At 67.8% G+C, this 49,713-nt stretch carries 48 protein-coding genes and 1 pseudogene; 18 read left to right on the plus strand and 31 right to left on the minus strand.

Annotated features, from left to right (window positions below; genetic code table 11):
• Positions 1–224 (minus strand): annotated as a pseudogene (locus FFS09_RS22480) (hypothetical protein); the annotation flags it as partial.
• Between the two features lie 23 nt (positions 225–247).
• The gene (locus tag FFS09_RS22485; RefSeq protein ID WP_171020140.1) at positions 248–1,567 is read right to left on the minus strand and encodes a DUF1800 domain-containing protein; all 1,320 of its coding nucleotides are present in this window, start codon (positions 1,565–1,567) and stop codon (positions 248–250) included.
• A gap of 195 nt (positions 1,568–1,762) precedes the next feature.
• Between FFS09_RS22485 and FFS09_RS22490 the strand changes: the two genes are divergently transcribed.
• A complete protein-coding gene (locus FFS09_RS22490; RefSeq protein WP_137921170.1) occupies positions 1,763–2,104 on the plus strand; it encodes a hypothetical protein in 342 nt (113 codons plus the stop codon).
• Between the two features lie 6 nt (positions 2,105–2,110).
• Here the strand turns inward: FFS09_RS22490 and FFS09_RS22495 are convergent, their stop codons facing one another.
• Both FFS09_RS22495 and FFS09_RS22500 read right to left on the minus strand, forming a co-directional pair.
• On the minus strand, positions 2,111–2,458 hold the full coding sequence (locus tag FFS09_RS22495) for a DUF1428 domain-containing protein (RefSeq protein WP_137921171.1): 348 nt from the start codon (positions 2,456–2,458) through the stop codon (positions 2,111–2,113).
• A 626-nt stretch (positions 2,459–3,084) separates the two neighbouring features.
• Positions 3,085–3,882, minus strand: coding sequence for an IclR family transcriptional regulator (locus FFS09_RS22500; RefSeq protein ID WP_137921172.1), 798 nt, complete (start codon positions 3,880–3,882; stop codon positions 3,085–3,087).
• A 174-nt stretch (positions 3,883–4,056) separates the two neighbouring features.
• On the opposite strand from FFS09_RS22500, the gene FFS09_RS22505 reads away from it, so the two are divergent.
• The 4 genes from FFS09_RS22505 to FFS09_RS22520 all read left to right on the plus strand — a co-directional run bounded on the left by FFS09_RS22505 (position 4,057) and on the right by FFS09_RS22520 (position 7,481).
• A complete protein-coding gene (locus FFS09_RS22505; protein ID WP_137921173.1) occupies positions 4,057–4,506 on the plus strand; it encodes a type II 3-dehydroquinate dehydratase in 450 nt (149 codons plus the stop codon).
• A gap of 52 nt (positions 4,507–4,558) precedes the next feature.
• A complete protein-coding gene (dctP, locus tag FFS09_RS22510; RefSeq protein WP_137921174.1) occupies positions 4,559–5,548 on the plus strand; it encodes a TRAP transporter substrate-binding protein DctP in 990 nt (329 codons plus the stop codon).
• Positions 5,549–5,670: 122 nt separating this feature from the next.
• A complete protein-coding gene (locus tag FFS09_RS22515) occupies positions 5,671–6,183 on the plus strand; it encodes a TRAP transporter small permease (protein WP_137921175.1) in 513 nt (170 codons plus the stop codon).
• The gene (locus FFS09_RS22520) at positions 6,180–7,481 is read left to right on the plus strand and encodes a TRAP transporter large permease (RefSeq protein ID WP_137921176.1); all 1,302 of its coding nucleotides are present in this window, start codon (positions 6,180–6,182) and stop codon (positions 7,479–7,481) included. Before FFS09_RS22515 ends, FFS09_RS22520 begins: the two co-directional genes overlap by 4 nt.
• Positions 7,482–7,484: 3 nt before the next feature.
• On the opposite strand, the gene FFS09_RS22525 is transcribed toward FFS09_RS22520, so the two are convergent.
• The 5 genes from FFS09_RS22525 to FFS09_RS22545 all read right to left on the minus strand — a co-directional run bounded on the left by FFS09_RS22525 (position 7,485) and on the right by FFS09_RS22545 (position 11,734).
• Positions 7,485–8,687 (minus strand): hypothetical protein, encoded by a 1,203-nt coding sequence (locus FFS09_RS22525; protein ID WP_137921177.1) that lies wholly within the window; start codon positions 8,685–8,687, stop codon positions 7,485–7,487.
• A gap of 21 nt (positions 8,688–8,708) precedes the next feature.
• The gene (locus tag FFS09_RS22530) at positions 8,709–9,218 is read right to left on the minus strand and encodes a hypothetical protein (protein WP_137921178.1); all 510 of its coding nucleotides are present in this window, start codon (positions 9,216–9,218) and stop codon (positions 8,709–8,711) included.
• A gap of 79 nt (positions 9,219–9,297) precedes the next feature.
• On the minus strand, positions 9,298–9,756 hold the full coding sequence (locus FFS09_RS22535; RefSeq protein WP_137921179.1) for an SRPBCC family protein: 459 nt from the start codon (positions 9,754–9,756) through the stop codon (positions 9,298–9,300).
• Positions 9,757–9,783: 27 nt separating this feature from the next.
• Positions 9,784–10,455, minus strand: coding sequence for a Vgb family protein (locus tag FFS09_RS22540; protein WP_137921180.1), 672 nt, complete (start codon positions 10,453–10,455; stop codon positions 9,784–9,786).
• Positions 10,456–10,504: 49 nt separating this feature from the next.
• Entirely contained in the window at positions 10,505–11,734 is a 1,230-nt protein-coding gene (locus tag FFS09_RS22545) for a helix-turn-helix domain-containing protein (RefSeq protein WP_137921181.1), read from the minus strand.
• A gap of 129 nt (positions 11,735–11,863) precedes the next feature.
• Between FFS09_RS22545 and FFS09_RS22550 the strand changes: the two genes are divergently transcribed.
• Together FFS09_RS22550 and FFS09_RS22555 are read left to right on the plus strand one after the other, a co-directional pair.
• Complete coding sequence (locus FFS09_RS22550) at positions 11,864–13,039, plus strand: ATP-binding protein (RefSeq protein ID WP_137921182.1); 1,176 nt, start codon at positions 11,864–11,866, stop codon at positions 13,037–13,039.
• On the plus strand, positions 13,036–14,151 hold the full coding sequence (locus FFS09_RS22555; protein ID WP_137921183.1) for an acyltransferase family protein: 1,116 nt from the start codon (positions 13,036–13,038) through the stop codon (positions 14,149–14,151). Before FFS09_RS22550 ends, FFS09_RS22555 begins: the two co-directional genes overlap by 4 nt.
• A 21-nt stretch (positions 14,152–14,172) precedes the next feature.
• Here FFS09_RS22555 and FFS09_RS22560 read toward each other — a convergent pair whose 3' ends face one another.
• The gene (locus tag FFS09_RS22560) at positions 14,173–15,240 is read right to left on the minus strand and encodes a YeiH family protein (RefSeq protein WP_137921184.1); all 1,068 of its coding nucleotides are present in this window, start codon (positions 15,238–15,240) and stop codon (positions 14,173–14,175) included.
• 90 nt (positions 15,241–15,330) lie between these two features.
• Between FFS09_RS22560 and FFS09_RS22565 the strand changes: the two genes are divergently transcribed.
• Entirely contained in the window at positions 15,331–16,263 is a 933-nt protein-coding gene (locus FFS09_RS22565; protein WP_137921185.1) for a LysR substrate-binding domain-containing protein, read from the plus strand.
• 26 nt (positions 16,264–16,289) lie between these two features.
• Positions 16,290–16,517 (plus strand): cysteine-rich CWC family protein, encoded by a 228-nt coding sequence (locus FFS09_RS22570; protein WP_137921186.1) that lies wholly within the window; start codon positions 16,290–16,292, stop codon positions 16,515–16,517.
• On the opposite strand, the gene FFS09_RS22575 is transcribed toward FFS09_RS22570, so the two are convergent.
• Positions 16,514–17,614: an AI-2E family transporter gene (locus FFS09_RS22575; protein WP_137921187.1), complete on the minus strand. Its 1,101-nt coding sequence runs from the start codon at positions 17,612–17,614 to the stop codon at positions 16,514–16,516. The two genes, FFS09_RS22570 and FFS09_RS22575, sit on opposite strands and share 4 nt — an antisense overlap.
• A gap of 112 nt (positions 17,615–17,726) precedes the next feature.
• On the opposite strand from FFS09_RS22575, the gene FFS09_RS22580 reads away from it, so the two are divergent.
• From FFS09_RS22580 to FFS09_RS22600, 5 genes are all read left to right on the plus strand, one after another.
• Positions 17,727–19,235, plus strand: coding sequence for an MFS transporter (locus FFS09_RS22580; protein ID WP_137921188.1), 1,509 nt, complete (start codon positions 17,727–17,729; stop codon positions 19,233–19,235).
• A gap of 19 nt (positions 19,236–19,254) precedes the next feature.
• Complete coding sequence (locus tag FFS09_RS22585) at positions 19,255–20,016, plus strand: class II glutamine amidotransferase (RefSeq protein ID WP_137921189.1); 762 nt, start codon at positions 19,255–19,257, stop codon at positions 20,014–20,016.
• A 99-nt stretch (positions 20,017–20,115) separates the two neighbouring features.
• Positions 20,116–21,141, plus strand: a complete 1,026-nt coding sequence (locus FFS09_RS22590; protein WP_137921190.1) for an ABC transporter substrate-binding protein — start codon at positions 20,116–20,118, stop codon at positions 21,139–21,141.
• Position 21,142: 1 nt separating this feature from the next.
• Positions 21,143–21,955 (plus strand): ABC transporter ATP-binding protein, encoded by an 813-nt coding sequence (locus tag FFS09_RS22595; protein ID WP_137921191.1) that lies wholly within the window; start codon positions 21,143–21,145, stop codon positions 21,953–21,955.
• Positions 21,956–21,957: 2 nt separating this feature from the next.
• Positions 21,958–22,785 carry an ABC transporter permease gene (locus tag FFS09_RS22600; RefSeq protein ID WP_137921192.1) on the plus strand — a complete coding sequence of 276 codons (828 nt, stop codon included), beginning with the start codon at positions 21,958–21,960 and terminating at the stop codon, positions 22,783–22,785.
• Between the two features lie 13 nt (positions 22,786–22,798).
• Here FFS09_RS22600 and FFS09_RS22605 read toward each other — a convergent pair whose 3' ends face one another.
• Positions 22,799–23,140 carry a hypothetical protein gene (locus tag FFS09_RS22605; protein WP_137921193.1) on the minus strand — a complete coding sequence of 114 codons (342 nt, stop codon included), beginning with the start codon at positions 23,138–23,140 and terminating at the stop codon, positions 22,799–22,801.
• A 62-nt stretch (positions 23,141–23,202) separates the two neighbouring features.
• Between FFS09_RS22605 and FFS09_RS22610 the strand changes: the two genes are divergently transcribed.
• Entirely contained in the window at positions 23,203–23,511 is a 309-nt protein-coding gene (locus FFS09_RS22610) for a hypothetical protein (protein ID WP_137921194.1), read from the plus strand.
• A gap of 18 nt (positions 23,512–23,529) precedes the next feature.
• Here FFS09_RS22610 and FFS09_RS22615 read toward each other — a convergent pair whose 3' ends face one another.
• The 8 genes from FFS09_RS22615 to FFS09_RS22650 all read right to left on the minus strand — a co-directional run bounded on the left by FFS09_RS22615 (position 23,530) and on the right by FFS09_RS22650 (position 32,586).
• Positions 23,530–25,011, minus strand: a complete 1,482-nt coding sequence (locus tag FFS09_RS22615; RefSeq protein WP_137921195.1) for a rhodanese-like domain-containing protein — start codon at positions 25,009–25,011, stop codon at positions 23,530–23,532.
• Positions 25,012–25,231: 220 nt separating this feature from the next.
• The gene (locus FFS09_RS22620) at positions 25,232–26,875 is read right to left on the minus strand and encodes a 3-(methylthio)propionyl-CoA ligase (protein ID WP_137921196.1); all 1,644 of its coding nucleotides are present in this window, start codon (positions 26,873–26,875) and stop codon (positions 25,232–25,234) included.
• Between the two features lie 23 nt (positions 26,876–26,898).
• A complete protein-coding gene (locus tag FFS09_RS22625; RefSeq protein ID WP_137921197.1) occupies positions 26,899–27,870 on the minus strand; it encodes a quinone oxidoreductase family protein in 972 nt (323 codons plus the stop codon).
• A 24-nt stretch (positions 27,871–27,894) separates the two neighbouring features.
• Complete coding sequence (locus FFS09_RS22630) at positions 27,895–28,962, minus strand: beta-keto acid cleavage family enzyme (protein WP_137921198.1); 1,068 nt, start codon at positions 28,960–28,962, stop codon at positions 27,895–27,897.
• 39 nt (positions 28,963–29,001) lie between these two features.
• A complete protein-coding gene (locus FFS09_RS22635; protein WP_171020142.1) occupies positions 29,002–29,910 on the minus strand; it encodes a TauD/TfdA dioxygenase family protein in 909 nt (302 codons plus the stop codon).
• 90 nt (positions 29,911–30,000) lie between these two features.
• Entirely contained in the window at positions 30,001–30,837 is an 837-nt protein-coding gene (locus FFS09_RS22640) for an SDR family NAD(P)-dependent oxidoreductase (RefSeq protein ID WP_137921199.1), read from the minus strand.
• On the minus strand, positions 30,834–31,799 hold the full coding sequence (locus tag FFS09_RS22645) for a Bug family tripartite tricarboxylate transporter substrate binding protein (protein ID WP_137921200.1): 966 nt from the start codon (positions 31,797–31,799) through the stop codon (positions 30,834–30,836). Before FFS09_RS22645 ends, FFS09_RS22640 begins: the two co-directional genes overlap by 4 nt.
• Positions 31,800–31,830: 31 nt before the next feature.
• Positions 31,831–32,586: an SDR family NAD(P)-dependent oxidoreductase gene (locus FFS09_RS22650; RefSeq protein ID WP_137921201.1), complete on the minus strand. Its 756-nt coding sequence runs from the start codon at positions 32,584–32,586 to the stop codon at positions 31,831–31,833.
• Between the two features lie 112 nt (positions 32,587–32,698).
• Between FFS09_RS22650 and FFS09_RS22655 the strand changes: the two genes are divergently transcribed.
• Positions 32,699–33,481 (plus strand): SDR family NAD(P)-dependent oxidoreductase, encoded by a 783-nt coding sequence (locus FFS09_RS22655; RefSeq protein WP_137921202.1) that lies wholly within the window; start codon positions 32,699–32,701, stop codon positions 33,479–33,481.
• A gap of 22 nt (positions 33,482–33,503) precedes the next feature.
• On the opposite strand, the gene FFS09_RS22660 is transcribed toward FFS09_RS22655, so the two are convergent.
• A complete protein-coding gene (locus tag FFS09_RS22660; RefSeq protein ID WP_212745146.1) occupies positions 33,504–34,064 on the minus strand; it encodes an RBBP9/YdeN family alpha/beta hydrolase in 561 nt (186 codons plus the stop codon).
• A 143-nt stretch (positions 34,065–34,207) separates the two neighbouring features.
• On the opposite strand from FFS09_RS22660, the gene FFS09_RS22665 reads away from it, so the two are divergent.
• A complete protein-coding gene (locus FFS09_RS22665) occupies positions 34,208–35,308 on the plus strand; it encodes a porin (RefSeq protein ID WP_137921204.1) in 1,101 nt (366 codons plus the stop codon).
• Between the two features lie 62 nt (positions 35,309–35,370).
• Here the strand turns inward: FFS09_RS22665 and FFS09_RS22670 are convergent, their stop codons facing one another.
• From FFS09_RS22670 to FFS09_RS22685, 4 genes are all read right to left on the minus strand, one after another.
• Positions 35,371–36,171 (minus strand): SDR family NAD(P)-dependent oxidoreductase, encoded by an 801-nt coding sequence (locus FFS09_RS22670; RefSeq protein WP_137921205.1) that lies wholly within the window; start codon positions 36,169–36,171, stop codon positions 35,371–35,373.
• Positions 36,168–37,187 carry an NADP-dependent oxidoreductase gene (locus FFS09_RS22675; RefSeq protein WP_137921206.1) on the minus strand — a complete coding sequence of 340 codons (1,020 nt, stop codon included), beginning with the start codon at positions 37,185–37,187 and terminating at the stop codon, positions 36,168–36,170. The genes FFS09_RS22670 and FFS09_RS22675 overlap by 4 nt, the downstream gene beginning before the upstream one ends.
• A gap of 15 nt (positions 37,188–37,202) precedes the next feature.
• Positions 37,203–38,411: a serine hydrolase domain-containing protein gene (locus FFS09_RS22680; protein WP_137921207.1), complete on the minus strand. Its 1,209-nt coding sequence runs from the start codon at positions 38,409–38,411 to the stop codon at positions 37,203–37,205.
• A 69-nt stretch (positions 38,412–38,480) separates the two neighbouring features.
• Entirely contained in the window at positions 38,481–41,138 is a 2,658-nt protein-coding gene (locus FFS09_RS22685) for a winged helix-turn-helix domain-containing protein (protein WP_137921208.1), read from the minus strand.
• 199 nt (positions 41,139–41,337) lie between these two features.
• On the opposite strand from FFS09_RS22685, the gene FFS09_RS22690 reads away from it, so the two are divergent.
• Positions 41,338–41,997 carry a peroxiredoxin gene (locus FFS09_RS22690; protein ID WP_137921209.1) on the plus strand — a complete coding sequence of 220 codons (660 nt, stop codon included), beginning with the start codon at positions 41,338–41,340 and terminating at the stop codon, positions 41,995–41,997.
• 18 nt (positions 41,998–42,015) lie between these two features.
• Here the strand turns inward: FFS09_RS22690 and FFS09_RS22695 are convergent, their stop codons facing one another.
• The 6 genes from FFS09_RS22695 to gshA form a co-directional block, all read right to left on the minus strand.
• Complete coding sequence (locus FFS09_RS22695) at positions 42,016–42,273, minus strand: VF530 family protein (RefSeq protein ID WP_137921210.1); 258 nt, start codon at positions 42,271–42,273, stop codon at positions 42,016–42,018.
• Positions 42,270–43,217 carry a glutathione synthase gene (gene gshB, locus FFS09_RS22700; protein ID WP_137921211.1) on the minus strand — a complete coding sequence of 316 codons (948 nt, stop codon included), beginning with the start codon at positions 43,215–43,217 and terminating at the stop codon, positions 42,270–42,272. Before gshB ends, FFS09_RS22695 begins: the two co-directional genes overlap by 4 nt.
• A 12-nt stretch (positions 43,218–43,229) precedes the next feature.
• Positions 43,230–44,417, minus strand: a complete 1,188-nt coding sequence (locus tag FFS09_RS22705) for a benzoate/H(+) symporter BenE family transporter (RefSeq protein ID WP_137921212.1) — start codon at positions 44,415–44,417, stop codon at positions 43,230–43,232.
• Positions 44,418–44,486: 69 nt separating this feature from the next.
• Positions 44,487–46,253 carry a ShlB/FhaC/HecB family hemolysin secretion/activation protein gene (locus FFS09_RS22710; protein WP_137921213.1) on the minus strand — a complete coding sequence of 589 codons (1,767 nt, stop codon included), beginning with the start codon at positions 46,251–46,253 and terminating at the stop codon, positions 44,487–44,489.
• 155 nt (positions 46,254–46,408) lie between these two features.
• Positions 46,409–48,280 carry a potassium transporter Kup gene (locus tag FFS09_RS22715; protein ID WP_137921214.1) on the minus strand — a complete coding sequence of 624 codons (1,872 nt, stop codon included), beginning with the start codon at positions 48,278–48,280 and terminating at the stop codon, positions 46,409–46,411.
• Between the two features lie 133 nt (positions 48,281–48,413).
• The gene (gene gshA, locus FFS09_RS22720; protein ID WP_137921216.1) at positions 48,414–49,706 is read right to left on the minus strand and encodes a glutamate--cysteine ligase; all 1,293 of its coding nucleotides are present in this window, start codon (positions 49,704–49,706) and stop codon (positions 48,414–48,416) included.
• Positions 49,707–49,713: the final 7 nt, after the last annotated feature.

Consider the following 49,713-nt stretch of genomic DNA (forward strand, 5'->3'; position numbering starts at 1 on the left):
GGGTTGGGTGGGCGCAGGGTGGACCACTGCGGATCGCCCACGGCGGGCACGGCGGCCAGGCCGTCGAGCGCGCCGCGCAGCATCACCACGACCAGTTTGCCGCGTGCCTGCGGGCTGGCGGCGAAGGCCATGCGCAGGCCCGGGCTTGTGAGCAGCAGGCCGGCGCCGGCAGCCTGCAGCCAGCGGCGGCGGGTGGGGGTCGTGGAGGTATGGGTTGGTGTCATGAACGTGCTCCGTGCAAGGTCGCTCAGCGGCGCTGGAACTCGGGGCTGGCCAGCAGCAGCGCAAGGGCTTGCGCGCCACTCTCGGCGCGGGCGATCTGGGTGCGGGTCTCGCTGGAGAGCGTCGGCCCCCAGGCGAGTTCGGCGAGCTGGCGCGCGTCGGCCAGCGCGCCCGCGCTGCGGCCCATCGCGACCGCCCATTCAACGCGCTTGAGCAATGCATCGGGACTGAGCCAGTCGTCTTGCCGATCGGGCCAGCCCTGCGGCGATGGCGCGCGGCCCAGCGGCTGGCCCATGGCGGTGAGCGCGGCGATCTCGCGCGCGGGGGTGCCCATGGGCATTTGCAGCAGGCGGTGCGCCGAGAGCAACATCTCTTCGGGCCGGCGCGCCTTGCCGGGCCGGTGCGCCACCCAGGCTTGCTCGTGGCCGAAGAGCGCCTCGGCGGTGTGCAGCAGGTCGCCGTCGGTCTCGCGAAAGCGGCGTGCCACGGCCTGCACCAGCGCGGGCGGCGGATCGTCGGCGACGAAGTGGCGCGCCAGTTTGTCGGCCAGGTGCTCGGCGGTGGCGGGGTGGCGCGCGAGGTCGTTGAGCACGTCGTCGAGCGCTTCCGGTCCCTCGCGGTAGCTGCGGCCCAGTACGGTCTTGCTGCTGGGTTCGTGCAGCGCGGGCAGGAAGCGCACGCCCTCGTCCTGCGGCGCGCGCCCGGCGGTCCAGCCGGTGAGCAGGCGCGCGAGTTCGCGCACGTCGGCCTGGGTGTAGCCGCCACGCACGCCCACGGTGTGCAGCTCCAGCAGTTCGCGTGCGAGGTTTTCGTTGAGCCCGCGCGCGCGGCGTTGCCCAGCGCGCGAGTTGGGGCCGATGGATTGCGCGTTGTCCAGGTAGAACAACATGCCGGGGTGCACCGTGGCCGCGCGCAGCAACGTGGCGAAGGAGCCGGTGGCGTGCGGGCGGATGGCCTCGTTCTCGAACGGCCACACCATGCCCGCCGTGCTGCTCTTGATGGCGGCCACGGTGAAGTGGTTGGCCCAGAACATCACCCAGCGCTCGTACACCGGCGTGGGGGTTTCGATCTGGTGCTGCCAACGGCGGCGCAGCGACAGCAGGTTGCCGTCGCGCAAGCGCTGGCGCTCTTCGCTCTGCGGCTCGGAGCGCTGGCGCAGCAGGCGCGTGAGTTCGGCCGCGGCGGTGCTGTCGGGCAGACCGGTGGTGTCGAACAGCAACGGGCGGCGGAATTGCCCGAGCACCCAGGCGCGCGGGTCCGTGCCCACGCTGGCCAGGCTGAGCTGGCTCAGGCCGAAGCGGTGCGAGGCGATGACGGGGGCGAGAGCGGTGTCGTCGATGGCCATGGGTGGGTGAAGCGGGGTTCGGTGGGCCGATGTGCCGGTTGAACCCCGCGAGCGTGCCGCTCTTACGCCCCGCAGGCAATGCCCGAGTGGCATCGAGGGGCATGCGCCGCCCGGCATAAGTCCGCGCGGCGGGGTGGGTTCAAGCGTTCACCAGGCGTTTCGCCCTGGCACCTCTCACCGCAAGGAGCCTTCCCCATGCCGAAAGCCATCCACATCCGCCGCGCGCTCGTTCACGGGCTTGTGGCCTTCACGGGAATGGGTGCACTGGCCGCCCACGCGCAGACCGACGCCCTGCGCATGGACCGCCGGGAAAACCGCCAGGCCGAGCGCATCGACCAGGGCGTGGCCTCCGGCCAGCTCACGCGCCCTGAGCAGGCGCACATGGAGATGCGGCAGGAGCGCATCGACCGCATGGAAGGCCGCCTGAAGGCCGATGGCAAAGTCACCGGCCAGGAAGCGGCGCGCATGGAGCGCGCGCAGGACAAGGCCAGCCGCCGCATCGCGCGGAACAAGCACGACCGGCAGCAAAAGCCCTGATCTCGCTCATTCGTTGTAGATCACCTCGAAGCCGCCGTAGATCATGCGCGCGCCGTCGAAGGGCATCTTCATGTCCTTCACGCGCGGGTCTTCCATGAACTTCTTCATGCCGGCATCCCGTGCCGCGCGCGAGGGCCAGGCGATCCAGGAAAACACCACGACTTCGTCCGGCTTGCGCTGCACGGCCATGGGGAACGAGGTGAGCTTGCCCTCGGGCACGTCGTCACCCCAGCATTCCGCGACGCTGAGCGCGCCGTGCTCTTTGAAGATGGGGTTGGCAAAACGGGCGTGGTCCAGGTACTGCTGCTTGTTCGCGGCGGGCACTGCGGCGGCGAATCCATCGATGTACTTCATGTGTGTCTCCTGAGGTTGAAGGGGAACCGGGCAACCCATCGGGATGGGCCCCTGAACGTACGACGAACGGGAGGCCCTGCTATCGACATCGTCCTGGATCGCCGCGATCAGATGTTGCATCCCGCCATCAGAAACGCGCAAAGGCGCCCCAAATGATGGCAGCCGAACCTTGCGATCCACATCTGGCTGCGGGACCCTCTCGGGGTCCACTTCCGGGTCCACGAAGGGGGGAAATTCTGCCTCGGGCGTGTTCAGGAGCCTCTCGGCCGCCGCATGGCGCGTCACAAGGTTTGCTTGAATCTCGCCAGGCGTTGCAACCAGGAAGGCTTCGGTTTTTCTTCTCCGACGGGACGGCTGGATGTGCCTTCCCGAGGCCACAACGCGTTCCAGGGACCCGACGGGTTTTTGAATTGTTCGGCCACTGCCCCGGCCTGGGCGCCGTTCGCCGATGAGGGCGTTTGCACACGTTGGATGGGAACCCCGGCGGGGAGAGGTTGCGGTGACTGGCGCGGTGTGGCTTCTTTCATGCTCATGGCGAACGCCTGGGGGTTGTGGAACACGGCCATGAGTAACCGCCGCCCAGGAGGCGTCCATCCCCCGCCCGAACTGCTGTGGCCTACAAGGCCTCAGCCCTTGCCCAACTGCGGTCGGCCAAACAGGCTGGAGGTGCTGCTGATCGGTCCGAGTTCGGCCGCGGCCGCGAGCAACAGGGGCGCGATGTCGAGCATGCGCGCGGCCGTCAGGCGCACCCGCGGGCCGGCGATGCTGATGACGCCAATCGTCTCGTGGCGCCGCACCACCGGCACGGCCATCGCGCTCATGCCGGGCGCGAACACCTCGTCGATCTGCGCATAACCGCGCACCCGCGCGGCGTGCAGAAAACCCAACAAGGCCTTCACCGTCGTGGGGGCCTTGGGGCCGTATTCCGCGGGCGTGCCAAAGCCCTGGCGGGTGACGAGTTCGAGCGCGCGCTCGTCGCTCTGGGTCAACAGCCACGCGTGCCCCGAGGCCGTGCAGGACAGGCGCGCGTCCATGCCCATGTCGGGGTCGAAGCGCAGGCCCTGGCCTTGTTGCGGGCCTTGCGACTTCGCGACGAAGGTCAGCCGATCGCCGTCGACGATGGACAGGCGCACCAGCTCGCCCGAGCGCTGCGCCAGGCGCGAGAGCAAGGGGTCGGCAATGTCCACGATGCCCGCGTTGCTCAGGTAACCCAGCCCCAACGACACCACCTTGGTCGTGAGCACGTAGTCGCCCTGCTTGCGCTTCTGGCGCACATAACCGCGCCGCTCCAGCTCGGCCAGCAGGCGGTGGCAGGCGCTCAGCGGGATGTCCAGCTCCGCGGCCATCAGCGCCAGCGGCAGGCCATCCGGGTGGGCGGCGAGGTGTTCCAGGAGCGACAACCCCCGGTCGAGTGCAAGGCTCATAACATGCTCAATTTCATATTGGGGAAAGGGTTTCCAAAACGGAAACAGTTTCCGACCACAGCCCAAGAATCGGGTCCACATCAGGCGCCAACGCGCCCCACACGACACACAGAGGCGACCACTCTAAGCCCAAGCGGAGCACGCGGCATCCGCAACGCCCCCGAGATTTTCAACATGACCCAGCCGATCTACATCCTCAATGGCCCGAATCTCAACCTGCTGGGTCTGCGCGAACCGCAGCTGTACGGCAGCACCACGCTGGCGCAAGTCGAAGCGCTGTGCCGCCGCGTGACCGATGCCCTGGGCATGCCTTGCGAATTCCGCCAGACCAACCACGAAGGCGTGATGGTCGACTGGGTGCAGGAGGCGCGCGAAAAGGCCGCCGCCGTGGTCATCAACCCGGCCGGCCTGTCGTTTCGCTCCATTCCGCTGCTCGACGCGCTCAAGACGCTGGCGCAGCCCCTGGCCGAAGTCCACATCACCAACATCCACCGCCGCGACGAGATCTACCAGAAGTCGCTGGTGTCGCTCGCGGCCACCGGTGTGATCTGCGGTTTCGGGCCGTTCGGCTACGAACTCGCGATCCGCGCGGTGGTCGAGCGGCTCGCCGCGCCGTCGATCTGATTGCCCTGGTTCATTTTTCCCCGCCATCCACCCACAACAGGAGACATCTGCCATGAACTTCCCACTCAACCGCCGTTCCGCGCTGCGCGCAGGGGCTTCGCTGGCCGCCGCCGTCGCCCTGCCCGCGTGGGCGCAAGCCCAACCCAACCTGCGCTTTGCCGCCGTGTTCTCGGACAAGGACATCCGCGCGGACATGATGAAGATGCTGGCGAAGGACGTGGAGAAGGACTTCAAGATCGAGGTGTTCCTGAACTCCACGCTGTTCCGCCAGGGCACCGAGCTCGTGGCGTTGCAGCGCGACAACCTGGAGATGGGCAACATCGCGCCGCAGGACATCTCCAAGCAGATTCCGGCCTGGTCGCTGCTGACCTCGGCCTACCTGTTCCGAGATGCCAACCACCTCACCGCGTTCTTCGCCAGCGACATGGGCGCGCAGATGAAGAAGATGGTGGAAGACCAGCTGAAGGTGAAGGTGTTGGGCCCGACCTTCTTCGGCACGCGCCACGTCGGCCTGAAGACGAAGAAGAAGATCAACGTGCCCGCCGACCTGGCCGGCGTGAAGCTGCGCATGCCCCCTGGCGACAGCTGGCAGTTGCTGGGCCGCTCCATCGGCGCAAACCCCACGCCCATGGCCTATGCCGAGACCTACACCGGCCTGCAGACCGGCGCGATCGACGGCCAGGACAACCCGCTGCCCAACGTGCAGAACATGAAGTTCAACGAAGTGATGTCGCAGATCGTGCTGACCTCGCACCTCGTGGGCTACGACCTGCTGACGCTCAACATGAAGGTGTGGCAAGGCATGTCACCCGACAAGCAGAAGGCCTTCCAGGCCGCCGCCGACAAGGCCATCGCCTGGAGCACCGCCGAGCACCTGAAGCGCGAGAAGGAGCTGGCCGAGGGCTTCAAGACCGCAGGGCTGGACGTGTACGCGCCCAACCTGGCCGCGTTTCGCGATCACGCGCAGAAGGTCTATCTCGCGTCGGCCGAGGCCAAAGACTGGCCAGCGGGCATGCTGGACAAGATCAACGCCATGAAATAGGAACACCCCCGCCGCGCTCCGCGCGACCCCCTCAAGGAGGCGACACCTGCGGCCTGGCAAAGCCAGTTCCGCGGTGTCTCTGGAGGGGGTGTCTTCATGCGTTGCTTTTGTGGAGCTTTCTGATGGCTTTTGTGCGCTCGCTCTCCCGATTCGCCGAGGCGGTGGCCGCCGCCTTGCTCGCGATCATCTTCGTGGCCTTCATCCTGCAGATCGTGCTGCGCTACGTCTTCAACTGGCCAGTGGGCTGGACGACCGAGGTGTCGCTGATCGCGTGGCTGTGGCTGGTGTTGTGGGGTGCGGCCTTCGTGCTGAAAGACCACGAAGAGATCCGCATCGACTTTCTCACCGCCAACGTGGGCAAACGGGCGCGCATCGGTCTGGGTATCGTCGCGGCGGTCTGCGTCATCGTGCTGTTCACGCTGCAACTGCCCGCCGCCTACAGCTACGTGAGCTTCATGAAGGTCGAGAAAAGTTCCTACCTGAAAACCGGCTTTCACGTGCTGTTCTCGATCTACCTCATCTTCTCGGTGGCGGTGATCGCGCGCAACGTCTGGAACCTCGTGCAACTGCTGCGCGGCAAAGACCCCGTCGAGAACGCGTCCGACTCCCCCATGCAATCAGGCTCCGCACTGTGAACTTCACCAGCCCTTTCTCTCTGGCCCTCGGTGCCATCCTCGCGCTCAGCTTGCTGGGCGTGCCCGTGGGCCAGGCCATGATCGGCGGCTCCGTGCTCTACCTCTACATGAAGGGCATGGACATGGGCACGGTGGCCGAGCAACTGCTCAATGGCACCTACTCCAGCTTCCTGCTGCTGGCGATTCCGCTGTTCATTCTGGCGGCCACCATCATGGGTTCGGGCACCGTGCTCGATCGGTTGATGAAGTTCTGCAACGCGCTCGTGGGCCACTTCCCCGGTGGCCTGGCGCAGGTGAACGTGTTGCAAAGCGTCGTGTTCGCCAGCATGTCCGGCTCGGCACTGGCCGACGCGGCGGGCTCGGGCAAGCTCATGCAGGTCATGATGACCAAGGACAACCGCTACACCGCCGGTTTCGCCGCCGCGCTGACCGCCGCGTCCTCGGTGCTCGGCCCCATCCTGCCGCCCTCGATCCCGCTCGTGCTCTATGCGCTGGTGTCGGGCACGTCCATTGGCTACCTGTTCATCGCGGGCGTTCTGCCCGGCCTCCTGCTCGGTGCGGTTCAGATGGGGCTGGTGCACTACCTGGCCAGGAAGCGCAACTTCCCCGTGGAACCCAGGGTGCCGCTGCGGGAGTTGCCGCGCATCACGCGCGAAGCGTTTCCTGCCCTGATGTTGCCGGTGGTCTTGTTGGGATGCCTGTACACCGGCATCACCACGCCCACGGAAGCGGCCGGCCTCGCGGCGGCGTATGCCTTGCTGATCTCGGTGCTGCTCTACCGCAGCATCGGCTGGAAGGACATGTACGACGCACTGCTGAGCAGCGCGCGCATCAGTATCTCCATTGGCATGTTGATCGCCGGCGCGCTGGTGTTCAACTACGTGATCACGGTGGAGAATATCCCGGCCAGCCTGAGCGGCCTGCTCGCCGGGTTCGATCTGTCGCCGCTGGGCTTTCTGCTGCTGGTCAACCTGATCCTGCTGGTGCTGGGCTGTTTCCTCGAAGGCTCGACCATCATCCTTGTGATCCTGCCGGTGCTGTTGCCCACAGCGGTCGCGCTCGGTGTGGACCCGGTGCACTTTGGCGTGGTCGCCGTGCTCAACATCATGATCGGCCTGGTGACGCCGCCCTATGGTTTGCTGCTGTTCATGATGACCAGGATCGCCGACATCACGCTCGGCACACTGGTGCGCGAGATGGTGCCCTTCCTGGTGGTGATGATCGGCGCGCTGGCCATCGTCACACTTTGGCCCGACATGGTGCTGTTTCTGCCGCGGCTGGCGGGCTACACCGGGTAGGCATCAGATGTCCAGCCGGCCTGACTGGATCAACAGATGGGCCAGAAAGATGCCCACGAAAATGCCGAACACCAGGTTGCGCGTCTCAGGGCTGAGCGCCGCCATGATGGGCACATCGTCGGCGCCCGGAACGCCCCCGTTGCCGGTGTCGTAACCCACACCGCGAAGCACCGAATCCAGCAGGCGCCCAGCGTGCGTGGTGAGGTCGAGCATCTCCAGAAGCGCACTCGCGTACACATGCTGGGCATTCGCCACCATCGCCGCCGCGCTCCCGATGGTCACGGCCGTGCCATACACCGCCGTTCTCGGGTCGAGGGAAGCGGGCCCCGCTGGCCCACCGCGGGCTCTCGCCAGATCATCGGTGCGCGCGATGGCGATACGCACTTCCTCCTCTTGCGCGTTGTTCAAGGCGTCGTCGCTTTGCGCCACTTGTTTTTCCGCTTCGGCGTGCATGTCCCGGAGCACCTGTTGCGTGTGGCTCAATGCCTTCGTGAGGGCATCGAGTTCCCGTTGCGCAGTGTCCAGCGAGCGGCTCGCTTGTGCCACCGCTGTTTCATGCTCCAGGAGCGAGGGATCGTCGAGCGGGATGTTCATGCGCTGCGCAGCCGACCTGGCCAGGCCGTATTTGTCCTGCTCATCCCGCAGTGCGTTCGAGGCCACCTGTAGCGCCTGCTCGGCGGTACGAGCTGCGGCAACCGACTCGTTGCGCACCTTCATGATCGCGGCGAGCCGTTCCGCGTGCCCCCTCAAACGGGCGTGGCATCGCGTCGGGTCGCGTGTGAAGCCGGTGTTGATCCGTCCTTCGTCGTCGAGCAACGAGATGCCGTCGCCGTAGCGATGGCGGAAACATTCGTCACCCCGGATGTCATCCGCGGGCAGGTCTTGCAGCCATTGGGGCATCACCACCTGGGCCGCGGCGCTGCCCGTCGGATGGGCTGGAACACCATGGGAGCTGTTGGAGACGCCCGTCCGGGCGGTGCTGGTGGCCGTGGACGTCGTCGTGTTGGTTGCCGTGGTGAGCGTTGTGGTCGAGGATGTCGTGGTCGTCGTGGCTGCCGCGGGAAGGTGCACATGCCAGGCCACCGGCGACGCATGGAATTGACGGGCGATGTCCTCGGGAGTTCCCGTGCCCATCTGCGTGGCGTTGGCCGCAGGGGACTGGATGTGTTGAGGAAGGGGTTGCCCTGGCAGTGAGGTCGGGTGCATGGTGTTTCCTCTGGGTGTGCGTCAATGGCGGGTCAGCTTGACCAGCGCATCCGCGCAGGCGTCCTGCAGATCGCGCAGGTCCAGGTTGGCGCGGCACATCTCGAAACAGGTGTCGAAGGCTTCGCGCGCAGCGTCGAATTCGCCCGCGGCGGCGAGGCACTCGGCCATGCGGAACGCGACGATGGGCTGGTCGTTGTCGATCAGAGACAAGCCGAACAGACCGGCGGCCGCGTGGAACTCCATCAGGCGTTGCATGCAGGTGCCGGCCAGAAACAGAAAGCGGCTGTTGCGCGGATCGTGCAAGGCCAGTTGCAGGGCGATCAGGCCGGCCTCCCGCCACCGCGCTTCGTCGCACAAGGCCATGGCTTTGTCGCACAGGGCATCCAGGTCTTGCGGTGAAATCTTCCTGGCCTGCCCCAGTGTCTGCCCGCCTTCGCCGGCGGCTCTCGCAGCCTGGAAGAGCTGCGCGAGTTGGTCCATGTTGATCGGCAGTGGGCCGAACACGGCCTCGGCGGTGGTGTCTTGCTGCATGGGGTCTCCTGGGGAAGTGGTGGACACGTCCCCGTTGGGAACGCCGCAGTGGTCGTGGTTCCGCCCGAGGGAAGCCTCTTCAATTCCAGTTGTCGATCTTCAGGTCGTGGGGCGAGGGCTTTCCCTCGCCCGTCTCCACCAGCGCCTTGAGGCTCAGCAGAAAGGTCGCCCACTTCATGCTGCAGTGCGCGGTGAACTCGCTGGCCTCGCGCCAGTTCTCATGCGCGAAGAGCACGATGCTGTAGGGCTCTGCGTGTGACAGGCGAAACACCACGTCGGTGCCGATCCATTCCTCCGGCCCTGCGGTGCAGTGCCAGCGAATTTCCCGATCGGGCACCAGCGCCTTCACCTCAAAGCGCATGCTGCCGACGCGCTCGCCCGTCGGTGAACTGAAGTGAACCTCGATGGCGCCACCGGGCGCCGAGACGCCCGTGGTCTCTCGGGTCCACCAGCTGGCCACGCCCTCGGTGGTGGCCAGCGCGCGGTACACCGACGCGAGCGGGGCCTGGATGCCCACGCGATGAACGATGTGGATCATGGGGTCGCTCCTGTGGGGTTGTGGTGGTCAAGCGGTGGCGCGCCGGGGCCGGCGCACGGCGCGCAGCTTGCCGCGGGGGCCGCCACCGCAATAGAACAGGTCGGCGCCGTCGGACTCGAGCCCGCTCACTTCCGTGCCGGGTGGCATCGTCAGCCGTTCCAGCACCGCGCCGTTCGCGGGGTCGATGCGGCGCAACTCGCTCTCATCGCCTTCCCAGGTGCCGTGCCAGAACTCACCGTCGACCCAGGTGACGCCGGTGACGAAGCGGTTGGATTCGATGGTGCGTTTCACCGCGCCGGTCTCGGGGTCGATCTGGTGGATCTTGCGGTCGCGGTACTGCCCCACCCACAGGCTGCCCTCGGCCCAGGTGAGTCCCGAATCCTTGCCTTTGCCGGGTGCTGGAATCGACTTGAGCACCTGGCCGGTGACCGGGTCGATCTTGTCGATGCGCGATTCGGCGATCTGGTACAGGTGGGTGCCATCGAAGGCGGTGCCGGCATCGGCCGGGCGGGTCAGCGTGCGCGTGGTCTCGCCGCTTTTCGGGTCGATGGCGGCCAGTTTCGTGCCCAGCGCCACCCAGACGCGGCTGCCATCGTAGGTGACGCCGGCCACGTCGGGTGCGTCGTTGAAAGGGCCGTACTCGCGCACGATGTCGGCCTTGGAAACAGGAATGCTCTCGGTCTTGCGTTGCGTCGTCATGGCGGTTCTCCTTGGAGGCGCGTGCGGAAATCGGCGCCGTGAGACAACTCTACGCAAACGGCATCGCAGCGGGGAGTAACAAGGTTGTCGTGAATCCGGTCAGTGGCGGGGCGAGCCAGCGCCGTGCGCGCGCCTGCCCGATGGCGCGCACCTGGCCATTCACCTCCAGCTCGGCGAGCGCGCGCTGCACCGTGCGCTGGCTCGCGCCCAGCGCCAGGGCGAGTGCGGAGGTCGACCACGCCGCGCCATCGGACAGCAGCGCTAGCAGCGAGGCCCGCTCGCCTTCGATCGGCGGCATCAGCACCACCACGTCCACGGCATCGTGCGGTTGCAGTGCGAAGCCCTGGGCCGTTGCTTCGATGCGCGCGAGCGGCGCGATGAGCGCGCGCAGCCGGCCGATCTCGACGCGCAGGCGCGCGCGGTGCGTCTCGTCCGGGCGGCGTGTGCGAAACGCGCTGGCGATCAGCGCCTCGCGCGCGACGTCGCCGGGCCAGGCCTGCGCGAGTTCGAGCGCCAGCGCAAACAGGATGGGGCGGCGCGCCAACGCTTGCCACTGCGCGCCTGCGCTCAGGCCATGGCGGCAGGCGTCCACCACCAGTGCGGGCGATGCGAGCAGCGCTTCGACCGCGTCCAGCCGCAGCGCGGCTTCCTTTCCATCGGGCAGCCAGCGGCGGGCGGCGGGTGCATCGAGCGCGGCCTGCGCCTCGGCCACTTCGGCCAGCAGGGCCGGCACCCCCGAACGCCATGCGGCGTCGTGTGCGCGCGCAAGCGCCTCGCGCGCGGGGCCGGTGCGCAAGGAACGCAAGGCCAGTTCGGCCGCGCTCAAAGCGGCCACCGCCGCCAGCGATGGGGGCAGGCCGTTGCCCCGCGCATCGATGCCGGCCAAGGCCGCAGCGGCTTCCTCCAGCCGGCCGAGCAACAACGAGCGCCGCACGGCGATGAGTTGCGCATGCAGCGCATTGGCGTGATCGGCATGGGCGTCGAGCGTGGCGGCGGCCGCGAGCAGCGAGCGGGGCGAGCCGCCGAGGTCGCGCAAGGCCAGCGCGACCTCGGCCTCGGCGACGACGCAACGCGCGCGGGCCCGCGCCTCGTGCGCGCCAAAGCCACGCGCCGCACGCCGCAACAGCTCGCGGGCGCGCACGAGTTCACCGAGCTGCGCCATGGCAATGCCGCGCAAGGCCAAGGCGGGCGGGTCGTCGCGCAGAGCGACGCGCTTGAGGGCACCCAACGCATCGCCGGCCGCGAGGGCGCGTGCGGAGGCGGCGATCAGGGAGTCCATGGGGAGGTGGGCGCAACGGGCCAGGACGAAGGATGCATGGGGGAAATCAGTCTATGCGCAGCACGCTCCGCCACTCCCACGGCTCAAACAACCTTGCAAATCATGGAATTAAACTCCATAATTGCAAGGATGTTTGAACGCCTTGCGACCGCCCACCTGCTCGAAGAACTGGATCACATGCCCGCCGTGGCCTTGCTGGGGCCCCGCCAGATCGGAAAAACCACCCTGGCCTTGCAAGTCGCGCAACAGCGGCCCAGCTTGTACCTGGACATGGAGTCGGAACGCGACCGCGCCAAACTCGCCGAGCCCGAACTCTACCTGCCGCCGCACCAGGACAAGCTGGTCATCATCGACGAGGTGCACCGCGCACCGGCGCTGTTTCCGGTGCTGCGTGGCCTGATCGACCAGGCGCGCCGCGATGGTCGCCGCCAGGGCCTGTACCTGTTGCTGGGCTCCGCCTCGCTGGACCTGCTGCACCAGTCGGGCGAGACACTGGCCGGCCGCATCGCGTATCGGGAACTGGGTCCGCTGACGGTGCGCGAGACCGGCGCCGCGAGCACACCCGCGCTGTGGCTGCGCGGTGGGTTCCCGGACAGCTTCACGGCTGCCGATGACGCGCGCAGCCTGCGCTGGCGGCAGAACTTCATCCGCACCTACCTGGAGCGCGACATTCCCTTGTTCGGCCCGCGCATCGCCGCCGAAACCCTGCGGCGCTTCTGGACCATGCTGGCCCACCAGCAAGGCGGCATGCTCAACGTGGCGCAGCTTGCGCGCAACCTCGGCGTGGATGGCAAGACCGCGCAGAGCTACATCGATCTGCTGTGCGATTTGCTGCTGGTGCGCCGCCTGCAGCCGTGGCATGTCAACGTGGGCAAGCGGCTGGTCAAGTCGCCCAAGGTGTACGTGCGCGACAGCGGGCTGGTGCATGCCTTGCTGGACATCGGTTCCATGGAGTCCCTGCTGTCGCACCCGGTGGTAGGCGCAAGCTGGGAGGGCATGGTGGTGGAGAACCTGCTGGCGTCGGCCCCGCCCGGCACGCAGGCGTACTTCTACCGCACCACTGGCGGTGCGGAAGTCGATCTGCTGCTGAACCAGCCCGATGGCACGCTGTGGGCGATCGAGATCAAACGCAGCCTCACGCCCAAGGTGGAGCGCGGCTTTCACGCGGCGTGCGAGGACGTGCAGCCTCGGCACAAGGTGGTGGTGTACCCCGGTGAGGAGAGTTATCCGTTGGACCATGGCGTCCAGGTCATGCCGCTGGGTGCGCTGTGCGAGCGCTTGGCGCTACGTGGGGCCGCGCTGTGAGCGCGCGCATCCTGCCCGGCGCTGGCGAGCGCCTGATGTTCATCGACCTGCTCAAGGCGGTCGGTTCGCAGTTGATCGTGCTGCACCACCTGGCGTTCTACGGCCCCATGTCCGACTGGACGCACCGGCTCGCGCCCGAGCTGGTGACCTGGTTCAGCCAGGACGCGCGCATGGCGGTGCAGATCTTCCTGGTGGTGGCCGGCTTCCTGGCCGCGCGCAGCATGGCGCCGGGCGCGGTGCCGCGCCACACACCGTTCATGGCGCAGCTGGGCCAGCGCTATGTGCGCACTGCGTTGCCCTACATCGCCGCGCTGCTGGTGGCCATGCTCTGCACCGAGCTCGCGCGCCGCTGGATGGCGCACGATTCGATCTCCCCACCGCCCGAGCTGTGGCAGTTCGTGTCGCACGCGCTGTTGTTGCACACGCTGCTGGACATGGACTCGCTCTCGGCCGGTGTCTGGTACGTGGCGATCGATTTCCAGTTGTACGCATTGCTGCTCGGTGTGTTGTGGCTGTCGCGCCGGCTGCCGGCGAGCAGCGCCTGGGTGATGGCCATCACCGTGCTCGTGGTGGCGGCCTCGCTGTTCCACTTCAACACCGACAGCGACTGGGACAGCTGGGCGCTCTACTTCTTCGGCGCCTACGGCCTGGGCGCACTCACGTACTGGACCACGCACGACGACGAGGCCTGGCGCAGCGGCCGCTGGCTGCTGGGCGCGCTGGTGGCGATGACGCTGCTGGCCTTGGCGATCGATTTCCGCGAACGCATCGCGCTGGCCTTGACGGTGTGCGTGACACTGGCCTGCTCGCAGCGCCAGGGCTGGCTGTTCACCTGGCCACGCAGCCGCGTGGTGGCCTACCTCAGCCGCATTTCGTATGCGGTGTTCCTGCTCAACTTTCCGATAGCGCTGGTGGTGAATGCGCTGTTCACGCGCTTTGGCAGCGCCGACGCCGTGGTGCAGACCGGCGGCGTGCTGCTGGCCTGGCTGGCCTGCAACGTGGCGGGTGCGCTGTTCTTCCACTGGGTGGAGCTGCCGCTGGGCCGCTTGAGGCTGCGCCGCAAGCCGGCGGTGGTGCTGCCGCCCGGCGTCAGTTCCGCGGAAAAAAATTGAGCGCGTTGTTGTGAAGCAACCTTAGAGCTGCGAGCCCAGCCCCAGCAACAGAATCGCCCCCAGCACGAAGGCGGCGATGAACACCGTCTCGGCCACCAGCATGGCCACGGCGCGCCAGCCCAGGCTCAGCAACTCTTCGAAGGTGGTCTTGACCCCGGCGGCAGCGATGGCGACCACCAGCAACCAACGCGAGGCGTCGCCTGCGATGGCGGTGACGCGCGGTGGAATCCAGCCCAGGCTGGCCAGCGTCATCAACACCACGAAGCCGACGAGGAAGGTCGGCAACAGCGGTGGGCGCGCGCCGCTGCCGACGATGGCCGTGGTGGCACCGCCCTGGGCCGGTTTCGCTTTTTCGCTGGCCTGGCGGTACACCGCCGCGACCACCAGCACCACCGGCAAGAGCATGAGCACGCGCAGCAGCTTGACCAACGCGGCCTTCTCACCCCCATCGGGGCCGAGCATCATGCCGGCGGCCACCACTTGCGCCACGTCGTGGATGGTGCCGCCGAGAAACACCGCGCCCTGCCCCGACGACATATGAAGCAGTTGCAGGCCGAACGGGTAGACCACCATCGCCAGTGTGGACAGCAAGGTCACGCCGACCACGGTGAGCAAGGTGAAGCGCTCGTTCTCGCGCGTCGCCGGCAGCACCGACGCCACCGCGAGCGCGGCCGAGGCGCCGCAGATGCCCACGGCACAGCCCGACAGCAAGCCCTCTTCCCGCGAGCGGCCCAGGCTCTTGCCCACCAGCAGGCCAAAGGCAATGGTGAGCACCACCGCCAGCGCGATCACGAGCGCCGTGCGCCAGCCCAGGTGCGCCACCTGGTCCCAGGTGATGCGCAGGCCGAGCAGCGCGACACCCAGGCGCAGCGCGGTGCGGGCGCAGAAGTTGACCCCGGCGGCCAGGCGTGGGTCGGCCATGAGGAAATGCAGCGCCAGGCCGATCAGCAGCGCGTAGAGGAGTTGCGGTCCGCCATAGTGGTCGGTGAGAAAGGTGGCTGCGAGTGCGATCACGACGCAGACGAGCACGCCCGGCCAACGCGCCTGTACTTGAAGGACCGAGGGGGTGATGTAGGTGGAGAGGGCCATGGCTGCCGAAGATAGACCTGCGCCATCAACCCGTCCAACGGATTGTTTGCCTAAAATCTACCGGTTATCCGGGTATGAAAAGAGGGACGCATGCGCATCACGTTGAGACAGCTTGAGATCTTTTGCACCGTCGCCAGGGCCGGCTCCACCGTCGCCGCGTCGCAGGCGCTGTCGCTGTCCCAGTCCGCGACCAGCGCGGCGGTGCTGGAACTGGAAAGGCTGATGGGCGTGGCGCTGTTCGACCGTGTGGGCAAAATGCTGCGCCCCAATGCGGAAGGGCGCGCCCTGCTGCCGCGCGCGGCGGCGCTGGTGGCGGATGCGCAGGCGATCGAACAACAGGGCGAAGAGGTGGGCCTGCGCCTGGCGGCCAGCAACACCACCGGCAACTACGTGCTGCCGGCCTTGCTCGCCCGCCACGCGGCGAAGGCCCGGCGCACCGACCCGCTGCGTCCGCCGGTGGCGAGCCATGTGCGCGTGGTGAACACCGCCGAAGTGGCGCGTGCGGTCGCGCGCCTGGAATGCGACGTGGGCTTCATCGAGGGCCCTTGCCACGAGCCGCAGCTCGATGTGCTACCGTGGATCGAAGACGAGCTGCTGCTCGTCGCGGCGCGTGACCATGCGCTGGCGCGCGCCGCCGCACCGGCCGAAGACCGCAGCGTGCGCGTGGGCAAGGCGGCGTTGCGGCAAGCGGCCTGGCTGATGCGCGAGCCCGGTTCGGGCACACGCGAATCGGTCGAGCATGCGCTCGCGCCGCACCTCGGCGTGGTGCGCGCGAGCGTGGAGTTCGGCAGCCCGGAAGCCATCAAGCGCGCGGCGGCGGCGGGCCTGGGCATCGCCTGCCTGTCGCGCTGGACCGTGCAGGACCTGGTCTCGCGCGGCAGCCTGGTGGTGCTCAAACCGCCATGGCCGACCATGCGCCGTCCGTTCTCGATCGTCCTGCACACCCGCCAGCGTTCGCCGACCGTCAAACGCTTCGTCGAGTTCTGCACCACCGACGCCGCGCTGAACAGGATCGGCTCGTAGCCGTTGGCGAGGCATAGACTACGCCCATGTCCCACGATGCTTCCTCGCCCGACCCCAGCCGCTGCCCGCTGTGCGGTGGCGACAACCGCTGCGCGATGGAGATCGAGCGCGAAACGGGCGAGCAGCAGCCGCCCTGCTGGTGCATGAGCGCAACCTTCACGCCCGAGCTGTTCGCGCGCATTCCCGCTGAGGCGCGTGGTCAGGCCTGCATCTGCGCGGCCTGCGTGGGCAAGGCTTTGAGCCGCCCGGTTTAAGGCTCTCGCGGCGGTTCCGTTTCGGGCGGCAGCACCAGCGGTGAGGGCTGACGCATGCTGTGCACCCACTCGCGCCAGATGGCCACCAGCAAGGCCATCAGCACCGGCCCGACGAACAGGCCGACGATGCCCATGGTTTTCACGCCGCCCACCAGGCCGAAGAAGGTGGGCAGGAATGGCAGCTTCACCGGCCCACCGACCAGGCGCGGGCGCAAGGTCTTGTCGACGATGAAGAGTTCGATCGCGCCCCAGGCGAACAGGCCCACGCCGGCCCACAGGTGCCCCGAGCCCACGAGGTAGAGCGACACCAGCGTGAACGACAAGGGCGCACCGCCCGGGATCAGCGCCATGAAGCCGGTGACCACGCCCAGCAGCACCGGCGAAGGCACGCCCGCGATCCAGTACGCCACACCCAGCACCAAGCCTTCGCCCACCGCGATCAGGCCCAGGCCGGTGACGGTCGCGCTGACCGTGGCCGGCACCACGCGCGAGAAGCGTTGCCACTGCAGCGGCAGGATGCGTTCACCGACCGCGTCGAGCTGGTCGGCGATGTGCGCGCCGTCCTTGTAGACGAAGAACAGCGTGATCAGCATGAACAGCACCGTGAGCGCGAGGTTGAACACGTCGCCCGTGGCGCTGAGCACCATGCGGTAGATGTTGCCGATGTGCTGCCCGCTGAGGATCTGGACCCAGTCGCCCAGCGCGTGCGGCTCGCCCAGGTGTTCGCGCCAGTAGGTGGCCAGTGTCCCGCCGATCCAGGGCAGGGCTTCGATCCAGCGCGGCGGCGGTGCGCCGTTGCGGTTGACCTCGAGCAGCCAGGTCACCAGCGTGCTCGCTTCCTGCAGCGCGTAGTGCAGCGCCAGGGTGAGCGGCACGATCAGCACCACGACCACGATCACCAGCGCCAGACTGGCCGCCAGGGTGGTGCTGCCGCCGCAGGCGCGCACGCCACGGCGGTACAAGGGCCAACTGGCAAAGCCGATGATGAGCGCGGCCAGCACCGGCACGAGAAAGCCACGGAAGAAATAGACGCCGGCGGCCACGATCAACAGCAGCAGGCCGCGAATGATCAGGGAAGCGTTCGGAACAGGTGGCATGGGCAAAGAGCAGGCACAGGCAAAGGACCTCGGGCAATATACCTGACCCCCCATTCGTGGCTTATGCTGCATCACCACGGCAACCGCCTCGCGGGCACCCGCCACCCGATCCATGACCTATCCCGCCGACGACCACTCCCTGCCCGCCTTGCAGGCACGCTATGGCCCACGCCACCGCTGGCTGCTGCTGCTCTCGGTGATGGTGGGCACGATGGCGGCCATCATGTCGTCGACGGTGATCAACGTGGCGATCCCCGACATGAGCCACCACTTCACGCTCGGCCAGGAGCGCGCGCAGTGGGTCACCTCGGGCTTCATGGCGGCCATGACGGTCTCGATGCTCACCACGCCCTGGATGCTGGCGCGCTATGGCTACCGGCGCACCTACGTCGGCTGCATGTGGCTGCTCCTGGCCGGTGGAGTGGCCGGTGGCTTCGCCGCCCACTACCCGCTGGTGCTGGCCGCGCGCGTGGCCGAGGGCCTGGCCGCCGGTGTGGTGCAGACGATCCCGGCCATCATCATCCTGCGCGCTTTCCAGCCGCACGAGCAGGGCCGCGCCAGCGGCATCTTCGGCATGGGCGTGGTGCTCGCGCCCGCGCTCGGCCCGAGCATTGGCGGCTTGCTGGTCGATGCCTTTGGCTGGCGTTCGATCTTCTTCATGGTGGTGCCGTTCTGCCTTGCTTCGTTCTGGCTCGCGCAGCGCTACGTGCCCACCACCGCGCCGGGCGGCGCCGCCCCCAACCCGCAGAGCGCGAGCCTCGACTGGCGTGGCCTGGCGCTCGCGGCCGTGGGCACCTTGTGCCTGCTCAACGGCCTGGTCGAGCTGCACGGCGGCACGCCACTCACCGCGACCGCCCTGCTGGGCAGCGCGGCCTTGATCCTCGTCGTGTTCATCGTCACGCAGCGGCGCACGCTGCGGGCGCGGCGGCGGCACCCGGACCAGGGCGTGGACCCGCTGATGAACCTCAGCCTGTTCAACGACAAGCTCTTCAGCATGGGCAGCATCGTGGCCTTCATCTACGGCATCGCGCTGTTCGGCTCCACCTACCTGCTGCCGGTGTACATGCAGAGCGGACTGGGCCTCTCGGCCTCGCACGTGGGCACCATCCTGCTGCCCTCGGGCTTCGTGCTGGCGGCGACGATCGCCGGCGTGGGCCGCCTGGCCGACCGCCAGCCCACACGCCGGCTCGTGAGCATCGGCCTGGTGTTGCTGAGCGCGTCGTTCGCGCTGATGGTCACCATCGACCCGAGCCGACCCGCGCAGATCATCCCGCTGCTGGTGGTGTGGGCGGTGCTGGGCCGCATCGGCCTGGGCTTCATCCTGCCTTCGCTCAACATCGGCGCCATGCGCAGCCTGGACCGCAATCTGATTCCGCAGGGCGCCAGCGCCATCAACTTCCTGCGCATGCTCGGCGGCGCGGCGGGTGTGAGCCTGTGCGGCATCGTGCTCGAATGGCGCCTGTCGGCGCACGGCGTGCAGATCGCCACCGGCCTGCCCGGGACACCCGAGCGGATCGCGGCGTTTGAAGAAACCTTTCTGATGCTGGCCGCCATCTGCGCCCTGGCCGTGATCGCCGCGCTCAAGCTGCGGGAAACCACACCGCCGGGCAAGGTGGCCTGAGGTACGGTACAACACCACCATGTGCCAACTGCTCGGACTCAACTGCGCCACCCCCACGGACGCCAACTTCAGCTTCACCGGCTTCTGCCAGCGCGGTGGCAAGACCGACCACCACGCCGATGGCTGGGGCATCGCCTTCTTCGAAGGCAAGGGCCTGCGCCTGTTCATCGACCACCAGAGCGCCTCCGACTCGCCCATGGCGACCTTCCTGCAAAGCTACCCGCTCAAGAGCCGCAACATCATTGCGCACGTGCGCAAGGCCACCGTGGGCGCGGTGGCGCTGGAAAACGCCCACCCCTTCGTGCGCGAGCTCTGGGGCCGCCAATGGGTGTTCGCGCACAACGGTGACCTGAAGGACTACGCGCCGCCGCTGCACAGCCACTTCCGCCCGGTGGGCACCACGGACAGCGAGCACGCCTTCTGCTGGCTGCTGCAGGAGCTGGCCAAGTCGCACGCGAGCCTGCCCGACGTGCGGGAACTCACCCTCACCTTGCGCGAACTGGTGCCACAGGTGCGTCAATTCGGCACCTTCAACTTTCTGCTGTCCAACGGCGAAGCGCTGTGGGCGCACTGCAGCACCAAGCTGCACTGGCTGGTGCGCCAGCACCCGTTTGCACAGGCCACCTTGATGGACCAGGACTGGACAGTGAACTTCGAGGAACTCAACCAACCCGGCGACCGCGCGGCCGTGGTGGTGACCACGCCCCTGACCAGCAACGAGCAATGGACCGCGTTCGAGCCCAACGAGCTGAAGGTGTTCGTGGACGGCCTGCCCCTGTGATTTCCCGGGTATCGCGGGGCCACGCCCCGGGCTACCATGGACCGTTCCTCCGGGCGCCTTGTGCGCACCGGCACACAACTCAATGAAGGAGACATACGCATGCAAAGACGACACCTCATGGCCGGCGGCCTGGCCGCCGCGGTGCTGCCCCCATTCGCGTTCGCGCAGAACCTGGAGAAACCCAAGCTCACCATCGCGGTCGGCGGCAAGAACCTGTTGTATTACCTTCCGCTGACGATCGCCGAGCAGCTGGGCTACTTCAAGGCCGAAGGGCTGGATGTGACCATCGTCGACTTCGCGGGCGGCTCGCGCGCCCTGGCCGCCGTGGTGGGTGGCAGCGCCGACGTGGTCTCGGGTGCCTTCGAACACACCGTCAACATGCAGTTCAAGGGCCAGCCCATGCGCGCCTTCGCGCTGCAAGGCCTGGCGCCGCAGATCGTGCTGGGCGTGAACCCCAAGACGATGGCGAACTACAAGACCATCACCGACCTCAAGGGCAAGAAGATCGGCGTGAGCGCGCCCGGCAGCTCGACCAATGTGATGGTGAACTTCGTGCTCGCCAAGGCCGGATTGAAGCCGAGCGATGTGAGCATCATCGGCGTGGGCGCGGGTAGCGGTGCGGTGGCGGCCATGCGCTCGGGCCAGATCGACGCGATCAGCAACCTCGACCCGGTCATCACGCTGCTGCAGCGTTCGGGCGATCTGAAGATCATCTCCGACACACGCGTCGTGGCCGAGTCCGAAAAGGTGTTTGGCGGCCCGATGCCGGCGGCCTGCATGTACGCGCCACAACCCTTCATCGACAAGAACCCCAACACCGTGCAGGCCATCGCCAACGCCATCGTGCGCGCGGACAAATGGATCCAGGCGGCCGGCCCGAACGACATCATCAAGACCGTGCCCGAGAGTTACCTGCTCGGCGACCGCGCGGTCTACATCGACGCCTTCATGGCCGCCAAGGGCGCGCTGTCCAAGGACGGCAGCATCCCGCCCAAGGGCGCTGAAACCGCCTTCCGCGCGCTGGCCAGCGTGGACGCGGAGTTGGCCAAGGCCAAGCTCGATCTGAACGCGGTCTACACCAACGCCTTCGTGCTCAAAGCGAACGCGAAGTATCCGAAAGGTTGATGTGACGGGTCCAGCGATCGATCTGCAGGGCGTGTCCTGCACCTTCATCAGCAAGGACGACCCCGGCCAACGCTACACCGCCGTGCGCGATGTGACGTTGACCGTGGGCGCGGGCGAATTCGTGAGCGTGGTGGGTCCCACCGGTTGCGGCAAGAGCACGCTGCTCAACGTCGCGGCCGGTCTGCTGTCGCCGAGCACGGGCACGGTGAACGTGTTCGGCGAAGCGCTCGGCGGCATCAACACGCGCGCGGGCTACATGTTCCAGACCGAGAGCCTCATGCCCTGGCGCACCGCGCTGGGCAACGTGATGGCGGGCCTGTCGTTTCGCGGCGTGCCCGAGGCCGACGCCCGCACGCAAGCCGAAGACTGGCTGCGCCGTGTGGGCCTGGGTGGCTTCGGCGACCGCTACCCGCACCAGATGAGCGGCGGCATGCGCAAGCGCGCGAGCCTGGCGCAGACCCTGGTGCTCGATCCCGACATCATCCTGATGGACGAGCCCTTCTCCGCGCTCGACATCCAGACGCGCCAGCTGATGGAGAACGAGGTGCTCGACATCTGGGCCGCGAAGAAGAAGGCGGTGCTGTTCATCACGCATGACCTGGACGAAGCCATCGCCATGAGCGACCGCGTGGTGGTGCTCAGCGCCGGCCCGGCCAGCCACCCGATCGGCGAGTTCGCGATCGACATCCCGCGCCCGCGCGACGTGGCCGAAATCAAGACCACGCAACGTTTCGTTGAACTGCACGCCGCCATCTGGGCGGTGATGCGCGAAGAAGTGCTCAAGGGCTACCAACAACAACTCAAGGTCGCCTGACGATGTGGAACCTGATCAAACCGCGGCAGAAGACGCTGCGCCTGTGGCAACTCGGCTTGCTGGTGATGCTCATGGCTTTCTGGTACCTGATGACCACGCCCGGGCTGGTGCCGCCCTTCATGTTCGACAACGACCGCCAGGCCGCGTTCTTCTTCGGTGAGCCGCTGCGCGTGGCCGAGCGCATCTGGACCTGGTTCGTCACCGACGCCGACATCTACAAGCACCTGGGCGTGACGCTCACCGAAACCCTGCTGGCCTTCGCCATCGGCGCCGTCGGCGGCTTGCTGGGCGGCCTGTGGCTCGCGCTCTCGCCCATGGCCTCGGCGATTCTGGAGCCCTACATCAAGGCCATGAACTCGATGCCGCGCATCATCCTTGCGCCCATCTTCGCCGTGTGGTTCGGCCTGGGCATCGGCAGCAAGGTGGCGCTGGGCGTGACGCTGGTGTTCTTCATCGTGTTCTTCAACGTCTACCAGGGCGTGAAGGAGGTGAGCCCGGTCATCCTGGCCAACGCGCGCATGCTGGGCGCGAGCCAGAAGCAGTTGCTGCGCCACGTGTATTTGCCGAGCGCGACGAGCTGGGTGTTCAGCTCGCTGCACACCTCCGTGGGCCTGGCTTTCGTGGGTGCGGTGGTGGGCGAGTACCTGGGCTCGAGCCAGGGTGTGGGCTACCTCATCCTGCAGGCCGAGGGCAGCTTCGACATCAACACCGTGATGGCGGGAATCGTGGTGTTGACCGCGTTCGCCCTGGCGCTGGACGCGGCCGTGGGCAGGATCGAAAAGCGCCTGATGAAGTGGCAGCCGCGCAGCGGTGAGACCGAAAAACTGTGAAGAGGTGGCGCGGTCAACCCGCGGCACCAGGCCCGCGCTCGAGCAGCGCCCATGCCTCCTCGGGGCCGTTGCGGTGCCAGGCCTGCCAGCCATGGCAATAGGCGTGCTGCACGTAAGGGCCGCGCAGTATCCGTGGCGCGGAGTCTTGCGACGCATCGGCACCCAGCAGATGGACCGCGCCCGCCCAGTGGTCGACGCTCGGCGACGTCCGACGGGCCAGCTCGATGTCCGCGAGCGCGCCCGCCTCGGCCACCGACGTGGCGCGCACCAGAAAGCAGGTGTCGGGACCGTTGGGCCCGCCGGTGAACGGGTCTGTGGTGTCATTGCCCCAACGGACGACTTCGTACAGATTCATAAGGCTTCGTGCGGATTCAGAATGGCGGTGTCGAAAGAACCATCACGTGAGGACACCGCCCCATGGCGACACCTGGCTCTGCACACCCACCGTCCGGCCTGACCTGCAAGCACTGCGGCCAGGCCGCGCACCTGACCCCGACACGGGCCGACAACCTGCGGCGCGCGCGCCATTTCGGCGGGTTCGCGGCCACCCTGGGTCTGGCCGCGGCCGTGGCGTGGTTCTTCTCGGTCTGGGCATGGCCCTGGGCGCTGGCGGGCATGTCTGTGTATGTGCTCTCGCAAGCCGCGCTCAAGTGGCACGCGGCGCGCTGGCTGATGTGCTCGGGTCGACAGCACGCGTACACGCACTGGGGACGCCTGCCCCGGTGAAGGCACGGCGGGCGGGACTCACTTCATCCCGGCCGCGGAGCTGCCGTAGGGACGGCGCACGGGCTGGGTGTTGCTCTGTGGCGCCACGGAATAGCCACCACCGCTGGAGCGCGAGCGCGACGCCTCCACTTGCTCGATGTGCGCATTGACGCGGTCGACCCAATCGTTGGCCTCGGCGCGCAACGTATCGATGTCGCCCGACTGGTTGCGCTGGTCGCTGCGGGATTTTTCGTAAGCGGTGATGTTCGCGGGCGTGGCGAGCGCGGCCACCCGGTCCCAGCTGGCGTCGGGCAGGCAGCCCGACGAAGACCGAACGGAGCAGCGGTAGCGCGCCGAACCGCTCACCAGGGCCAATGTTTCCTGGGCATCGAAGTCGCTGTCGCTCGTGCGATACCCCATGGCAGCCATCGTGGCAGCGCTCTTGGTCGCGCCCTCCAGACGGTCCAGGCAGGCGCGGTAGTCGGCGAGTGCCGACGTGGTGACATTCAACTGGGCCTGGTTGTTCGGCATGGGACGGTCGAAGGTCCCGCAGGTCTGGCGTGCGGATTTCGACGCACGGGCCTTCTCGAGCGCGGCGCTCAACGGGCCCAACGAGACCTTGTCCAAGGGCGCCTTGAAGTGGGTCGAGGGCGATGCCTCCACGCGCGCGCGGGCGGCCTTGTAGGCGCGGTCGATCTCGTCCGGAGCGCGGCTGACGAGGGCATCGATCTCGGCCAGCGCGGGGTTTTGCGCGTCGATCTTCGCGACGGCGTCGCGCGCGCGCACCAGGCAATTCACACGCGTTTTCCGGTCATCCTCGGCATGCGAGCGCAGGTTGGATGCCAGGGCGTTGTCGGTGGGCGACTTCAGCGCGATGTCAACGAAGTCCTGGTCGGTGACTTCGATGCCGCAGGTACGCACCTCCATCAGGGCCGACCGCACGGCTTCCTGGTTTTTCACGGTGGCGGCCTTGGCGAGCACCTCGCGCTCGAGCGGCAGGCCGGCGCTTACCCAACCGCTGTTGCCCGCACGCAGCCAGTAGAGCTTGTGGTAACCAGCGTCCTTGGCCCGCTGCACGGCCAGCACCGACAGCTGGCAGCGGTCGTGGTGGCAATAGAAGAGCATGGGCATGTCCTTCTCGCCGCCGGTGAACCCCTGAAAGGCTTTCGCGTACGCCTGGCGGATCTCTTCCGATTCGCCGGCGACCTGGGGCATCTCGACCAGGGTGCCCGGGATCTTTTCCTGGGTCCGCATGGCCGCGACCACGGCAAGCCCCAGCCCCATGTGCTCGATCATGCAGTTGGCTTCGCGCGGGGAAATCGTGATGGCGCCGGGCAGTTGCAGCGGCATGGCGCCTTCCGGCAACGGCGTTCCCTTGGCGACGGCGGCACGGGCTTCGCGCCCGGGTTGGCACTGCTGCTCAGCGGCGGCCAGGCGCTCGCCGCGCGACTGGGCAGCGGCGGGCCAGGCGGTGAACAGCGCGGCGAAGAAAACGGCGGCGAGGGGGGCGTGCAGTTGCATGGTGCTCCGATCGGGTCGATATCCCTGTCGCGCCACGGGCGGGCGCACACGGGTAGGGGCAGGGGTATGGATGGAGCTGCATTTTGTAACAACGCGGTGGCGCCACGCCAAGCGCGAAGTGGCACAAGCCTGACGGGCGGACATTTGTCACAGATGGGCGGCCCGGGCCAGAGAGCACCGCCCGGCGAGCGTCAACCGGGAGGCGTTGTCACCGCACGGATCAGCCCGCCACCGCCACCAGGAGATCGCCGAACTGCTCGCGCAGCTTGTTCTTCTGCACCTTCCCCGTGGCGCCGAGCGGAATGGCATCGACGAACACCACGTCGTCGGGCGTCCACCACTTGGCGATCCTGCCCTCGTAGAAGGCGATCAGTTCGTCGCGCGTGAGCGGCGCATCCGGCTTCTTCACCACCACCAGCAGTGGCCGCTCGTCCCACTTGGGGTGTTGGGCCGCGATGCATGCCGCCATGGCGACACCCGGGTGCGCCATCGCGATGTTCTCCAGCTCGATGGAGCTGATCCACTCGCCACCGGACTTGATCACGTCCTTGCTGCGGTCGGTGATCTGCATGAAACCGTCGGCATCGATGGTCGCGACATCGCCGGTGGGAAACCAGCCCACCCCGTCTTGCTGCACCAGCGGATCGCCGCCCTCGCCGCGGAAGTAGTCGCGGATGATCCAGGGGCCGCGCACCAGCAGTTCGCCCGAGGCTTTGCCGTCGTGCGGCAGCGCTTGCCCTTCTTCATCAACGATCTTCATGTCCACGCCGAACACCGCGCGACCTTGCTTGGCCTGGATGGCCAGACGCTCCTGCGCCGGCAGGGCGAGTTGCCGGGGCTTGAGCGCGCAGGCCGTGCCCAGAGGGCTTATCTCGGTCATGCCCCAGGCGTGCAACACGTTCACGTCGTAGCGCTCCTGGAAGGTGCGCATCATGGCCGGCGGGCAGGCCGCGCCACCGATGACGGTGCGCCGCATGGTGCTGAATGTCAGGTTGTTGGCTTCGACGTGCGCGAGCAGTCCTTGCCACACGGTCGGCACGCCGGCCGAGAGCGTGACGCCTTCGGTTTCGAACAGTTCGTGCAGGTGCTTGCCGTCCAGGAACGGCCCCGGAAAGACCAGCTTGGCGCCGACCATGCACGCCACGTAAGGCAGGCCCCAGGCGTTGACGTGGAACATGGGCACCACCGGCAGGATGGTGTCGCGCGCCGAACAGTCCATCGCATCGGGCAGCGCCGCCGCATAGGTGTGCAGCACCGTCGAGCGGTGGCTGTAGAGCGCGCCCTTGGGGTTGCCGGTCGTGCCGGAGGTGTAGCAGAGCGATGAGGCGGTGTTCTCGTCGAACTCGGGCCAGGTGAAGTCCGGCGAGGCGGCCTCCAGCAGGTCCTCGTAGCACAGCAGATTCGCCACCGTGGACGACGCCGGCATGTGGGCGCGGTCCGTCATCGCCACGAAGGCCTTGATGGTGGTCACGCGCGGGGCGATGACCTCGATCAGCGGCAGGAAGGTGAGGTCGAAAAAGAGGATCTGGTCTTCCGCATGGTCGGCGATCCACACCACCTGGTCGGGGTGCAGGCGCGGATTGAGCGTGTGCAGCACCGCGCCGGAGCCGGACACGGCGTAGTAGAGCTCCATGTGGCGGTAGCCATTCCAGGCCAGGGTGGCGGCGCGCTGGCCGCGAACCAGGCCCAGCGCGGCCACCGCATTGGCCATGCGCCGCGCCCGTTCGGCGAGCTCGCGGTAGGTGGTGCGGTGGATGTCGCCTTCCACCCGCCGCGACACGATCTCCTGGCTGCCGTGGTGGCGTTCGGCGTGCTTCAGCAACGACGACACCAGCAGCGGCTGCTGCATCATGGAACCAAGCATTCTGACTTCCGGAAAAAAAGGGTTCAAGGCACCAGCACCGTAGCGCCGGTGGTCTGGCGCGACTCGAGCGCGCGGTGCGCCAGAGCGGCCTCCGACAGCGCGAAGCTGTGGCTGGGTTCGCTGCGGATCTTGCCGGCCAGCACCAGGTCGAACAGTTCGCGCGCCATGCCCAGCATGTGCGAACGCGGCGTGGCGTAGTGAATCATCGCGGGCCGCGTGACCCAGATCGATCCCTTGACGGCCAGCAGCGTGCTGTCGATGTTCACCGGGCCCGAGGTCGTGCCGTTGCTCACCAGCGTGCCGCGCAGCTGCAGGCTGTCCAGCGACGCCATCAGCGTGTCCTTGCCGACCGAGTCGTACACCACCGGAACGCCCTTGCCATCGGTGAGTTCGCGCACCCGTTTGGCAATGTCCTCGCGCGAGGTGACGATCACTTCGGCGCAGCCGTTGGCCTTGGCGATCTCGGCCTTCGCGTCGGTGCTGACGGTGCCGATCATGCGCACCCCCAGCGCCCTGGCCCACTGGCAGGCGATCAGGCCGACACCGCCGGCCGCCGCGTGGTACAGGATGGTTTCGCCGCCCTTGAGCGGGAACACCTGGCGAAACAGGTACTGCGCCGTCAAGCCCTTCATCATCAAGGTGGCGGCGGTGGCATCCGACACGCCAGCGGGCAGCGGGATCAGCACATCGGCCGGCATGACGCGCACGTCCGAGTAGGCGCCCTGTGGGCCGAGCAGGTACCCCACGCGGTCGCCCGCCTTCAGGTCGGTGACGCCCGCACCCACCGCCTCCACCACGCCCACCGCATCGGAGCCCAGGCCGTTGGGCAAATCCAGCGGGTAGCGGCCGGTGCGGAAATAGATGTCGATGAAGTTGACCGCGACGTAGGTGTGCCGCACGCGGGCCTGGCCGGGGCCGGGATCACCGACCTCGACGTTCTCGAGGCGCAGCACGTCGGCGCCGCCGGTTTCATGGAATCGAATGGCTTTGGGCATGGTTGTCTTCCGGGTCGTGCCGGCTCAGGCCGTGGCCAATGCGTGCTGCGTGAAGCCGCGCTGCCCGCCCTTGCGGTTGGGCGCGAAGCCGTTCTTCGCGAGCGTCTCGTCGGCGCTGTTGTAGAACTCGCCGATGCGGTAGATCTTGCGCGCTTCCTGGCAGTTGGCCACTTCGCGGCCGACCTCGCGGCTGATGCGCACGAGCTGCTCGATCTGCTTGATCGAACCCATCTTTTCCTTGCGGTCCTGGGTCCAGAGGTTGTCTTCGATGCCGCAACGCACATGCAGGCCCATCGCGATCGCCATCAGGTTGATCGGCAGCACGTTGAGCATGGAGGACTCCAGCGTCAGCACCGCGCCATCGGGCACGGCGCGCACGAAGTTGGCGAGGTTGTAGATGTTGGGCGCGTCGAAGCCGCCGCCGATGCTGATCCAGGTGAGGATGAAGGGCACGTTGCAGACGCCCCGGCGCATCATGCGTTCCACCGTCTCCAGCTGCGTGATGTTCGCAAGCTGGAAATGCGGCTGGATGCCGGCGGCCGAGAGGCGACGGATGTGCTCCTCCAGCCAGCCCGGGCCGGCCGGTATGGTCATCTCGCGGTACGCCTGGTACAGCTCGGGCTGGGCGATGGTGGTGCCGCGCAGGTCGGCCTCGACCATCTGTTCCACGATGTTCATCTGGTTGGAGTTCACCGCCACCGTCACCTGGTCGGGCGCGGGGCTCAGGTCGGCCAGCATGTGGCGCGCATCGTCGGACATCCACTTCGCTTCTTCGCCTTCGTTCTCCGGCGCGAAGCTGATGGAGCCGCCGACCTGGATGACCAGATCGGGCACGCGGGCACGGATGCCGGCGATCAGTTCATTGAACTTGGACATGCGTTTGGAACCATGGCCGTCCATCTCGCGCACGTGCAGGTGCAGCACGGTGGCGCCAGCGTTGTAGCAGTCCACCGCCTTCTGGATCTGGTCTTCCATCCGCACGGGGATGTCCTCGGGGAAGTCCTGCGGCATCCACTCCGGGCCGTACGGGGCCACGGTGATGACGAGCTTGTCCTGGTTCTCGGGAATGAGGGATCCGTCCTGGAAATTCATGGTGGGTTCCTTGGGTCTTGTGTTGGTGTGACAGGGATTTCAGAAAGGCGCGTCGCCGACGATCGTGGCGCGCTCCATGCGGCGGTGGCACGGGGGGTAGTCCATCACCGCGTAGTGCTGGGTGCAGCGGTTGTCCCACATGGCCACGCTGTTCAGTTGCCAGCGAAAGCGCACCTGGTACTCGGGAATGAAGGCCTGGCTTTGCAGGTAGCGCAGCAACTCGGAGCCACCGTGCGTCATGTCCTGGCCATAGCGCACGTGGCGGGTGATGTGGAAGTCGGTGAAGTGGGTCGTGAAGGCGTTGACGAAAAGCACCTTCTCGCCCGTCTCGGGGTGTGTGCGCACGACCGGGTGCTCGGCATCCGGGAACTGCGCGTGCAGCGCGTGGCGCTTCTCGATCGGCATCGCAGCGCCGAAGCTGGCTTCGATGCTGTGGCGTGCGTGCAGCTCGGCGATCTGCTCCTGGACCTGCGCCGGCAGCTTCTCGTAGGCCAGCGCCATGTTCGCCCACATGGTGTCGCCGCCCACCGGTGGGCAGGCCACGCAGCGCAGCACCGCGGCCATCGGTGGCTTCTCGCGCCAGGTGGCGTCGCAGTGCCAGGCGTTCTCGTAGCGGTCGGCGGGCGCCTCGGGCGATTTGTAGATGCGGATCAGGCCCGGATGGTCGGGGTCGCTGCCGGTCATCGGGTGGTCCTCCAGCTCGCCGAAGTGGCGAGAGAAGGCCACGTGGTCCGAACGCTCGATGTCCTGATCGCGAAAGAACAGGACCTTGTGGGCCAGCAGCAGGGCGCGGATCTCGGCGGCCAGGCCGGCGTCGCGCGCGGCGGCGGCCAGACTCACGTTGCGCACTTCCGCGCCGATGGAGCAGGTGAGCTGTTCCACCTTCAGGGACCGGGTCAGCGAATCGGTCTTGATCACCGCAGGCGCCGTCTGGATCATCGTCGTCATCTGGATTTCCTTCATGCTGAATCGATTGCTGGGTCGAAGCTTAGGAGACAGATCGGGCGGCGTTCCCCCCGACGTCGGGGGGGATGGCCGTCAGATCACATAACCGCCGTTGGGGCTCAGGACCTGTCCCACGAAGTAGTGGTCCTTGCCCGCCAGGTAGACAGCGAGGCGGGCGTACTGGTCCGCATCGGCGAAGCGGCCGAGCGGCACGAGCTGGAACAGGCTGGCCCGCTGCTCTTCGGTGGCACCCGCGAGGTAGGCGAGCATGGGCGGCGTGTTGACGCCGCCGCAAGCGATCGCATTGACCTGGATGTTGGCGCCGGCCACGTCGAACGCGGTGGTCTGCGTGAGGCTGATCACCGCCGCCTTGGTGGCCGAGTAACCCGGGCTGTGCATGCTGCCCGCGCCCAGGCCCGCCACCGAAGCGATGTTGACGATCCGGCCGGCGCGCTGCCGCTCCATGAAGCGCAGCGCGGCACGGGTGCAGTAGAAAACGCCATGCACGTTGACGCCCCACCACTTGTGCCAGTCCGCGTCGCTGAGCGACGCCGTGACGCCGAGCGACTGGCGCGGCATCGGCGTCGTGCGGTAGGCGTAGTGCGCCTTGCGCAGCGACTCTTCGGCGGGCGAGCTGGGCACGAGGCCGGCGTTGTTGACGAGGATGTCGACGCTGCCGAAACGCTGGCCGGCCTGCTCGAACATCGCGTCGACCGCCGCGGCATCGCTCACGTCGCAAGGCACGGCCAGCACCTCGGTGCCGCTCGCTTCCAGCGATTTCCGCGTGTCCTCCAGCGTGGCCGGGTTGATGTCGCACACCACCAGCCGGGCGCCGGCATCGGCCAGCGCCTGCACGATCGCGCGGCCCAGCCCCTGTCCGCCGCCGGTGACCACCGCCACCTGCCCGGAGAGACTCTGCGCGTGCGTCATGGCGTGACGTTGAACTTCTTGACCGTGATCGCGTTGCGATCGAACTCGGCGCGCACGGACTGCGCCAGCGCGGCGAGCCCTTGTGGCGGCAGCATCTCGAAACCGAGCTGCACCAGCTTGTCGCGCACGGCGGGCGCCTCGGCGGCCTTCTGGATGGCGCGGCTCATGCTCTCGGCCTGTGCCTCGCTCAGCTTGCCCGACGCCACCACGCCGAACCAGTTCGTGTAGTCGAGTTCCGGCCGGCCCAGTTCAATAAAGGTGGGCACTTGGGGCAGGCTGGGGTGGCGGGTGCTGCCGCCCACGCCATACGCGCGCAGCTTGCCGGCCGCCACCATCGGCGGGGAGGCGATCACGTTGTCGAACATCACGGTGACCTGGCCACCCATCACCTGGGCCAGGGCCGGTGGCGAGCCGGCGAAGGGCACGTGCTGCAAGTCCAGCCCGGATGCCGCGGCCAGATAGAGGCCTGCATAGTGCGACGACGTACCGGCGCTGTGCGACGCGTAGCTGTACTTGGCGGGCGTGGCCTTGAGGTACGCCACCAGGCTCGCGAAGTCGGTGGCCGGCACCGCCGTGCCGCTCACGAGCAGGTTGCGCACGCGCCCCACGGCGTAGATCGGCCGCACATCCTTCAGCGGATCGAAGCTGGTCTTGATGACGTGCGGCACTTCCGTCAGCACGTTGCTGGCGGTGACCATCAGCGTCTGGCCGTCGGCCGGGGCATTGAGCATGGTGTTGATGCCGATGCCACCGCCCGCGCCGGGCCGGTTGTCGACGATCACGGGCTGCCCGATGTCCTTGGCGAGCTGCTCGCCCACCACGCGGGCCATCACGTCCATGACGCCACCGGCGGGCGCCGGCACCACGATCCGGACGGGCTTGTCGGTCCAGGCCGAGGCCATGGACGCGGCGCAGGACAGCAGGGCGGCGCAGAGGACTGCTCGCGCGGTGGGGAATGTCATCTTGTTGATCACAGTTGTCTCCTGGTGATTTTCAAATCGGGCGTCGACCCAGGCCGAAGCTCTGGGCGGTCGGCCCGCGCGGGGGTTGCGTGGCGAGGAACAGCGCCAGCGGCACCACGTCCTCGGGCTGTTTGAGCCATTCCTGCTGCAGGGCGGGATTGGCCTGGAGGTGGCTTTGCGCCACCGCCGTGGCGGTCATGGCGGTGTCCACGGGCCCTGGAATCAATTCGTTCACGTCGATCTGGTGCGGCGCCAGCTCCTGCGCCAGCACGCGCGTGAGCATCCACAGGCCGGCCTTGGCGCAAGCGTAGTCGGAGATGCCGGGCTGGCCCGTGTGGCCCAGTCCGGAACCGATCATGATCACCTTGCCGCCGCCGGCCGCCTTGAGGCCCGGGATGGCGGCCCTGGCGCACAGATAGGCGCCGAACAGGTTGACGTCCAGCGTCTGGCGCCAGCGCTGCGCGTCGCTCGCTTCGACGCTCGCGCCTTCCGCAGCCACACCGGCATTGAGGACCACGATGTCCAGGCGTCCAAAGGCCTCGAGACAGGACGCCACCATGCGGTCCACGTCGGTTTCCTGCGTGACATCGACGGCGGCGGCCATGGCCTGGCCGCCAGTGGCGCGGATGTCATCGGCCAGCGCGACCACGTCGGATTCGGTGCGGCCGGCGCAGCACACGGCGGCACCCGCCCGGGCATAGGCCAGCGCGATGGCGCGGCCAATGCCCTTGCCCGCGCCGGTGACGAGGGCGACCCGGCCTTGCAGGGAGTTGTCGCTGGGGTGCATGGGATGTCGGGGCAGTGGTTGGACAGGCCCACATTGAAGATCGCCCCCCATGATTTCTCCCCCCTCTTGAAGGAGGGGGAGACCCCCGATGGGGCCGTGCTCTACTGCGATCATGGATCTCCAGCTGAACAACGAACACGTCCTCATCACCGGCGGCAGCCGGGGCATCGGCCTGGCCTGCGCCCGCGCCTTCCTGAAGGAAGGGTGCCGCGTGACCCTGGCGGCCCGTGGTGCCGAACGCCTGGCGCAGGCGCGCGACGAACTGCAGCCCGGCGATATCGCCGTGTATGCGGCCGACCTGTCGAATGCCGCGTCGGCACTTGCGATGGTCGAACGCGTGGAGGCCGAGCGCGGCCCGGTCGGTGTGCTGGTGAATTCGGCCGGTGCGCCCAAGCGCACACCCGCGCACGAGCTGACCCCGGCCGACTGGGAAGACGCGATGCGCGCCAAATTCCTGCCCACCCTGCATGTGATGTCGCCGCTGGTGCAGCGCATGGGCGCGCGCGGCCGGGGCGCGATCGTCAATGTCATCGGGGTGGGCGGCAAGGTGCCGAGCGCGCTCAACCTGCCCGGTGGCGCGGCCAATGCGGCCCTGATGCTGGCCACCGCGGGCCTCGCCGCCGCCTGGGGCCCGAAGGGTGTTCGCATCAACGCGGTGAACCCCGCCATGACGCGCACCGAACTGCTCGATGACTACCTGGACGCCAGGGCCCGCGCGCAAGGCAGCACACCCGAGGTGGTGTTGCAGGAGATGGCGGCGGCGCTCCCCCTGCGGCGCCCGGCGCAGCCGGAGGAAGTGGCCGACGCGGTGGTCTGGCTCGCGTCGCCCCGCGCCTCCTACGTCTCGGGGTCCATCCTGTCCGTGGACGGCGCCACCGCCGCGATGGTGGTCTGAGGCCGAGCTTCTTCGCCGATGATCAGGCGGGCGACGACAGCGTCTTGATGAGGTCGTGCGCCCCCGGCCAGGGACCGAATCCCGACGCGGGGTTCAGGTGCCCCACCTCGCCCAGGTCCACCAGCGCGCTGCCCCAGTCCTCGGCGAGTTCGGTGGCACGCGCGTAGCGCGCCAGCGGGTCGTTGCGGCTCGCGGCCACCGTGCTGCGAAAGGGCAGCCGTTTGCGCGGCACGGGCAGCCAGCCACCGGCGCGCAACTGGTCCAGCGTGGGATAGCCCTGGGGCATGGGTGACTCGAAATCCGGCGGCGCGGCCAGCAACGCACCCTGGACCCGCACGCGCGTCTGCAAGGCCCAATGTGCCACCATCACGACGCCGCCGCTGTGGGCCACGATCACGATGGGGCCTTCGATCGCCGCGGCCACTTGCTCGATCGCGGCCACGCGTTTCGCGCAATCCAGGTCGTCGCGGCCCATGGGGGGCACGGCGCGCACGCGCGGCAATTCTTTCTCCAGCAGGGTCTGCCAGTGCTGCTCGGTGTGGTCTCGCAGCCCGGGCACGATGAGGATGGTCGGTGGTGTCATGAGGGTCTCCATGGAACCCGAGCTTAGGGAAACCACCCCTCCCCCTCCCCCCTCTCGAAGAGTGGGCGCGTTCGCGGCTGCCGTTTCTAAATTCGGCGGGGCTCATTGCCACAACCACCACCCCCTACCGGAGACACGCCCCCATGAAACGAACCTTCACCGCGGCCGCGGCCGCCCTGGCCTGCGCATCGGCCTTCTCACAGACGTCCTCGGTCACGCTCTACGGCGTGATGGACATCGGCTACACCCGTGCCAGCGGCGACGTCTCCACCTGGAGTGGCCTTGCGTCCGGCCGCAACATGAGCTCGCGCATCGGCCTGCGCGGCAGCGAAGACCTGGGTGGCGGCTTGAAGGCGAACTTCACGCTCGAAGCCGACCTGCTGGCCGACACCGGCACGGGCGTCACCACGCCACTGCCCGGCTGGTCTTCCACCGACAACAAGACCAGCGCGGCCAACGACGGCATGCAGTTCAACCGCATCTCCACCGTGGGCCTGTCCGGCTCGTTCGGCGAAGTGACCTTCGGCCGCTACTACACGCCGACCTTCCTGGTGGACGCCACCTACGACCCGTTCGGCCAGAACGGCGTGGGCATCAGCCTGTTGACGGGCACCTCGGTGTTCTACGTGCCCGTTGGCAGTGTGAACCACCTGCGCGCGTCCAACATGATCCTGTACACCATGCCCAACATGAGCGGCTTCACGGGCATGGTGGGCTACGCACCGAGCGAAGCCGCCAGCGGCCAGCCGAAGGACGGCGCGCACGCGAGCTTCAAGGTCGGCTATGCCAATGCATCGGGCTCGGTGGACTTCGCCACCGGCCGCACCACGCTGGCGTCCATCGGCGATCTGAAGACGACCAGCCTCGGCGCTTCCTACAACTTCGGCGTGGTCCGCGCGATGTTCGAGGCGAGCGAGGACCGGCTGGGCGCCGCGGGCGCGAACGGCCGCAAGCGGGGCGTCCTGATCGGCGGGCAGGTACCGATCGGCCTCGGCCAGATCCGCTTCTCGCTGGCGCGCGTCAACAAGACATCCGACACCATCACCGAGGGCCGCGTGCGCCAGGCGTCGATCGGTTACGTGCACAACCTGTCGAGGCGCACGGCGGTGTTCGGGACCTACTCGATGGTCAGCAACTCGAACTACGTGAACGCGGGTGCGTCGGGCTACAGCGTCGGCAGCGCGGGCGTCACCCCCAACGGCCGCGTGAAGGCGTTCGACATCGGCATCCGCCACATTTTCTGATCGCACCCCGCCCATGAAAAAACCTCGGTCTCGCGACCGAGGTTTTTTTTATGCCGTGCGAATCAGGCAGGCACGCGAGCGATCGCGTCGAGGATGCGTTCCGAGCGCCGGCGCACGCCGTCGGCCATGCGTGTGGGCGTGAAGACATAGAAGTCGTCGCGCTCGATCGCGTCGAGCACCAGCGTGGCGACGGTCTCGGGGGCGGTGCCGGCGGCGATGCTGTCGCGCAGGAGGGCCGAGGCCCGATCGGAACGCGCCGCAATCCCGGTGGCCACCGGGCCGGGGCACAGCACGGACACGCCCACCGGCGTCCCGGCCAGTTCGTGCTCGAGCGCTTCCGAGATCGCGACGACGGCGAACTTCGTGGCGGCATAGGCACCCATGGCCGCGTCGGCGTGGACCCAGAAGCCCGCGCCGGACGCGGTGTTGACGACCTGCGCCCGCCCGCCATGGCGGCGCAGCAGCGGCAGAAAGTGGCGCAGGCCGTGCACGACGCCGAACACGTTGACACCGAAACCGCGCTGCCACTCCGCCAGGCTCAGCGCGTCGAGGCGGCCGCTGAGATCGATGCCGGCGTTGTTGAAGAGCAGGTGGACGGGGCCGAGCGCCACATCGAATGCGGCGGCGGCGGCGCGCACGTCCTCGTCATCGGACACGTCCACCCGGCGGGCGATCACACGCCGTCCGGTGGCGGCGAGCTCGGCGCGCGCGGCTTCGAGCGCATCCGTGTCAATGTCCGCGATCGCCAGATCCACACCGCGCGCCGCCAGCGCGCGGGCCAGGGCCAGGCCGATGCCCGACGCAGCGCCGGTGATGATGGCTGCACGGCCCTGCCATCCCAGGGGCGACCGGTGCGCGCTCACAGCGACGGCTCCGGCGCGACACGCACGAGCTGCTTGCCCACGTTGGCGCCCGCGAACAAGCGGTTGAGGCCTTCGGGCGCACGCTCGATGCCGTCGACGATGTCGACCTCGTAGCGGATCTCGCCGGCCTTCACCCATTCGGCGAGTTGGGCGACGCCCTCGTCGAACCGGGGCAGGTAGTCCGCGATCAGGAAGCCTTCGATGCGGGCCCGCTTCATGATCACGTTGCGGAACATGCGTGGACTCCACCAGTCGCCCGTGGCGTTGTAGGTGGAGATCATGCCGCACAGGGCGAGGCGCGCGCCCACGTTGATGAGGGCCAGCACGGCGTCCATCACCTCGCCGCCCACGTTCTCGAAGTCCACGTCGATGCCTTGCGGGCAGGCGGCACGCAGGGCCTCCAGCACGTTGCCCTGCTTGTAGTCCACGCAGGCATCCAGGCGCAGCTCGTCGAGCACATAGCGGGACTTGCGTTCGCCGCCCGCGATGCCGACCACGCGGCAGCCGTGCAGCTTCGCAATCTGCGAGGCGATCGAGCCGACGCCGCCGGCCGCGGCCGACACCACTACCGTCTCACCGGCGCGCGGCCGGGCGATGTCGGTCATGCCGAAGTAGGCGGTCAGGCCCGAGCTGCCGAGCACGCTGGCGTAGGCATGCAGCGGCAGGCCGTGCTGCAGGGGCACGCGGCGTGCGTGGCGAACGATGGAGTACTCCTGCCAGGCCATCGGGCCTTCGACCACGTCGCCTGCGCGGAACGCGGGATTGCCCGACTCGACCACGACGCCCATGGTCATGCCGCGCATGGGCTCGCCCAACCCGACCGGTGCCATGTACTGATCGATATCGCTCATCCACACGCGGTTGGTGGGCGCGATCATGAGGTAGATGTTGCGCACCAGCAGCTCGCCCTCGCCCGGGGTGGGCATGGGCGCATCGACCAGCTCCAGGTCGTCGTTGCGCAGGTCACCCTCGGGGCGGCGGCGCAAAATCCAGGTCCGGTTCTTCAAGGCTTGCATGTCGTTTTCTCGTGGTCAGTGTTGAGGGTCCAACGCGCGGTACACCGCGTGTCGAAGCATCGTGCGGTAGCGCGCCCGCACGTCGATATCGTTTTCCTGCAGCATCAGCACGGCGACGAGCTGCTCTTTCGGGTCGGCCCAGAAGTAGGTGCCGAGTGCGCCGCCCCAGAAGAAGTCGCCCACCGAGCCCGGCACCGGTGACAGGCCGTCCTGGCAGCGCAGGCCGACACCGAGGCCATGGCCCTGGCCCATCTCGGGCAGGGGCGCATTGATGCCGAGCCCGCGCGTCGATGTGCCGAAGGCGATGCCGGCGGGCAGGTGGTCGCTCAGCATCAAGGCGACGGAACGCGGCGATAGCACGGTGGCGCCGTCGAGTGCGCCGCCCTGCAGCAGCATGCGGCAGAAGCGCTCGTAATCCGAGGCGCAGGACAGCAGACCGGCGCCGCCGGAACACCACGTGGGCGGGGATGCCGGGTCGTATTCGAACAGCACGGTGGTCGGTGTGCGGGGCCGGGCCAGGCCCGCGCCGGGCACCACGAAGCCAGTGCGCGCCATGCCCAGCGGGCGCGTGATGCGCTCGGCCACGACATCGCCGAGCGCCTGGCCCGACACGACTTCGATGACGCGACCGAGCACGTCAGTGGACATGCCGTACTCGAATGCGGCACCCGGCTGGCTTTGCAGCGGCAGCCGCGCAAGCTTGCGCACCATCTCCGCGTTGGTCTGCGACGGCGCCATCACGTCGGCCTCGCGGTAGAGCCGCTGCACGAGCGAGTCGCCGAACATGCCGTAGGTGAAGCCGGCGGTGTGGCGCAGCAGGTCGAGCACCGTCATGGCACGGCGGGGTGGCTGCAGCACCAGGCGGCGCGATGCGCCCTCGCCGACCTCCACACCCACCTGCACGTCCGCGAGTTCCGGCAGGTAATGCGCCACCGCATCGTCCAGCGACAGGCGCCCGTCCTCCACCAGTGACAGCGCGGCCGCCGCGACGATGGGGCGCGTCATGGCGGCGATGCGGAACACCGAGTCGGGTTGCATCGCCCGCGACCCGTGCTCGACGCCGACGGCCTCGTGCAGAACGGTTCGGCCGCGCACCGAGACCAGCACCACCGCGCCGGGGATCGCGCCGCGGGCGACATCGTCGCGCAGCGCTCCCACAAAGCCGTCGAGCGGCCCGCCATCGAATCCGGATTGCGCCGAGGCGGCCATCGTGTCTGCTTGCATGGCGCAAGAGTATGTCGAGGCCCTGAAGGCCAGCCCCCTCCCGTCAGGGGGGCCCTGCTGCCGAAGCCGCTACGCCGCCTCGGCCAGCAAGCCCAGGATGCGCGCGCGGGACACGACCTGCTTGCGCGTGCCCGCGTCCAGCTTCGCGAACAGGTTCTTCACGTGCCACTTGATGGTTTCCTCGCCCACCTGCAACGCCAGGGCGATCTCCTTGTTGGAGAGGTTGCGCGACAACAGCTCCAGCACTTCGCGCTCCTTGGGCGTCAGTGCCATGCTGGGGGTGACGCGCAGCGCGCCGACGGGCGCCGCGCGCACGGGCAAGGCCACCGTTGCGGACATGGGCGCCGCCTGGCTCGACACCTGGCGGACCCACTCACCCAGCGCGGGGTGGGCATCCGCGAACACGCGCTGCAGGCCCAGCGCGCGAGCCAGGTCAAGCGCTTCGCGCAGCAGCGGCTGCGCGTGCTCACCGCTGCGGTCCAGCGCGAAGGCGCGCAAGCCCAGCAGCTCCAGCCGCAACCGGCCCATGCGGTGTTCGATCGCGCCGGCCTCGGCGCGCGCGAGCGGCCCCAGCGCGCCGCGCCAGTCCTGCGCGGCGATGCAGGCGTACCCATGCGCGAGGTCCTGCAAGGCCCGCACGGTGCGCTGCCAGATCGGGCCCTGGGGCATCGCGGGATCCGCCATCTGGGCGTCCAGGCGCTGGCACAGTTCGCGGCAGGTTTCAGCGTGAAAGTGCCGGGCATGGATGCGGGCCTGCTCGGTGAGGCTGGCGATGCGCAGCCGCGGCAGGCGGCGCGACAGCCCGACGGCATCGAGCGCCTCCAGCAGCTCCACCGCCCGGTGCTCGGACCCCGTGGCCGCGGCCATTCGGGCCAGTGTGCGAAAGGCCAGCAGCACGCATTCCGGCAAAGCGCCGCGTTCGATCACGTCCAGCCGGTTCGCCAGCAACGTGGCCGCCTCTTCCGACTGGTCGCGTTCCCACAAGGCGGCTGCCAGAACGGCGGCGAGCATCGAGGCAAAGGAGCTGCGCCGACCCAGATCGCCCTCGGCGGCGGCCAACGCGGGGCGCAGCAGCTTCTCCGCGAGCATCACCTGGCCTTCGCGCAAGTAACTGAGCCCGACGATCAACTCGCCCCATCGCTCCAGGTACACCGACGGGCCGCGCGGGGCGTGCTGCAGCTGCAGGCGCGCCAGCGCCGGCTCGCCGTCGATCAAGGCGCGAAACGCCGTGCGGTTGGCGTGCACCTGCAGCAGCATCGGGTCCGCGGAGGGCGGCGGTGCGCCGCTCCAGGGGTCGTGCAACTCGGCGAAACGGTCCAGGCTGTCGGCGAAGTTCGCCGCGCCGCCGAGGATCAGTGAGCACTCCCAGCGCAACGCTTCGTCGACCTGCGGCTGCGCGAGGATGCGCGACACCAGACGCTTGGCTTCCTCATGGCGCTCGCTCACGGCCAGCGACCAGGCCGCCGCCAGCAGGAACCGGGGTCGGCGATCCAGTTCGTCGGCCGGCATCCACGCCAGCCAGTCCAGCACCACGCTGGCGCGGCCCTGGGCCATCAACGCACCGTACAGGCTGCGCTCGGCAAGCGCATAGGCCTTCTGTTGCTGGCCGGCCGCGAGGGCATGGCGCGCGCCCGCGTCGACCATGCCATGTTCCGACAGCCAGTCCGCGGCGACCGCATGCACCCCGATGCGCACCGCCTCGTCCAGTTGATCGAACCGCTGCCGCAACGCCTCGCGGGCCAGGGAATGCATGCGCACCCACTCGCTCTGTTCGCCCGTCACGAAGATCGGCGTGTCGCGCGCCAGGCGAAGCAACCGCGCGCGGGTCTGCGCGCCGGGCAGGAGCGCTTCGCACAGCCCGGGATGCAACGGGTCCACGGCCGATATGCGGGTGAGGAAGTCCAGGTCGGCCGGGTCAAGGTTGCGCAGCAGGAAGCCGACGAACTGCTCCCGCAATGCGCCGCCATGCAGGTCGAGGTGCGGCAGCGGCGTGCCCCCACCGGCCGATTCCATCACGGACAGCGCCAACTGCAGGCCGAGCGGCCAGCCCTCGGCCATTTCATGCAGCCGCGCCGCGTCGTCCGGGTCGAACCTGGCGCCACTGCGCGCGCGCACCAGGTCCAGCGTCTCCTCGACGGTAAAGCGCAGCTGCGCCGCACCCACGGACACGCATTGCCCGTAGGCCACCAGGTCCTGCAGGCCCAGATCGCAGTCGCTGCGCGCCGCGATCACGCAACGCAGGTTGGCAGGCGCGTTGCGCACCAGGTAGGCCAGCGACTCGCGAGAGGCCGGGGGCAAGTGATCGGCTTCGTCGACCACCAGCACCACATCGAGCGCACTTTGCGCGACTTCGGCCAGCCAGATCGTGATGGCCTCCAGGCCCGAAGGCGCCGTCGAATTGAGCAGCACGTGGCCGAAGGTCGGGCGCCCTGCGCCCACGCGCACGGCCAGGCACAGGCTGTCGACCAACCGGCGCGGTTCGTCCTGGCTCTGCGCAGACAACCAGGCGACGACGGCTCCCCGCGACAGATATTCGCGGCGCCACTGCGCCAGCAGGGACGTCTTGCCGAAGCCCGCGGGCGCCTGCACGACGATGGCCGGCCGGTCGAGAAAGGCGGGGTGTTGTGCCAGCAGCCCACCGCGGGCCACCAGGTGCGGTGGCACGCGCGGCGGTGTCACTTTCAGCAGCAGGTCGTTGGCGGCAAGGGTGGGTTCGGGCGGGCGCATGGGTTGTCCTCGCGCAATGGTAGCGCCACCGCCGGCGCGACCGCCCGACGCCAGAACGCACGCCAAAGGCCGACAACGGCTGCTGGTGCAGCGCAGCGCTGAAGTCTCCCTCTGGCCGGCTGTGTAACCTTTCTCACCGACACGGTCTTTCTTTCTGCGGACACTGTGGGCTCCCACATCCACCGCACAGGAGCCCGCCATGTCCCTTCGCATCAACGACACCGCACCGAACTTCAGCGCCCAGACCACCCAGGGCCAGATCGATTTCCACACCTGGATCGGCGACCAGTGGGCGGTCCTCTTCTCGCACCCCAAGGATTTCACGCCGGTGTGCACCACCGAGCTGGGCTACATGGCGCGCATCGAACCCGAGTTCACCAAACGCAATGCCAAGCTGATCGGTCTCTCCGTCGACCCGGTGGACAGCCATGGCAAGTGGGTGGCCGATATCGAAGAAACCCAGGGCGCGAAGGTCAAGTACCCGATGATCGGCGACACCGACCTCAACGTGGCCAAGCTCTACAACATGCTGCCCGCCGAGGAGCCCGGCACCGCCGAAGGCCGCACCGCCGCCACCAACGCCACCGTGCGCTCGGTCTTCATCATCGGCCCGGACAAGAAGATCAAGCTGATGCTGACCTACCCCATGACCACGGGCCGCAACTTCGACGAGATCCTGCGCGTGCTCGACTCGATGCAGCTCACCGCGAAGCACAAGGTGGCCACACCGGTGAACTGGCAACAGGGGCAGGACGTGATCATCGCGGGCTCGGTGTCGGACGAGGACGCGAAGACAATGTTCCCCGGCGGCTGGACGGCGCCCAAGCCCTACCTGCGCATCGTCAAGCAACCGGGCTGAGCCACGGCGGGCCGGGCTCTACGAGCCCCGACCCGCGCGCCGTTCCTCGCGCAGCATGAAGAGGTAAAGCCCTTCCACCTTCTCGCGCGCCCACGGCGTCTTGCGCAGAAAGCGCAGGCTGGACGGGATGCTGGGGTCGATGTTGAAGCAACGCACCGGGATGCGCTCGCCCAGGCCATCCCAGCCGTAGTGGTCCACCAGGGCGGTGAGGATCGCCTCCAGCGTGAGGCCGTGCAACGGGTTGCGCGGCTGTTCCTTGGGCGCCTGGTCGTTCACTTGAGCGCCGCCTCCAGCGCGTCCACGAACATCGCCGGCACGTCGAAGCCGGTCTGCTGCTGGATCTCCTGAAAGCAGGTCGGGCTGGTGACGTTGATCTCGGTCACCTTGTCGCCGATCATGTCCAGCCCCACGAGCAGCAGGCCACGCGCGGCCAGTGTGGGCGCAATCGCCTCTGCCACTTTGCGGTCCACGTCGCTGAGCGGCTGCGCCACGCCTTTGCCGCCAGCCGCCAGGTTGCCGCGCACCTCGCTGCCCTGCGGAATGCGCGCCAGCACGAAGGGCGCGACCTTGCCGCCGATGAGCAGCAGGCGCTTGTCGCCCAACACGATCTCGGGCAAATAGCGCTGCACCATCACGCTGGTGGCACCGCCCTGGTTGAGCGTCTCGATGATGGAGCCGAGGTTCATGCCGTCCGACCCGACGCGGAAGATGCCCATGCCGCCCATGCCATCGAGCGGCTTCAGGATGATGTCCTTGTGCTCGGCATGGAAGGCGCGAATGGCCTCGGCCTGGCGCGTCACCAGCGTGGCCGGCGCGAACTGCGCGAACTCCATCAGCGCGAGCTTCTCGGGGTGGTCGCGCAGCGCGCGCGGGCTGTTGAACACGCGCGCGCCTTCGCGTTCGGCCTGCTCCAGCAGGTGCGTGGCGTAGAAGAACTCGCTGTCGAACGGCGGGTCCTTGCGCATCAGCACCGCGTCGAAGGTGTGCAGCGGCTCGCGGCCTTCTTTCGTCACGGTGAACCACGCATCGGCGTCACCCGTGAGCGTGACGTGGCGCACCTGTGCCGTCACCGGCTGGCCGCCCTGCCATTGCAGGTGCTCGGGCTCGCAGGCCGCGAGCGTGTGGCCGCGCTTCTGCAGCTCGCGCATCATGGCGAAGGTGGTGTCCTTGTAGATCTTGAAGGCTTCAAGCGGATCGGCAACGACGAGGATTTTTTTCATGGAATGCATGGTTTAAGGCTTGGGCTTCGCGGCGAAAGCGTACTGTTGCACAAACAGCGCGACAGCGCCGGCGACCACGCCCCAGAAGGCCGAGCCGATGCCGCCGATGACCACGCCGCTGAGCGTGACGAGGAAGGTGATGAGTGCCGCCTCGCGGTGCGTGTCGTCGCGCAACGCGGCGTGCAGGCCGCCACCGATGCTGCCGAGCAAGGCGATGCCGGCGATGGCCATCACCAGTTCGCGCGGGAAGGCGATCAGCAAACCGGTGATGGCCGCGCCGAACAGGCCGATCAACACATAGATGCCACCACACACCACGGCGGCGGTGTAGCGCTTCTTCGGGTCGGCGTGCGCTTCGGGGCCCATGCAGATGGCGGCGGTGATGGCGCTGAGGTTGAGCGCGAAGGCACCGAAGGGCGAGAGCACCAACGTGGCCAGGCCGCTGATGGTGATGATTTTCGAAATCGGCATGTCGTAGCCGGCCGCGCGGATCGCCGCCACGCCCGGCAGGTTCTGCGAAGCCATCGTCACCACGAACAGCGGCAACGCGAGACTGGTGAACGCAGCGATGCTGAAGGCCGGCATGGTGAACACCGGCATGGCGAGCTCGAACGTTACCGCAGCACCGTTGAACTGGCCGCGCGCCACCACGTAGACGATCGATGCCAGCAAGGTCAGCGGCACGGCGTAGCGCGGCGCGAGCCGCCGGCCGAGCAAGTAAGTCAGCAGCATGATCACCACCAGGGGCAGTGCGGTCTGTGCGGCGGCAAAGGCCTGCAGGCCGAAGCGCGCGAGCACACCGGCCAGCAGGGCCGAAGCGATCGCCATGGGAATGCGGTTCATCACGCGCTCGAACCAACCGGTGGCGCCCACCAGCACGATCAGCGCGGCACTGATGAGAAACGCGCCGACCGCGTCCGCCATGGTGAAGCCACCCGCCAGCCCAGCCGTGGCCAGCACCGCGGCGCCGGGCGTGCTCCAGGCCACCATGACCGGCTGGCGCCACACCAGCGAGGGAATGGCCGAACACAGGCCCATGCCCAGGCCGAGCGCCCACATCCAGGAGGTGATGTGTGCCGGCGTGGCGCCAAAGGCCTGCGCGGCCTGGAAGACGATGGCCACCGAACTGGTGAAGCCCACCAGCACGGCGACGAAGCCGGCGGTGGCGGCGGAGAGGTTGACGTCGCGGAAAAATGACATCCGGCGATTGTGCCGGGGCGTTGGCTTGCCGCTGCGGGGCAGCGGATGGAAGCCCTTGATGACGTCAGGTCAGAAGCCCGCGGCGAGCCAGAAGCCCAAGGTCATATGGGCGGTGCGAAACCCCTCGGGTTGGCGCAGCGGCCAACCGGCAAAAACTTCGTATTGCAGGGGGCCCATGCCGCCGCGCAGGCCGAGCACCGCGCCCGTGAGCCGTTTGCCCACCAGGAAGTCGGCCGACGGGCCATCGACCTCACCGTGGTCCACCCCGATGAAGACGCTGTGCCCGCCCCCGCCCAAGGGCATGGCGACTTCGTTGCGCAGGAGCCAGCCGCGCTCCGCGCTCAGGCTGGATACGCCATCGAAGCCGCGCACGCTGTAACGCCCACCGATGGCGAAGCGTTCTTGCGGGGACAGGGGCGTGCGGTTGACCTGCCCGCGCCATTGGCCGATGTAGCGCCCGGTTTGTGCGCCCAGGCGCAAGGGCTGCTGCCAGCGGGCGTCTGCCTGCACCAGCGCGAAGCGCGACGTGCCTTCGCCAAAGGCCTCTTCGGGCGCGCGCAGCGCGCCAAACGCGCCGGTGCCGCGCCGGTAGCTCAGGCCCAGGTCGAGCGTGCCGTCACCGAGGAAGGTGCGGTGCTCGACGCCGAGTTGCCAGCCGCCCACCTGGCGGCGCTGCACCTCGACCTCGGTGTCGTCGATGAAGTTGCGCGACTGGCGCGCGAAGCCCTGGAGTTGCAGGGTCGTCGCGTGGGTGGCATCGCGGCGCAGCAGGCGCGAGAGGGTGAGGGTTTGCGAAGCACTGTGGCCGCGGTAGACGTAGTCTTGCGAGAGCCCAGCCACGCTTTGCAAATAGCGGTGCTCGCTGAGGTCCAGGGCCAGCCGGTGATGGCCCCAGGGCACGGAATAGTGCAGCGAGTGGCCGTTCGTGCCGCGCCGGCCCGGATCGCCACCGCCCAGGTCGCCTTGCACGCCAACGTAGAACAGGTCGTTGAGTCCGAACGGACTGTCCAGGCTGAGGGTGACGCTGCCCTGGTATCTGCCCGTGCTGCGTGCGCCACTGTCGTCGACGCTCAGGTTCAAGCGCAGCGGCAGGCGCTGGCTCCAGCGGATGACCAGGTCGCTTTCGCCGAGTTCCCCGACCGATTCGATCTGGATGTCCGCCTCGGCGGTGGGCACGCGCTTGAAGTTCTCCAGCGCCTGTTCGATGTCGCGCAGGTTGAGCACGTCGCCGGGGCGTGCGGGCAAGGCGCTTTTCCACGACGGCGCGCGGACCGCTGAAGGGTCGACAAAGCGGATGTGCCGAATGCGCCCGGGGATGGCGGTGAACACGAGTCGACCTTGGCCCAGGTCCTGGGTGTCGACCAGCATGCGGCTGGTGACGAAGCCGCGTTCCATCAGGGCGCTTTGCGCGCGCTGCGCCACCACGCCGAGCCCTTCCCCACCGAGGCAGCGGTGCAAGGGGCCATCCTGGCCGTCGGGGCCACCGAGTTCGTCCAGCACCCAGGCAAAGCGCTGGGCATCCGGGCCGCGCAACTGGAGCTCACGGGCCACGAAGCAAGGCGTTTCGCCCTGGGGCAGACGGGCCGCCGGTGCGGCGGGCGGCGCATCGGGCCGCACGTCGCGTGGTGGCAGGCTCAGGTCGCGCTGCTGGGCATCGCGCTCTTGCGCGCGGCGCTGCTCGGTGATGTCCCGCTCAAGGTCGCGCTGCTGCTCGGTGGGGTCTCGCGCCACCTGGCCAGCCACCGGGCCGATCCACAACGCACTGCACAACACGCTCGCCAGAACTTGAAACGCGACGGTGCCGCGCGCTGGCCTGCCGGCCTTCTTCCACGCCATGGGACTTCCTCTCCAGAAACAGGTGTATCGAACTCAAACCAAAGGCCGCGGATTCTCTGCGGCAAATGGCCTGAAATCAATACTTTATTTCTATTATTTTTGAGGAAAATCCCGATCCTGTTACTACAAACGTGGTCTATCTGTCGACGAAGCGCCTAAATCTCGACTTTCGAGCCCAGCTCGATCACCGCGTTGCTCGGCAGGTTCAGGAACTCGGCGGCCGCGCTGGCGTTGTGGTGCATCTGCGCAAACAGCTTTTCGCGCCAGGGCGCCATGCCGCTGCCGATGGTGGGCACGACCACGTCACGCGAAAGGAAATAGCTGGTGGTCATGGTGCCGACCTCACAGCCGCGCCCGCGCATGGCCGACAGCGCCTCGGGCAGGTCCTGGTCGTTCTTGAAGCCGTAGTTCACGATGACCTGCCAGCAATCGTGCCCCAGGGCCTCGATCTCCAGGCGCTTGTTCAGGCCGATCCACGGCACCTCATGGGCGCGCACCGTGACGAACAGGTTCTGCTCGTGCAGCACCTTGTTGTGCTTGAGGTTGTGCAGCATGGCGTTGGGCACGGTGCCGATATCGGCGGTGAGGAACACCGCCGTGCCTTCGACGCGCGCGGGCGGCGCGATGAAGATGGCGTCGAGGAAGGCATTGAGCTCGATGGATTCGGCGTGCTGTTTCTCGTGCATGAGCGCGCGCCCCTGCTTCCACGTCATCATGAGCGTGAACACCGCGCCACCGATGAGCAGCGGGAACCAGCCGCCCGCAAAGAGCTTGAGCAGGTTGGAGCTGAAGAAGGCCACGTCGATCACGAAGAAGAAACCCGTAGCGGCGATGCACAAGCCCAGCGGGTACTTCCAGCTGTAGCGGATGACGAAGAAGGTGAGCACCGTCGTGATGAGCATGTCCAGCGTGACCGCGATGCCATAGGCGGCCGCGAGGTTGCTGGACGACTTGAACATGACCACCGCGAGGACGATGGCGGTGAACAGGCCCCAGTTGACGAAGGGCATGTAGATCTGGCCGGTGTGCCGCACGCTGGTGTGCAGGATCTTCAAGCGCGGCAGGTAACCGAGCTGGATGGCCTGCTTGGTCACGCTGAAGGCGCCGGTGATCAAGGCCTGCGAGGCGATCACCGCGGCCATGGTGGCCAGCCCCACGAGCGGCAGCAACATCCACTCGGGCGCCATGTTGAAGAACGGGTTCTTCACCGCCGCGGGGTCGGCCAGCAGCAAGGCGCCTTGCCCGAAGTAGTTCAGCGTGAGGCAGGGCATGACGATCAGGAACCAGGCCAGGCGGATCGGCCGCTTGCCGAAGTGGCCGAGATCGGCGTACAGCGCTTCGGCGCCCGTGACGCACAGCACGACCGCGCCCAGGATGATGAAGGCGGTGCCAGGGAACAGCCACATGAAGCGCAGCGCGTGCCAGGGGTTGAGCGCACCGAGGATTTCGGGGTGGCCCACGATCTGCGCCACGCCGAGCGCTGCGATCGTAAGAAACCAGATGAGCGTGATCGGGCCAAAGAAGCGCCCGATGCCACTGGTGCCGCGCTTTTGCACGGCGAACAGCACGAACAGCACCAGCAAGGTAATGGGCACGACGTAGTGCCGGAAGTGCGGCGAGATCACCTCCAGGCCTTCGACCGCCGAGAGCACCGAGATGGCGGGGGTGATGACGCCGTCGCCATAGAACAGCGAGGCGCCGAAGATGCCGATGGCCAGCAAGGTCTGGCGCAGCGCGGGCCGGTCTTTCACGGCACTGGAGGCCAGCGCCAGCATGGCGATCAAGCCACCTTCGCCGTTGTTGTCGGCGCGCAGCACGAGCACGACGTACTTGAGCGAGACGATGACGGTCAGGGTCCAGAACAGGATGGACAGGATGCCGTAGACGTTCGCGTGGGTGAACGGGACGTGGCCGGAGCCAAAGATCTCTTTGACGGCGTACAGCACGCTGGTGCCGATATCGCCATAGACCACGCCGATGGCGCCGAGGGTGAGCGCCGCAAGTGACGATTTGGTAGCTGCTGACACAAAACAAACCCCGGCCTGTCGGCGCGGGGTTCAGTTGTCGAGGGAACGCGATTTTGCGCCCGCCACGGGCACCTTGTCTGTGGGCTCAGCAACCTAAACGGATGCGCTCGTGCAAATGTTGCACCGCAGCAACTTACTCGTAGACCTCGGCGTCGGGGTCGGTGGCTTCGAGTTCGTAGCTGGCCGCCAGCATGGCCAGTCGGCCGATCACGCCGTACATGTAGAAACGGTTGGGCACGCTCGCGCCGGGCTTCACGCCGGGCTGCGGCAGTTGCGCGCTCTGCTCGAAGGCCAGCGGTACGTAGCTGGAGCCGGGGGCGTTGAGGTTCTCGTCCACACCGCGGGTGGCGTGCACGCGGTAGAAGCCGCCGACCACGTAGCGGTCCATCATGTAGACCACGGGCTCGGCCACCGCGCTGTTGATGCGCTCGTTGGTCAGCACGCCTTCCTGGATGATGACCTCGCTCACCGCCTGGCCACCCTGCGCCACGGCCATGCGCTCCTTGGTTTGGGGCGACAACGCATCGAGATCCTTGGCGTCGCGCACGGTCAGGATGCCCATGCCGCCGGTGCCGTTGTCGGCCTTGATGACCACGAACGGCTTTTCGTTGATGCCGTATTCCTTGTACTTGCGGCGGATCTTGCCCAGCAGCGCATCGGCATTGCTGCGCACGCACTCCAGCCCGGCGTCTTCGTTGAAGTTGACGTGGCCGCATTGGCTGAACATCGGGTTGATGAGCCAGTGGTCCATGCCCAGCAGCTTGCCAAAGCGCTTGGACACTTCCTCGTACGCCTTGAAATGCAGGCTCTTGCGCCGCGTGGGCCAGCCGCCGTGCAGCGGCGGCAGCAGGTACTGCTCGTGCAGGTCCTCGAGGATGCCGGGCACGCCCGCACTCAGGTCGTTGTTGAGCAGGATGGTGCAGGGGTCGAAGTTCTTCAGACCCAGGCGGCGCTTGCCGCGAATCAGCGGCTCCAGCACCACCTTGTCACCGCCGGGCAGCTCGATGGTGGTGGGGCCCTTGATGTCGTTGGAGAGCGAGCCCAGGCGCACGTTGAGCCCGGCCATGTAGAAGATGCGCTGCAGCTGTGCCAGGTTGCTAAGGTAGAAGGTGTCGGTGGTGCTCTCGGGCACCAGCAGCAGGTTCTTCGCTTCGGGGCAGATTTTCTCGATCGCGGCCATGGCCGCCTGCACCGCCAGCGGCAGCATCTCGGGCGTGAGGTGGTTCCAGCCGCCGGGATACAGATTCGTGTCCACCGGCGCCAGTTTGAAGCCTGCATTGCGCACGTCCACCGAGGTGTAGAACGGCGGCGTGTGCTCCATCCACTCCAGCCGGAACCAGCGCTCGATCACCGGGGTGGACTCGAGGATGCGCTGCTCGAGCTCGTTGATGGGGCCGGTCAGGGCGGTGACGAGGTGCGGGACCATAGGGGGG

This window comes from Hydrogenophaga sp. 2FB (assembly GCF_005503365.1).
Lineage (GTDB): Bacteria > Pseudomonadota > Gammaproteobacteria > Burkholderiales > Burkholderiaceae_C > Hydrogenophaga.

What these genes read in the sequence shown, in the direction of transcription:
- FFS09_RS22485 (WP_171020140.1), bottom strand. Translation starts at nt 1,567, where the DNA reads ATGGCCATCGACGACACCGCTCTCGCCCCCGTCATCGCCTCGCACCGC.
- FFS09_RS22490 (WP_137921170.1), top strand. Translation starts at nt 1,763, where the DNA reads ATGCCGAAAGCCATCCACATCCGCCGCGCGCTCGTTCACGGGCTTGTG.
- FFS09_RS22495 (WP_137921171.1), bottom strand. Translation starts at nt 2,458, where the DNA reads ATGAAGTACATCGATGGATTCGCCGCCGCAGTGCCCGCCGCGAACAAG.
- FFS09_RS22500 (WP_137921172.1), bottom strand. Translation starts at nt 3,882, where the DNA reads ATGAGCCTTGCACTCGACCGGGGGTTGTCGCTCCTGGAACACCTCGCC.
- FFS09_RS22505 (WP_137921173.1), top strand. Translation starts at nt 4,057, where the DNA reads ATGACCCAGCCGATCTACATCCTCAATGGCCCGAATCTCAACCTGCTG.
- dctP (WP_137921174.1), top strand. Translation starts at nt 4,559, where the DNA reads ATGAACTTCCCACTCAACCGCCGTTCCGCGCTGCGCGCAGGGGCTTCG.
- FFS09_RS22515 (WP_137921175.1), top strand. Translation starts at nt 5,671, where the DNA reads ATGGCTTTTGTGCGCTCGCTCTCCCGATTCGCCGAGGCGGTGGCCGCC.
- FFS09_RS22525 (WP_137921177.1), bottom strand. Translation starts at nt 8,687, where the DNA reads ATGCACCCGACCTCACTGCCAGGGCAACCCCTTCCTCAACACATCCAG.
- FFS09_RS22530 (WP_137921178.1), bottom strand. Translation starts at nt 9,218, where the DNA reads ATGCAGCAAGACACCACCGCCGAGGCCGTGTTCGGCCCACTGCCGATC.
- FFS09_RS22535 (WP_137921179.1), bottom strand. Translation starts at nt 9,756, where the DNA reads ATGATCCACATCGTTCATCGCGTGGGCATCCAGGCCCCGCTCGCGTCG.
- FFS09_RS22540 (WP_137921180.1), bottom strand. Translation starts at nt 10,455, where the DNA reads ATGACGACGCAACGCAAGACCGAGAGCATTCCTGTTTCCAAGGCCGAC.
- FFS09_RS22545 (WP_137921181.1), bottom strand. Translation starts at nt 11,734, where the DNA reads ATGGACTCCCTGATCGCCGCCTCCGCACGCGCCCTCGCGGCCGGCGAT.
- FFS09_RS22550 (WP_137921182.1), top strand. Translation starts at nt 11,864, where the DNA reads ATGTTTGAACGCCTTGCGACCGCCCACCTGCTCGAAGAACTGGATCAC.
- FFS09_RS22560 (WP_137921184.1), bottom strand. Translation starts at nt 15,240, where the DNA reads ATGGCCCTCTCCACCTACATCACCCCCTCGGTCCTTCAAGTACAGGCG.
- FFS09_RS22565 (WP_137921185.1), top strand. Translation starts at nt 15,331, where the DNA reads ATGCGCATCACGTTGAGACAGCTTGAGATCTTTTGCACCGTCGCCAGG.
- FFS09_RS22570 (WP_137921186.1), top strand. Translation starts at nt 16,290, where the DNA reads ATGTCCCACGATGCTTCCTCGCCCGACCCCAGCCGCTGCCCGCTGTGC.
- FFS09_RS22575 (WP_137921187.1), bottom strand. Translation starts at nt 17,614, where the DNA reads ATGCCACCTGTTCCGAACGCTTCCCTGATCATTCGCGGCCTGCTGCTG.
- FFS09_RS22580 (WP_137921188.1), top strand. Translation starts at nt 17,727, where the DNA reads ATGACCTATCCCGCCGACGACCACTCCCTGCCCGCCTTGCAGGCACGC.
- FFS09_RS22585 (WP_137921189.1), top strand. Translation starts at nt 19,255, where the DNA reads ATGTGCCAACTGCTCGGACTCAACTGCGCCACCCCCACGGACGCCAAC.
- FFS09_RS22590 (WP_137921190.1), top strand. Translation starts at nt 20,116, where the DNA reads ATGCAAAGACGACACCTCATGGCCGGCGGCCTGGCCGCCGCGGTGCTG.
- FFS09_RS22600 (WP_137921192.1), top strand. Translation starts at nt 21,958, where the DNA reads ATGTGGAACCTGATCAAACCGCGGCAGAAGACGCTGCGCCTGTGGCAA.
- FFS09_RS22605 (WP_137921193.1), bottom strand. Translation starts at nt 23,140, where the DNA reads ATGAATCTGTACGAAGTCGTCCGTTGGGGCAATGACACCACAGACCCG.
- FFS09_RS22610 (WP_137921194.1), top strand. Translation starts at nt 23,203, where the DNA reads ATGGCGACACCTGGCTCTGCACACCCACCGTCCGGCCTGACCTGCAAG.
- FFS09_RS22615 (WP_137921195.1), bottom strand. Translation starts at nt 25,011, where the DNA reads ATGCAACTGCACGCCCCCCTCGCCGCCGTTTTCTTCGCCGCGCTGTTC.
- FFS09_RS22620 (WP_137921196.1), bottom strand. Translation starts at nt 26,875, where the DNA reads ATGCTTGGTTCCATGATGCAGCAGCCGCTGCTGGTGTCGTCGTTGCTG.
- FFS09_RS22625 (WP_137921197.1), bottom strand. Translation starts at nt 27,870, where the DNA reads ATGCCCAAAGCCATTCGATTCCATGAAACCGGCGGCGCCGACGTGCTG.
- FFS09_RS22630 (WP_137921198.1), bottom strand. Translation starts at nt 28,962, where the DNA reads ATGAATTTCCAGGACGGATCCCTCATTCCCGAGAACCAGGACAAGCTC.
- FFS09_RS22635 (WP_171020142.1), bottom strand. Translation starts at nt 29,910, where the DNA reads ATGACGACGATGATCCAGACGGCGCCTGCGGTGATCAAGACCGATTCG.
- FFS09_RS22640 (WP_137921199.1), bottom strand. Translation starts at nt 30,837, where the DNA reads ATGACGCACGCGCAGAGTCTCTCCGGGCAGGTGGCGGTGGTCACCGGC.
- FFS09_RS22645 (WP_137921200.1), bottom strand. Translation starts at nt 31,799, where the DNA reads ATGACATTCCCCACCGCGCGAGCAGTCCTCTGCGCCGCCCTGCTGTCC.
- FFS09_RS22650 (WP_137921201.1), bottom strand. Translation starts at nt 32,586, where the DNA reads ATGCACCCCAGCGACAACTCCCTGCAAGGCCGGGTCGCCCTCGTCACC.
- FFS09_RS22655 (WP_137921202.1), top strand. Translation starts at nt 32,699, where the DNA reads ATGGATCTCCAGCTGAACAACGAACACGTCCTCATCACCGGCGGCAGC.
- FFS09_RS22660 (WP_212745146.1), bottom strand. Translation starts at nt 34,064, where the DNA reads ATGACACCACCGACCATCCTCATCGTGCCCGGGCTGCGAGACCACACC.
- FFS09_RS22665 (WP_137921204.1), top strand. Translation starts at nt 34,208, where the DNA reads ATGAAACGAACCTTCACCGCGGCCGCGGCCGCCCTGGCCTGCGCATCG.
- FFS09_RS22675 (WP_137921206.1), bottom strand. Translation starts at nt 37,187, where the DNA reads ATGCAAGCCTTGAAGAACCGGACCTGGATTTTGCGCCGCCGCCCCGAG.
- FFS09_RS22680 (WP_137921207.1), bottom strand. Translation starts at nt 38,411, where the DNA reads ATGCAAGCAGACACGATGGCCGCCTCGGCGCAATCCGGATTCGATGGC.
- FFS09_RS22685 (WP_137921208.1), bottom strand. Translation starts at nt 41,138, where the DNA reads ATGCGCCCGCCCGAACCCACCCTTGCCGCCAACGACCTGCTGCTGAAA.
- FFS09_RS22690 (WP_137921209.1), top strand. Translation starts at nt 41,338, where the DNA reads ATGTCCCTTCGCATCAACGACACCGCACCGAACTTCAGCGCCCAGACC.
- gshB (WP_137921211.1), bottom strand. Translation starts at nt 43,217, where the DNA reads ATGAAAAAAATCCTCGTCGTTGCCGATCCGCTTGAAGCCTTCAAGATC.
- FFS09_RS22705 (WP_137921212.1), bottom strand. Translation starts at nt 44,417, where the DNA reads ATGTCATTTTTCCGCGACGTCAACCTCTCCGCCGCCACCGCCGGCTTC.
- FFS09_RS22710 (WP_137921213.1), bottom strand. Translation starts at nt 46,253, where the DNA reads ATGGCGTGGAAGAAGGCCGGCAGGCCAGCGCGCGGCACCGTCGCGTTT.
- gshA (WP_137921216.1), bottom strand. Translation starts at nt 49,706, where the DNA reads ATGGTCCCGCACCTCGTCACCGCCCTGACCGGCCCCATCAACGAGCTC.